Here is a 57,671-nt window from a genome sequence, read left to right as displayed (position 1 = left end):
CCGGAAACGGCAGCACGAGTGTGGAGTTCTTCTCCGCGGCGACCGCCACCACCGTCTGCAGCAGCCGCAGTTGGAGTGCGGCGGGCTGCTCGGACATCTGCTCGGCTGCCTCGGCGAGTTTCTTCGACGCCTGGAGTTCCGCGTCGGCGTTGATGATCCGGGCCCGGCGTTCGCGGTCGGCCTCCGCCTGACGGGCCATCGAACGCTTCATGGCGTCCGGCAGGGAGACGTCCTTGATCTCGACCCGGTCGATCTGTACGCCCCAGCCGATGGCCGGGCTGTCGATCATCAGCTCCAGGCCCTCGTTGAGTTTCTCCCGGTTGGACAGCAGGTCGTCCAGCTCGCTCTTGCCGATGATCGAGCGCAGTGAGGTCTGCGCCATCTGGGAGACGGCGAATCGGTAGTCCTCGACGTTGATGAGCGCGGCCGGCGCGTCCACCACCCGGAAGTACACGACCGCGTCGACCCGCACGGTCACGTTGTCGCGGGTGATGCCTTCCTGGGCCGGAATGGGCATCGTCACGATCTGCATGTTGACCTTGCGCAGTCGGTCCACCGCGGGGATGACGACGGTGAACCCGGGCCCGCGGACGTCGCCGTGCAGACGGCCGAGCCGCAGGACCACCCCGCGCTCGTACTGTTTGACGACCCGTGCCGCGGCCCCGAGGTACACGAGGCCTCCCGCGGCGACCGCCGCGGCCGCGCCCAGCAGCTCCTCGAGCATGTCGACCTCCTCGACCAGAGGTCCCGATTGAGCCGTTCTGCCTACTCCTGCAACGATATGCCCGCCGTCCGGTCCGGGGCCACGCCCCGGACGGCGCCCCGGACGGCGGACGGACGTGTTCGCTGTCAGCCGGCCCGGGCCGGTTCCGTGGCCGCCTCCGTGGACTGCCGGGCCTTCACCGGCTCGGTGACCTTCACCGGTTCCGTGCCGTGATCGCTGTGGCGTTCCGCCCAGCTCTCCAGGGCGGTCCGGCACGCGTGGTCGAGGTGGTGCAGACCAGAGAGGTCCAGCTCGACCGGGCGGTCCTGCGGAAGGGCCTCCAGGCTGTCGAGGATCTTCGGCAGACGCAGGAAGGTCGCGTTGCCCGACAGGTACGCCTGCACCGGGCCCGCCCCCTTGTCGACGACCTCGAGCCGGATGTGCGAGGCCTCCCAGGCCGTCTTGACGACCGCCAGCGCGAGACCGATGAGGACGCCCTCGAACATGCTGACCACGACGATCGACACGGCCGTGACGACCAGGATGAGCGCCTCGCCGGGGTGCTCGCGCCACAGCGCCACGAGCGACCGCGCCGGCACGAGCTTGGCGCCCGCGTGGACGAGGACGCCGGCCAGCGCCGGGATCGGGATGTACGCCAGCAGGTCGGGCAACAGGGCCGCGAACAGCAGCAGCCACACGCCGTGCAGCACACGGGACGCCTTGGTCCGCGCGCCGGCCTGCACGTTGGCCGCGCTGCGCACGATCACCGCGGTCATCGGCAGCGCGCCGAGCACACCGCAGACGGCGTTGCCGGCGCCCTGCGCCATGAGCTCCTTGTCGTACGCGGTGCGCGGGCCGTCGTGCAGCCGGTCCACCGCCGCCGCGCTGAACAGCGACTCGGCGGACGCGATCAGGGTGAACGCGACGATCGTGCCGAGCAGACCGACGCTCGCCAGGTCGCCGAAGGCGCCGAGCGGCGGAGGCTGGACGGACTCGAGCAGGCCCCGTACCTCGACGGTGGCCACGGGCAGGTCGAACAGCAGGGCGGCGAGCGTGGCCAGGCCGACCGCGGCGAGCGGTCCCGGCACCGTGCGGACCATCGCCGGCAACCGCTTCCACAACACCAGCACCGCGACGGTGCCCGCGCCGAGTGCGAGCGAGGCGGAGCCGGCGGCGCTGCCGAACGCGTCCGCGACGGCCTCGGGCAGCCCGGCGATCTTCTGCGGTCCGGACTCCGGCGCCTTGGCGCCGACCGCCGAGTACAGCTGACCGGCGATCAGCACCAGGCCGATTCCGGCCAGCATGCCCTCGACGACCGAGACCGAGATGGCACGGAAGTAGCGGCCCAGCTGCAGTGCGCCCATGGCGAGCTGCAGGGCTCCCGTGGTCAGCACGATCACCCCGAGGGCGGGCAGGCCGAACTCCCGCACCGCCTCGAAGACCAGCACGGTGAGACCGGCGGCGGGGCCGGACACCTGCAGGCTGCTGCCCCGCATCAGCCCGGTGACCAGGCCGCCGACGATCCCGGTGACGAGCCCGAGCTCGGCCGGTACGCCGGAGGCCACGGCCACGCCGACGCACAGCGGCAGCGCGACCAGGAAGACGACGAGAGAGGCGGCGAAGTCCTGCTTCAGGTGCGGGAACCGGGATATTCGCCCGGTGGGCTTCTGGTTCGTCATGGCGGCGCTCACAGGGCTTCGAAGCCGTCGGTGTCGACGCGGTGTTCGCGTACCGCGCCGGTGTGCACCTCGTAGTACCAGCCGCGCACCCGCAGCCGGCCGTCGGCCAGCCGCTTCTCCACGCACGGGTACGAGCGCAGCCGCAGCACCTGGGCGAGCACGTGGTGCTGGACCGCGCGCATGACCGTCGGGTCGTCGGGATCGGCGGCGCCGGGCTCGCCGGCGGCGTGCGCCAGCCAGTCGCGCACGGCGGGCACGCCGTCGAGATCGTCGCCGCGCACCAGTGCGCCGACGGCGCCGCAGTGCGAGTGGCCGCAGACCACGATGTCCTGGACGCCGAGCACTTCCACGGCGTACTCGATGGTGGCGGCCTCGCCGGTGGGGCGGTCGGAGCCGTAGGGGGGCACGATGTTGCCCGCGGTGCGCAGCTCGAAGAGCTCGCCGGGCCGGGCGCCCGTGATCAGCGCGGGAACGACCCGCGAATCGGAGCAGGTGATGAAGAGGACCTGCGGGGACTGGCCTTCGGCAAGCCGGGCGAACTCCTCAGGGCGCTGTCCGAAGGAACGGGCGTTGTCGATGAGGGGCTGCATGACGTGGTGACTCCTCCTGGCGCGCCGTGGGGGCGCGTCGGACGTGCAGGACACAGGACAGGTGGGGGACTGTTGCTCTGTTCCGTCCGCTCAGCAGCGGAAGACCTGGAGTGCCGCCGGGGAGTGGGACGTCGAGGATCTCGATGTGCGGTGCCGGGGATCGCCGGGCCGGGCCTGTCGGTGCGCGGCCGCGGGGTCCTGCGCCGACGACGCGCGCTCGGGCTCGTGGGGAGCCGAAGCGGCGCAGGCGGTGACCCGGTGACGGTCGCGGGTGCGACGTGGGTCGGCGGGACCGCCGGGACGGTCGCAGTCGCGCGCGGTGACCTTCTCGTGGCGCAGCGTCTTGGCGGAGAGGGTGATTCCGGGCTGGGCTTTGGCCTCGGCATGACGCACTGTGTGCGCGGTTGCGAAGGAAGGCGTCGGCGCGAAGAACGGGAGGGCCAGCAGGACGGCGGCGAGGAGCGAGATCACGGCACGGGCCGACGTACCTCGGAACATGCGCCTCCCTCCGACCATCGCACACATCTAGTCCGGACCAACGGTTGGTCAACGGCTGGTCAAGAAACAAGGTAACCCTGCAAAGTTGTTTGCAGGGTTAACTCGACGTTTCCAGATGAAGTGCGCCTGAAAAGAGCGGGAAGTGTGGCGCGAACCGGCTCTTGACCCGGACGGCCGAGATCGTCTAATCGGGCTTGACGAGCGACTTGGCGTCGCGGGCCAGCGCGGTCAGCCGGGATATCGCGCGGAAGTACTTCTTGCGGTACCCGCCGTTCAGCATCTCCTCGCTGAAGAGCCGGTCGAAGGGGGCTCCCGAGGCCAGCACCGGGACCTCGCGGTCGTAGAGCCGGTCGGCCAGAACCACCAGCCGCAGCGCCGTGGACTGGTCGGGCACCGGCTGCACGTCCGTGAGGCAGACCGCCTTCAGGCCGTCCGTCAGCGCGCCGTAGCGGCTCGGGTGGACCTTCGCGAGATGCTCCAACAGGTGCGGGAAGTCGTCGAGCGAGGCGCCCTCCGTGGCGTACGCCGCCTTCGCCACCTGCTCGTCGGAGTACGGCGCCGGAGCCTCGGGCAGGCCGCGGTGACGGTAGTCCTCGCCGTCGATGCGCAGGGCGCGGAACTGCGCCGACAGGCCCTGGATCTCCCGCAGGAAGTCGGCCGCCGCGAACCGGCCCTCGCCCAGCTTGCCGGGCAGCGTGTTGGAGGTCGCGGCGAGCGCCACACCGGCCTCGACCAGCTTGCCGAGCAGCGTGGAGACGAGAACGGTGTCGCCCGGGTCGTCCAGCTCGAACTCGTCGATGCACAGCAGCCGGTGCCCGGAGAGCGTGCGCACCGTCTGCTGGAAGCCCAGGGCGCCGACGAGGTTGGTCAGCTCGACGAACGTGCCGAACGCCTTGAGGGCGGGCTCCGCCGGGGTCGCGTGCCACAGGGACGCCAGGAGGTGGGTCTTGCCGACGCCGTAGCCGCCGTCGAGGTACACGCCGCGCGGCCCGGCGGGCGTCCGGGGAGCCTTCGGCCGGCCGAGGCCGAGGAACCCCCGGCGGGCGGCGCCCGTGGCGTGCGCACCGCCGAGTCCGGCCGCGAAACCCTCGAGGACGCCGACCGCCTGCGTCTGGCTGGGCTGGTTCGGGTCCGGCAGGTAGGTGCTGAAGCGGACCGAGTCGAACCGGGGCGGCGGCACCATCTCGGCGACCAGGCGGTCCGCGGGGACGTGCGGCTGCCGGGCGCAGAGGGAGGCCGGCGACGCGTCGGCTATCGGGCTGAGGCCGGGGGCGGCGGAGGAGGACGACACGGTTCCCCATGCTACGGGGCGTGCCAGACTGCCTGGCATGCGACGGCTGTTCCCTGTGACCGACCAGACAGCGACGACCGGCTCCGGCGGCGGCCCGCTCGGGGCCCCCGGCGAGGGAGGTGAGGCCGGCGCGGACCGGGAGTGGAGCCTCGACGAACTCGCCGAGGCCTACGCCTACCCGCAGACCCGGCCCGGCGAGCCGCGGCCCTGGCTGCGGGCCAACATGGTGTCCACCCTCGACGGCGCCGCCCAGCACGACGGGCGCTCCCAGCCCATCTCCACCGCCGCCGACATGCGGATCTTCGGCACCCTGCGAGGGCTCGCGGACGTGGTGGTCGTCGGCGCGGAAACCGTCCGGCTCGAGGGGTACCGCCCCGCACGCGCGCGTGCCGAGTTCGCGGCGCGCCGCGCGGCGGCCGGGCAGGCGCCCGCCCCCGCCGTCGCGGTGGTCACGGCCGGCCTCGATCTCGACTTCTCCCTCCCGCTGTTCACGTCGCCGCTGGTCCCGACCCTGATCCTGACCGGGGCGGGGGCCGCGCCCGACAGGGTGGCGACCGCGGAGAAGGCGGGTGTGCGGGTGGTGATCGCCGGGGACGGCATGGGCGTGGAGCCGGCCCGGGCCGTGCAGGCGCTCGGCGCGCTCGGGCACACCCGGCTGCTGACCGAGGGCGGGCCGAGGCTGTTGGGGCAGTTCGTGGCCGCCGGAGCGCTGGACGAGCTGTGCCTGACCGTCGCCCCGATGCTCACCGCCGGAGACGCCCAGCGGATCGCGGGCGGACCGTCGGTCGCGGTACCGCGGCGGTTCGCCCTGGCGTCCCTGCTGGAGGAGGAGGGTTTCCTGTTCTGCAGGTACCGGCGGCCGTGACGCCGCAAACGGGTTCGATCGCCGCCGACGGTCCGATCGGGGCCCGAATAGGTGGAGTCATCCGTTCCGTTTGGTGCCCGGCGGGCACACTGAATCTCGCAGTACCCGTGCGATCACGGGGAAGGATGGTTTCCGCAGGGCCATGAACGGCCCACGGAGGACAGAGGGCCACGGGGGTCCTCGCAGAGAATGGGGCGCCGGTGTTCACAAGCGTTTTGATGATCGAGAAGGCCCTGACGTCCGCCGACGTGGAGTTCGTCACCACCTTGCACGGGGACGAGCAGGTCGCCTTCCACGTACTGCTCCAGCCGCGCGGCGACCAGGCCGACCGGCTGCTGAGGGCCATCGACGACGTCGCCCTCGGCGAGCTGGACGAGGCCGCCCGTGAGCGCGAGACGCCGGAAGGGGACGAGGCGAAGGGCTTCGGCGTGCGGGCGCTGGAGGTGTCGCTCCAGGCGCTGCAGGCCTCCGGCAGCCCGGCGGTGGGGCGTCTGGTGGAGGACCATCCGCTGGACGCGCTGAAGTCGCTGGTGGCGGAGGTGGGGGCGGACGAGGTGATCGTGCTGACGGATCCGCACTACGTGGAGGAGTTCTTCCACCGGGACTGGGCCTCCCGGGCCCGGCACAAGGTGGGCGTCCCGGTGCTGAAGCTGTTCTCGCACAGCAAGGCGTAGAGACGGGCGACCGCGTGGCACAGGACACGACCGCGGGACGCAGGGAACGGGCCGCAGGACGCGTTGTGCGGGGTGCGGGTCGTGTCGGTAGCGGCTGCAGGGGCTGCAGGGGCCGTAGAGGCTGCAGGACCATGGTCGCGGCAGCGGTGGGTGCGGCGAGTCGACGGCGCGGACGGCGGAGGGCTCGGACGGCGGAGGGCTCGGACGGCGCGACGGTGCTGACGGCGCCGTGACGGTCCCCGGCGCGGGCCGTACGGGGGCGGGCTCGGGGTTCTCCGCGCCCCTGGGGCCGTGCGGTCGGTCGGACCCCATAGGCTGGGGCGCGTTCACCGTCGTAGCGCACCCTGGAGACACGCACATGGCACCCGGCCTTCCTACCGCCATGGACCGACCGCACTTCATCGGCATCGGCGGGGCCGGGATGTCGGGCATCGCGAAGATCCTCGCGCAGCGCGGGGCGATGGTCGCCGGCAGCGACGCCAAGGAGTCGGAGACCGCGGCGGCGCTGCGGGCGCTCGGCGCGACCGTGCACATCGGGCACGCGGCCGAGCACCTGGCCGACGACGCGAGCTGCGTGGTCGTCTCCTCGGCGATCCGCGCGGACAACCCCGAACTCGCCCGCGCGGCCGAACTGGGCATCCCGGTGGTCCACCGCTCGGACGCGCTCGCCCGACTGATGGACGGACTGCGTCCGATCGCCGTCGCCGGCACGCACGGCAAGACGACGACCACGTCCATGCTGGCGGTCTCGCTGAGCGAGCTCGGGCTGCGGCCCTCGTACGCGATCGGCGGCGACCTGGACGCCCCCGGCTCCAACGCGCTGCACGGCGAGGGCGACATCTTCGTCGCCGAGGCGGACGAATCGGACCGCAGCTTCCACAAGTACGCGCCCGAGGTCGCCATCGTCCTCAACGTCGAGCTCGACCACCACGCGAACTACGCCTCGATCGACGAGATCTACGAGTCCTTCGAGACCTTCGCCCGGAAGATCGTGCCCGGCGGCACCCTGGTGATCGCCGCCGACCACGAGGGCGCGCGGGAGCTGACCCGGCGCGTCGAGGGCGTGCGGACGGTGACCTACGGCGAGGCCGAGGACGCCGACGTGCGGGTGCTGTCCGTCGTCCCGCAGGGGCTGAAGAGCGAGGTGACCGTCCTGCTCGACGGGGAGCAGCTCACCTTCACCGTCTCCGTTCCCGGCCGCCACTACGCCCACAACGCCGTCGCCGCGCTGGCGGCGGGCGTCGCGCTGGGCGTTCCGGCCGCCGAGCTCGCCTCCGCCCTGGCCGCCTACACGGGCGTCAAGCGCCGGCTGCAGCTCAAGGGCGAGGCGGCGGGCGTGCAGGTCGTCGACTCGTACGCCCACCACCCGACGGAGATGACGGCCGACCTGGAAGCGATGCGCGCGGCGGTCGGCGACGCCCGCATCCTCGTCCTCTTCCAGCCGCACCTGTTCTCCCGTACGCAGGAACTGGGCACGGAGATGGGGCAGGCGCTGGCTCTGGCGGACGCCTCCGTCGTCCTGGACATCTACCCGGCCCGCGAGGACCCGATCCCGGGCGTCACCAGCGAGCTGATCATCGACGCCGCGCGGGCCGCGGGCGCCGACGTGACGGCCGTCCACGACAAGGACGGGGCGCCCGCCGTGATCGCGGGAATGGCGAAGGCCGGTGATCTCGTTCTCACCATGGGCGCAGGCGACGTGACGGACCTGGGCCCGCGCATTCTGGACCGTCTTTCCCAGTGAGGGGCTGAGGCTCATGTCGTACGACGTCGAAAAGCCGGACGAGCAGTGGCGGGCGGAGCTGACGCCGGCCGAGTACGCCGTCCTGCGCCAGGCCGCGACCGAGCCCGCGTTCACCGGCGAGTACACCGACACCAAGACCCAGGGCGTCTACTCCTGCCGGGCCTGCGGCGCCGAACTGTTCACCTCCGACACCAAGTTCGACTCCCACTGCGGCTGGCCGTCGTTCTTCGACCCGAAGGACAGCGACGCCGTGGAACTGATCGAGGACCGCTCGCACGGGATGCTGCGCACCGAGGTGCGGTGCGCCCGCTGCGGGTCCCACCTCGGACACGTGTTCGCCGGCGAGGGGTACCAGACCCCTACCGACCAGCGGTACTGCATCAACAGCGTCTCCCTGCGGCTGGCGGCGGAAGACTGACGCCGCTGTCGGTGCCGTTGCGGCTGCCGGTACCCCTGCCCGCTAGCGCTGTGGCTGAGGTGGCGGGCGCGACAGGCGTGACGCGTGTGGTGTCGGCGCGGCGCCCGGTGTGGCGCCGGGTGCTGGGTGCGGTGGGGTGTGGCGGGTGCGGTGTGACGGGGTGGCGGGCCCCGCTCGGGCGGGGTGCCGACGGTGCTTGCCTGCCGCGCGCTGTGGTGCCGGTGGGGCTCACAGCCGTCCGCGCTGCACCATCGCCGACAGCACCAGCATGCCCGGCAACAGCGGCGCCCAGACCGTCAGCACCCGGTAGCCGATGACGGTCGCCGTGGCGAGGGGCAGCGGGGTGCCGTATCCGGCCAGGGTGAGGACCAGCGCCGCGTCGATCGGACCGATGCCGCCCGGCGCGGGCACGACACCGGCCGCGGTGCTCGCCGCGAGGAACGCGAAGATCAGCTGCGACGAGGACAGCGGCAGACCCAGCGCGGTTCCCACGCAGGCCACCACGCACGCCTGGAGCATTGGAGCCGCGGCCGCTCCGCCCCACAGGGGCAGAAAGCGGGCGGGCCGGGTGTGCAGACGCCGGGCGTCGGTGAGGGCCGTCCGGACGAAGTCCAGGGCGGGACGCCGCAGCGGCCGTGCGACGGCGAACAGCGCCACGACCGCCACCGGGGCCAGCACAAGGCAAGCGGCGGCCAGAAACAGCGCCCGACCTTGCGGAAACAGTTCCGCCGCGGGCGGCACGGCGGTGGGGGCCGCGAGCACGAAGACCAGCACCAGGGGGATCTTCGCCACGGCCCTGACCAGGGAGTACAGGGCGATCGAGGCGGTGGCGCGGTTCAGCGGAACACCCTCGCGCCGCAGAAACCGCAGGGTAACCGCATGCGCGCCGATGCTCGCGGGCAGCACGTGGTTGGCGGCGCCCGCGGCGATCTGCGAGGCCAGCAGCGCGCCCGGCGGCAACCGGTCCGTGATCGCTCCCTGGCGGACGCAGGCCGCGGCGACCGCCCCCAGATAGGTGAACAGGAGCCCCGTCAGCAGCCACCAGGGATCGGCGGTGGCCAGCCGGGCCACGCCGTCGCTGACCGCGTGCCAGTCGACCGCCGCCCACACCGCGAGGAACAGCAGCGGCAGTACGGCGAGGACGCGGCGGGTGGCGGTCGAGGCCGAAGGGCGGCGGCGCTCGTCCGAGGCCGGCATGGCCGACGGCGGCGGGGACACGGGGTCCTCGAGGGGCAGCAGGGACACGGCGCACGTCGTCCTTCCTCGTCGTGACCGCGCCCGGCGGTGTGACGGATCGGGGGCGAGCTCGGGGAGGGGCACGGGAGTCGTTCCCCTCCGGTGTGGCGGTGCGGTGTCCGGAAGCCGACGGAATGCGGGCCGAAGGGCGACCGCGATGCGGTGGGGCTGGTGTGCAAGCGGGGCCGGGGTGCGGTGGGGGCAGGCGGTGGAAGCGGCGGTGCGGCCGAAGACGGGGCGGTGGGGCTGGTGTGCGGTGGGGCTGCGCGCGGCCGAACCCTGGGTGCGGTCGGGCTGTGGTGCGCGGTGGGGGCGCGGCGCCGTGGGGCAGGGTTGCGATGAAGTCGGTGTGCGGTGCGGCTGTGGGATTTCTGCCCGTGTCCCTCCCCGTTCATCCCGGCCGCCTGCCGAGGTTCACCCGGCCCGAGCACGGGCTCACCTCCGGTGTCTCGCGGGGGCCCTCGGGTCTGAGGCACCTCCGGATTTCCTTGCTTACTCCGGGCCGACCCCGGCCAGGGGCAGCGTCACTGTGAAGACCGTGGCGGTCGGCGTGTCGTCCAGCTCGAGTGATCCGCCGTGGGCGCGTACCAGGGAGCGGGCGACCGAGAGGCCGAGGCCGCTGCCGCCCCGGTCGCGGCTGCGGGCCTTGTCGACGCGGTAGAAACGGTCGAAGACGCTTTCGCGCTCGCCGGGCGGGATGCCGGGCCCCCGGTCGGTGACATGGACCCGCACGGTCTCCGCCGAGACGGACACCTCGACCGAGACCGGAGTGCCGGCCGGGGTGTGCACGGCCGCGTTGGTGAGGAGGTTGTCCAGGACCTGGCGGATGCGATGCGGATCGATCCTCAGCCGTACGGCCGCCGGGCCCGGAAGCACCGTCACCGGATGCCCGGGGTGACTCGCCCGGAACGCGTCGGCCGCCTGCTCGGCCAGTTCCACGAGGTCGGCGTTCTCCATCCGCAGGGGCGTCTCGACCTCGGCGGCGTCGAGGCGGGCCAGCAGCAGGAGGTCGTCGAGGAGGACGCCCATCCGCGCTGCCTCGGCGCGCAGCCGGGCCAGGTGCTTGTCGCGCTCCTCGGGGGCGTTGGCGGCCGCGTACTGGAAAAGGTCTGCGTAACCGCGTACTGACATCAGCGGCGTGCGCAGTTCGTGCGAGGCGTCGGCGACGAAGCGGCGCAGCCGCTGCTCGGCCTCCGCCCGCACGGCGAGGGAGTCGTCGATGTGCTCCAGCATCGTGTTGAAGGCCGACCGCAGCTCCTCGACCTCGGGCCCGCCGCCGGGGGTGTCCGCCCGCAGGTGCAGCCGCGACGCCGACTCGCTCAGGTCGTGCGAGGCGATCCCGTGCGCGGTGTGCGCCATGTCGCTGAGCGGTTTCAGACCGTTCTTCAGCATCCGGCGCCCGAACACCACCAGTGCCAGCAGCGCCAGACCGAACGCGACCACCTGCACGGTGATCAGCTGGCCCATGGTGCCGTCGATGTCCTCGGTCGGCGCGGCACTGACCAGCACCACACCGGGCGACACCTCACAGGCGCGCAGCAGATACGTGCCACTGCCGATCCGCACCGTGCGGGTGACGTCGACGTCCGAGTCGGACATCCGCCGGGCGAGGGCGGTCAGCGCCGTGGTGTCGGCGGGCACGTCGGCCGGCTTGCGCAGTACGGCCGACTCCGCCGACACGTCGTAGACGGCCGTGTACCAGCCGTAGTACGGCTGGCGCTCCACGATGCCGTGTGCCTTGGCGTCCTTGGACTGCACCCCCTGGACCAGCTTGATCTGGTCGCGGAGCTGGTGGTCGAGATAATCCCGCATGTACATGGTGAGCATGGCGCCGACCACTGCGAACACCACCAGCGACAGCGCGCCCAGGCCGAGCGCCAGCCGGGTGCCCAGCCGGAGCCTGCCGTAGGACCGGAGGAACCGGGCGATCACTCCGCCGCCTGCCGGAGCACGTATCCGAAACCGCGTACCGTCTGGATCAGCGGGTCGTCGCCTGTCGCGTCGAGCTTGCGGCGCAGCCGGCTGACGACCAACTCGACGACGTTGGAACGGCCGCCGAAACCGTATTCCCACACGTGGTCGAGGATCTGCGCCTTGGTGAGCACGGTGGGGGACTTGCGCATCAGGTAACGCAGCACCTCGTACTCGGTGGGCGTCAGGGTGAGAAGTTTTCCGTCGCGCCGCACCTCGCGGGTGTCCTCGTCCATGGTGAGGTCCGCCACCTGCAGCACGGAACGCTGGAAACCGGGACCCGCGCTGCGCCGCAGCACGGTGCGCAGCCGTGCCATGAGCTCCTCCACCGCAAACGGTTTCACGAGGTAGTCGTCCCCGCCACGGGTCAGCCCCGCGACCCGGTCGGCGACCCCGTCGCGGGCCGTCAGGAAAACGACGGGAACCATCGTGCCGGTGTTCCGCAACCGGTCGAGCACGCCGAAACCGTCGATGTCGGGCAGCATCAGGTCGAGCACCACGATGTCCGGACGGAAGTCGGCGGCGCGGCGCAGCGCCTCCTCACCCGAGTTCGCGGTCACCGCGTTCCAGCCCTCGTAGCGGGCGACCGTCGCCACGAGATCGGCGATCGGCGGGTCGTCGTCCACGACGAGGAGTCGTACTTTTTCCACCCGCCCATAGTGCGCCACTCGCCCCGTGGCGCCAGTGCCGCGTCCCGTGTGCGCGCACATCGATAAGATCTTGAAAGTTGTACGACAGGAGAATGACAGCAAAGCACGGAGAAGCTCTGTGTTCTGAGGACCCGATCTAGGAGTTTCCGTCCGTGACGACCGTCCAGTCGCCCCCCTCGCCCCGCACGGCGATGCGTCCCAAAGTAGTGGCCCGCACCGGCTTGTACGCCGTGCTGGCCGCCAACGCGGCCGTCGTGACCCTGTTCGCCGTCCAGGCGGGATTCGCCTCCAACGCACTGGTCGTGATCGGCCGTTTCGCCGGTCTGTACGGTGCGCTGCTGATGGCGTTCCAGCTGTTGCTGGTGGCCCGGCTGCCCTGGCTCGACCGCCGCATCGGCATGGACCGGCTGACCAACTGGCACCGCTGGACCGGCTTCGGCCTGCTGTGGACGCTGGTCGGGCACATGGTGTTCATCGCCTTCGGCTACGCCGAGTCGTCCTCGATGAACCCGGTGAACCAGCTCGTCGACCTCGCCGAAACCGTCGAAGGCGTTTTCCGTGCCGTGGTCGCCATGGCGCTGATCCTCGTCGTCGGCGGTGTCTCCGCCCGCTGGGCGCGGCGTCGGCTGGCATATGAGACCTGGCACTTCGTCCACCTGTACACCTACGTCGCCGTGGTGCTGGCCTTCACGCACCAGGTCGCGGTCGGCACCACCTTCACGGCGTCGTCCGCCGCCACTGCTTACTGGTACGGCGTGTGGGGCGTCGCCCTCGGCTCGGTGTTCCTGGGCCGCCTCGTTCTGCCGCTGTGGCGCAACTGGCGTCACCAGCTGCGCGTCGAGTCGGTCGTCCCCGAGGCCGACAACGTCGTTTCCGTGTACATCACCGGACGCGACCTGGACCGCATGCCCGCTCGCGCCGGCCAGTTCTTCCTCTGGCGGTTCATGACCAAGGACCGCTGGTGGCAGGCGAACCCCTTCTCCCTGTCGGCCGCGCCCGACGGCTCCCGTCTGCGGCTGACCGCGAAGGCCGCCGGTGACGGCTCCGCGGGCCTGCGCCACGTCAAGCCCGGCACCCGCGTCTTCGCCGAGGGTCCCTACGGCGCGTTCACGGCGATGCACCGCACCCGCCCGGAAGCGCTGCTCATCGCCGGCGGCGTCGGCGTCACCCCGATCCGCGCGCTCCTCGAGGAGATCCACGGGCATGCCGTCGTGATCTACCGCGTGGCCGGCGAACGCGACGCCGTCCTCTATGACGAACTGCACCAACTCGCCCTCGCCAAGGGGGCGGAGCTGCACCTGGTCACCGGGCCGCCGGTGCCCGACCGGCTGGCGCCGCGCGAGCTGTCCGCACTCGTGCCGGACATCGCGCAGCGGGACGTCTTCCTGTGCGGGCCGCCGCCGATGATGAACGCGGTCCTCGGCACCCTCCGCGAACTCGGCGTGCCGAGGCCGCAGATCCATTTCGAGCGCTTCAGCCTGGCGGGATGAGAGAGACATCGTGAAGCGAGCCATACCCGTCCTGATCCTGTCCGTCGCGGGACTCGTCCCGGTCTGGCGCTACGAGCCGTCCACCGGGACGTCGAGCGCCACATCCACCGTCGTCCAGTCACCCACGCCCGCGTCCTCGTCGGCGTCCTCCTCGTCGGGGAAGCAGACGTTCACCGGAACGACGGTCACCACGGAGAAGGGCGACGTCCAGGTCCGGATCACCTACGACGGCAGTGACATCACGGCCGTCGAGATGCTGAAGCAGCCGAATCATCCGCAGACGACGGCTGCGGTGCCGAAGTTGATTGCGGAAACGCTTACGGCGCAGAGCGCGGACATCGACACCGTTTCCGGAGCGACCCTCACCAGTGACGGCTACAAGGAGTCGCTGCAGGCCGCGATCGACGCCAAGGGCGCCTGACGTGCACCGCGTCGAACACGTCATGGGGTTTCCCGTCTCACTGCGGGTCGACGACGTCACCGACCCGTCCGTTCCCGAAGGCGCCGCGGACGCCGTCTTCGCATGGCTGCGGGAGGTCGACGAGCGGTTCAGCCCCTACCGGGAGGACAGCGAGGTGTCCCGGCTGGACCGGGGAGAGCTGTCCGCCGATGGGGTGAGCGACGACCTCGCAGAGGTGCTCGGCCTGTGCGAGGAGTACCGGATCGCCACCGGCGGCGCCTTCGACGTCCGGCTGCCCGGCCGCGGCCTCGACCCCTGCGCCGTCGTCAAGGGCTGGTCGGTGCAGCGGGCGGCGGACCTGCTGGCCGCGGCCGGACTGACCCGGTTCTGCCTCAACGCCGGCGGTGACGTCGTCGTCTCGGGCGGTCCCTGGCGGGTCGGTGTCCGGCATCCCTTCGTCGCCGACAAGGTGTGTACCGTCCTCGGCCTCACCGACGCGGCGGTCGCCACCTCCGCACGCTACGAGCGCGGCGACCACATCATCGACGGGCGCACCGGCCTCCCGGCGGTCGGCCTCGACAGCGTCACCGTCGTCGCCCCGGACCTGACCCTGGCCGACACCGTCGCCACCGCAGCGTTCGCGCTCGGCCGCGAGGGCGTGGAGTGGGCGGCCGCCCAGGCGGACTGCGAGGTCTACGCCGTGGTCGCCGGGGGCGGCGTGCTGCGCACCCCGGGCTTCCCCACGGCCGGTGCGGGGACGGCGGCGGCCTGACGTTTCTCACGGCCATGCGACGCGTCGGCCTGACGCCCCTCATGTCCCTGCCGTCCGGGACGTCCCTTCGACATGTCGGCCGGCGCCGGGAGAAGCACCGAGAAACGCGGGGAAACGTGGAGAAACGCAGAGGCCAGCCAACGCGGGTAACGCAGGTAACGCGAGAAGCGCAGGCAAACTCGGGCAACGCGGGGTAACGCCGGAAACGAGGGACGCACCCAATGCGGAGTATCGCGTAGTAACACGGAGTATCGCGGGCGAAGCAGGCAACGCCCGGCAACGCCCGGCAACGCCCGGCAACGCCAGGAAGCGCCCCCTGCCGAAAGAGCAGGGGGCGCTTGCCGTGGGTCGGGGGTTCAGCCGACGTCGGAGGCGTCCAGGCGGTAGAGGCCGCTGTAGTCGGAGACCGCCGTGCCGTTCGCCTTGACCCAGGTGGAGATCTCGGAGTTCGCGGAGCCCCGGCCGCTGTCGCTGATCACGATGTAGTGCAGCCTGCCCGTCTTCACGAGGGTCTTGAGCTTGGCGAGCGTCATCGCGTCGTCGCTGCCGGACCAGCCGCCCATCGAGATCACCGGCTCGCCGGACTCCAGGATGATCGAGGAGGCCGTCTGGTCGGTGGCCACCGCCACCAGCCAGGTGGCGCCGTCCTGGTTCTTCTTCAGGTAGGCGATCATCGCGGACGAGACCTGCGTGTCGCCGCCCATGCCGCCGCCCGGGCCCGTGCCGGAGGCGTCCGACTCGGTGGTGCCTGCCTCGGCCGCGCCCGACGAGGCATCGCTCGATTCCGTGCCGCCGGACTCCGCGGTGCTCGAGCCCGCGGTGTTCGACTCCGTGGTGCCGGACTCCATGGAGTTGTCGCCGTTCGCGGGGCTGTTGTTGCCGCCGCTGCTGCTCGACGACGTCCCGCCCGAAACCTGACCGTCGCCCCGAGCGCTCGGCGCCTCACCGGAGCCGGCGCCCGGCGCCCCACCCGCGCCGCCGGACCGCTGGCCGCCGCCCATGCCGCCCCCGGTGTCGGGACCGGCCGTCGGGTTCGTGCCGTTGGTGCCGGAGGTCGCCGCGGACGCCGAGTAGGCGGCCGGACCGGCGAGCAGCGCCACGACCGCCGCGAGTGCCGCGACGCCCATCAGCCGCTGCCGTTTCGTGAACCGGGCGACCAGCAGCCCGATCACCGACGCGGCGCCCGCCACGGCGACCACGGCCTCGGTAACCGCGTACAGCGTTCCCGAGCCGGAGACCCGCTGGAGCAGGACGAGGGCCCAGCCGGTGCTCACCACGATCGCGGTGGGAAGCACCCACGACCACCTCGCCGCCGCCCGCTCGCGGAAGGCGCCGTACAGCATGACCGCGCCCGCGCCGGCCAGGGCCGCGATGCCGGGGGCCATGGCGGTCACGTAGTACGGGTGGAAGGTGCCCTCGGCGAGGGCGAACGTCAGGTAGTGCAGGACGAACCAGCCACCCCACAGCATCAGCGCGGCGCGCTTGGCGTCCGTACGGGGCGCCCGGCCGCGCAGGACGAGACCGGCCGCCAGCGCGATCGCCGCGAAGGGGATCAGCCAGGAGATCTGGCCGCCCATGATGTCGTTGAACATCCGGTACAGGCCCGCCTCGCCGCCGAAGCTCGCGCCGTTGCCCTGCGAGCCGACCGACGAACTCGCCCCGAAGACACGGCCGAAACCGTTGTAGCCGATGACCAGGTCCCAGACGGTGTTGTCGGTCGAGCCGCCGATGTAGGGGCGCGAGGAGGCCGGGATCAGATCGACGACCACCATCCACCAGGCGCTGGAGACGATCAGCGCGGCCGTGCCGGCCGCAAGGTTTCGGATGCGCTTGCCCAGGGAGGCGTCCGCGGCCCACAGGTACACCAGGAAGAAGGCCGGCAGGGCGACGTACGCCTGCATCATCTTGGTGTTGAACGCGAAGCCGATGGCGACGCCGGACCACACCAGCGGCAGCAGCCGGCCGGTGCGCACGGCCTTCAGCAGCGCGGCCGCGCCCAGCAGCATCAGGAAGACGAGGACGGGGTCGGGGTTGGTGTCCCGGGTGATGGCCACCGTGATGGGGGTGAGGGCCAGCACCAGTGCGGACAGCGTGGCCGCCACGGGGCCGAAGTCCCGTTTGACGAGCCGGTGCACGAGCGCGACGGAACCGGTTCCCATGGCGACCATCGGCAGCATCAACTGCCATGTGCCGTACCCGAAGGCGCGGGCGGACAGGCCCATCACCCACAGGGCGAACGGCGGTTTGTCGACCGTGATGAAGCTGCTGGCGTCCAGGGCGCCGAAGAAGAACGCCTTCCAGCTCTTGGTGCCGCTGTAGACGGCAGCGTTGTAGAAAGTGTTTCCGGTGATCGAGGTGAGGTTCCAGGCGTAGAGGGCTGTGGCCAGCACGAGAATCGCCCACAGGGCCGGGCGGGTCCAGTGCGGATCCTCGGGGGCGCCGGTGAACAGTCGCTTGGCGCGCGAGGCGAGTCCGCCGTCGGAGTACGGCTCCGCCCGGTGGCGGGACCCCTCCTCGTGGACGGGGGCGGGCGGCGGGGCGAGGGTCGTCATGACGCGTGCTCCAGGTGGGTGGTCGCCCCGGCGGGCAGGACGGGGGCAGGGGCGGTCGTGCGCGCGGTCGGCACCTGGGGGGTGCTGCTGCGGCGGGGCACGGCGACGCGGGTGCGGCCGGCGAGGGTGGAGCGGAGCATCCGTCCGATGCCCTTGAGGTCCTCGAGGGCGGTGCGGACGATGTCGACGCGGCTGTCGGGGTCGTCGGTCCGGTCGACCGGCACCTCGTGGACACGCAGTCCGGTGCGCTGGGCCAGGACCAGAACTTCGGTGTCGAAGAACCGGGCGGTGTCCTCGATGTGCGGGGCGAGTGCGCGGAAGACGTCGGTGCGGACCGCCTTGAATCCGCACTGCGCGTCCGAGAAGCGCGCCCCCAGACCGGCCCTGAGCAGAAGGTTGCAGGAGCGGGAGACGGACTCCCGCTTCGCGCTCCGGACCACGGCGGCCTGGCGGTGCGGCCGGCTGCCGATCGCGAGGTCGCTGTGGCCGGACAGCAGCGGGGCCACCAGCGGGAGGAAAGCCTCCAGACCGGTGGAGAGGTCGACGTCCCTGTAGGCGACGACGTCGGCCGCCGACCGGTTCCACACGTGTTTCAGGGCCCGGCCGGGCCCCTTCTGCTCCAGGCGCACGGCGTGCACATGAGGGAGACGGAGAGCCAGGTCGGTCGCCGCGTACCAGGTCCGGTCCGTGCTGGCGTTGTCCGCGACGGTGCTGCGGAACGGGAACGGGAAGGACTCTGCGAGGTGTGCGTGGAGACGGCCGAACTCGGCGAGGACGTGCGCCTCGTCGTACACCGGCACCACGATCTCGACCGACCGCTGCCGGACGCCTCCCGCGTTCGTTTCGTTCATGGCCCCGACGATGGAGGCGGTGTCTGGGGGATCTCTGAGGCGTTGCTGAGCGCGGGGTGAGAATCAGCGGACTCACAGGTCGCGCACAGCGGAAGCGTTCTCACGTGTTTCCCGGGACCGGGGCCCGGGGCCGGGGCCGCCGGGGGCCGAGCCTCGCCGTGCCCTCGAATACGTCCGAAACACAAGAGGTCTAGACTCTCCCCGCAATGACCTGAACTCGTGTGGTCGAGTACGGGCGGAAACGGCCAGACCCGAAGGGTATTCGGCGTTTTGATACGGATAGATTCAGTCACCAAGCGGTACCCGGACGGCACGGTGGCGGTCGACCGGCTCTCCCTCGACATACCGGACCGCGCGATCACCGTCCTCGTCGGCCCGTCGGGCTGCGGCAAGACGACCACCCTGCGAATGATCAACCGGATGGTCGAGCCGACCGAGGGCGCGATCCTCATCGACGGCGTCGACAGCCGTCAGCAGCCGGTCAACTCGCTGCGCCGGTCGATGGGTTACGTCATCCAGAACGCCGGGCTCTTCCAGCACCGCACGATCGTCGACAACATCGCCACCGTCCCCCGCCTGCTGGGCTGGAGCAAGGACAAGGCCCGCGCGCGGGCCAGGGAACTGATGGAACGGGTGGGGCTCGACGCCTCGTTCGCCAAGCGCTACCCCTATCAGCTCTCCGGCGGCCAGCAGCAGCGCGTCGGCGTGGCGCGGGCGCTCGCCGCGGACCCGCCGGTGCTGCTGATGGACGAGCCGTTCTCCGCCGTCGACCCGGTCGTCCGCAAGGGCCTTCAGGACGAACTGCTGCGCATCCAGGAAGAGTTGGGCAAGACCATCGTCTTCGTCACCCACGACATCGACGAGGCCGTCAAGCTCGGCACCATGGTCGCCGTGCTGCGCACCGGTGGACGGCTCGCCCAGTTCGCGCCGCCGGCCGAGCTGTTGTCCGACCCCGCCGACGCGTTCGTCGAGGACTTCCTCGGCGCCGACCGGGGCATCCGCCGCCTGTCGTTCTTCTCCTCCGCCGAACTGGAGTTGCTCACCGCCCCGATCGTCGCCGTCGACTCCACCGCCGAGCAGATCACCGCCAAGGCCACGGCCGACGTCCCCTACCTCCTCGTCACCGGACTGGACGGACGCCCGCTCGGCTGGAGCGAGCCGGACGCGCTGACCGCGGGACAGATCGACGCCGACCGACTTCTCTCGTACGGGCGGCCGTTCGTCGCCGGACAGGACTCGCTGCGCGCCGCGCTCGACTGCGCCGTCCTGTCGCCCACCGGCTGGGCCGTCGCCGTGGACGCGGAGGGCCGTGCCGCCGGAGTCGTCCCGCAGGCGGCGATCGCCGAGGCGATCCGCGGCGCCCACGCGGCGGGCCGGCAGGAGCAGCGGGAACGGCAGGAAGAACAACCCGCCGTGGAAACCGTTTCGAAGGCCGTCCGGTGAACCGCTTCTTCGACATCCCGAGCGACCTGCAGCACGACTGGCTCGGACTGATCGGGCTGCATCTGCGCGAGGCCCTGCTGCCGGTGCTGGGAGGGCTGCTGCTCGCGCTCCCGCTGGCCCAGCTGTGCGTGCGGCTGCGCTGGCTCTACCCGCCGGTGCTCTGGGTGACGACCGTGCTGTACGCCATCCCGTCGCTGGCCTTCTTCGTCGTCCTCATCGACTACACGGGGCAGACCGAGCTGACGGTGATGATCCCGCTCACCGTCTACACCCTCGTCGTGCTCGTCCCGGCGATCGTGGACGGCGTGCGCTCGGTGCCGCAGGAGACCCTCGCCGCGGCGACCGCCATGGGCTTCGGACCCGTACGCCGTTATCTGCAGGTGCAGTTGCCGATCGCGGTGCCCGCGATCATCGCCGGTCTGCGGGTCGCGACGGTGTCCAGCATCAGCCTCGTCAGCGTCGGCATGCTGATCGGCAACCAGGGCGCCCTCGGCAACCTGCTGCACGACGCACAGATCTACAACCGGCCGGAACTCGCCTGGAACTCGGTGATCACCACGGCCGTCCTCGCGGTACTCGTGGACGCGGCGCTGGTCCTCGTACGGCTCCTGCTGACCCCGTGGATGCCGAGCGCCGCCGGCCGCCGCCGGGCCGCGCAGGCGGCGCCCGTCCTGGAGGGGACAGTCCGGTGAACGTACTGAATTTCGTGAACGCTTTCTTCGGCGACGGCGCCCACTGGCACGGCTACGACGGCATCCCCACCCGGCTGCTGGAACACCTCCAGTACTCGCTCGAGGCGCTCGCTCTCGCCGCCCTCATCGGACTGCCGGTCGGGCTCGTCACCGGCCACTACGGCAAGGGCGGCAACACCCTCACGCTGATCGCCACCGCGGGCCGGGCGCTGCCCACCTTCGGTCTGCTGGTGCTCATCACCATCAGCACCGGCTTCGGCATGATGCCGGTGATGATCCCGCTGGTCGTCCTCGCCGTTCCGCCGATCCTGGTCACCACCTACGAGGCGGTGCGCTCGGTCGACCCGTCCCCGGTGGACGCGGCGCGCGGCATCGGCATGGCCGAACCCCGCATCCTGCTCCAGGTGGAGCTGCCCGTCGCGCTCCCGCTCATCCTCGGCGGACTGCGTTCGGCGGCCATCCAGATCGTGTCCACCGCCACCATCGCCGCTTATGTGGGCCTCGGCGGACTCGGCCGCTTCATCGTGGACGGCCTCTACCAGCACGACTACGAGAAGGTCGTCGGCGGCGCCACCCTGGTCGCCGGTATGGCCCTCGCGACCCTGGGCATCTTCTGGGCGGTCGGCCGCGCGACTGTCTCGCCGGGGGTGCGCCGCGCCCACTAGGACCCGGTCCCGCGGGTCCCACGCAGCCGGTGTCACGGTGTCAGTAACAAGGTTCCGTGGGATTTCAGGCGCGTTGCCGAACTCGGTGCAGTAACTCTGTGCAGTAACTCTGTGCAGAGTCAGCGTTCGGCATTTTGGGTCCGGTGTCGAACGCGGCTCGAGCGTGAGCCGCGATTCCTCAGGTCGGCGGACGTGAAGGCGGCCTTCGTCTGATCCTGCGCTCCGTCACGGAGTGCAGGAGGGCGAATCCCGGGGCCTGGGCCGGGGTTGCGGTCGGCGTTTCCGGCCAGGTGTCCCCGCAACAGCGCGGAACCGGTTTCCCTCAGCCCTCCGTGCGCGCCAGCGCCTGTTCCAGGACGACGAGCAGGGCGTCCCGGACCGAGCCGCGCTCACGGGCGTCGAAGACGAGCAGCGGCACGCCGTCCGACACGTCGAGAGCCCAGCGGACCTCGTCCAGTGTGTGCGCCACCTGACCGTCGAAAGCGTTTACGGCAACGGCGAACGGGATCCGCTTGTGCTCGAAGTAGTCGACGGCGGCGTAGCAGTCGTCGAGACGGCGGGTGTCGACGATGACGAGGCCGCCGATCGCGCCCTCCACGATGTCGTCCCACATGAACCCGAACCGCTCCTGCCCGGGCGTGCCGAACAGGTACAGCTTGAGCGTCGGGTCGATGGTGATGCAGCCGAAGTCCATCGCCACCGTGGTGGTGGTCTTGCGCGGGGTGTGACTGAGGTCGTCCACGCCCGCCGCGACCTCGGTGATGGCCGCCTCGGTGGTCAGCGGCTCGATCTCGGAGATCGAGCCGACGGCGGTGGTCTTGCCCACGCCGAAGCCGCCCGCGATCACCAGTTTCACCGGCAGCGGAGGTCGTACGGCTGCCTGTCCGGCCGAGGTGCGGACCAGCGGTTCAGTCGGTGTCACGGAGTACCCCCCGGGAGTCGGGGATGGCCCGCAGGCCATCGATAACCCTGCGCAGTACGGATGCGTCGTGGGTGACGCCGGAGTCGGGCACGTGCACCGACAGCTGCCCCGCCGCCCGCAGGTCCTCGGCCAGGACCCGCACCACGTTCAGATGCAGCCGCAGCCGTGCCGCGATCTCCGCGATGGACTGCGGCACGCGGCAGGCGGCGACGATGTCGTGCTGTTCGAAGGAGAGCCGGTGCAGCGCGTCGAGCCCGTCGGTCGTGGCGACCAGTTGGGTCTCCACGGGCATCGTCCGGCCGGACGACGCCTCGCCGGGGCCGCCCGCGACCCGTCCGGCGGTGACGAGGAAGGGCCGGACGGCGGGCGCGGGCCCGACGGGGGCGACGCCGTCCTCGCCGGCCCCGCGCGGGGTGCGGCCGTCCGCCATCGGTGTTCGCTTTCTCTGCGGTGGCGCGCGGTCAGCGCGTACGTGTGGCGCCGACGCTGTTCTTCAGCTCCAGGACGAGCTGTGGGTTGAGCGCGCTGCCGGCGCGGTTGGCGAACACCGTCATCTCGTAGGCGATGTTGCCCAGCTTGGCCTCCTTGTCGGTGACCACGCCGAGCACGGCGCCGCTGCCGATCGCGGAGACCAGCACGTGACCGCCCTCGAGATCGATGATGACCTTGTTCAGGCCGCCCAGGCCGTAGTTGCCGGAGGCGCCCGCGGCCAGGCTGGTGATGCCCGACACGATCGCGGCCAGCCGCTCGGAGTCGGCGTGCTCGCGCAGCTCCGACACGGCGATCAGCAGTCCGTCGGAGGACACCGCGATGGCGTCCACGACTCCTGCGGTCTCGGTGGCGAAACGGTTGAGCAGCCAGGTGAAGTCGGCTGCGGCGGCCCGCAGATCGGTGGGTGTGGCGTCTCCGGCGGGAGTCTCACCTGTCGACGTGCTCACTGCTCGGCTCCTTCCGGAAGGTGGTTCTGGTGGTGCGTGCGGTCCCGGCCCGACGGGTCGGACGTCGCTGTCCGGTCGGCCCGGTCGGCCGGTTCGGTCCGGTCGGGGGCACCGTCGGGACGGTGGTCGCGACCGTGGTCGCCACGGCCGTCGTGCCCGCGCTCGCCGCGGTGTGCGGCCGGGTCGGCGGGACGTGGGTGTTGGCCGGTGTCGCGGTGTGCGCGCGCCACGGCCGCTTCGAACTCCTCCAGCGCGCTGCGCACGGCGTCCGCGTCGGCGGGCCGGGCGGCCTGCCTCGCCGTCTGCTGCGCGGCGGCGTCCACGTCCGTTCGCAGCGTGGCGCCGCGCACCCGACGGCGCAGGGGCCGGGCGGCGTCGGCCTCGCCGGCCGAGCCTGGCGCGGGTGCGCCGACGCCGCGCGGCCCACCGGGCAGCGGGGACGGCGTCGAAGCCGACGCCGAAGCCGGCGCCGAAGCTGAGGCCGAAGCCGAACGCGAGACCGGCGTCGCCCCCGGTGCCGCAGTCGGTGCCGGTGCCGGCGGTGTCACGGCGTCGTGTTCGGCGGGCGTCGGCTCGGGCGCGTGGGCTGTCGGAGTGGTGGCTTCCGTCGTGCCCGAGGCCCGGCGTTGCGCCGCAGGGGTGTGCGCCCACGGCTCCGCCTCGGCGCGGATGCCCAGGTGGCGTTCGGCCGTGCGGGGCGCGGGGATACCCGGTGCGCCGACGTGGGTGGGCGGCTCGGCCTCGGGGGTGCGGGAGCGCAGCGAGGGGGACGCGTCGGACGCGGCTCCTCCCGGCTCGTCCCCCGTGTCCGCAGCGGCGGCGGAACCGGAGTGGGTCGTGAGGTCGTCGGCGACGCCGTCGGTGCTGCCGGAGCGGTCCGGCTCCGTCGCCGGGGCCGGGTCACGACGGGGGACCCGGCGGGGCAGCGCGGTCGGGTCGTCGTCGCGGGCGGCCCAGGACGGGACCGAGGCGGAGGGGGACGGGCCCGCCGCGGGAGCCGACGGAGCGGTCTGCCCGGCGGAGGCGGGACGCGTCGGTGAACCCGGGGCACCGGACCTGACGGCCGGGCCGGCCTCGCTCATCGCCACCAGCAGCGTCGACGGGATCATCACCTCCGCCGTCACACCGCCGCCCGGGGTGCGGGTGAGGGTGACGTCGACGTCCCAGCGGCGGGCGAGAGCGCCGACCACGAACAGGCCGAGCACCTTCGTCGGCACGAGGTCGAGGCGCTCGCGGCGCACCAGACGCGCGTTCTCCTCGGCGAGGCGCTCCGCGCTCATGCCCAGACCGTGATCGGAGACGGTGACGGACGCGCCGTCCTCGTCGGAGCCGACCACCACCTCGACGGGGGTGTCCTCGGGTGAGAACGAGACGGCGTTCTCCAGGAGTTCGGCGATCATCAGCGTCAGGTCGCCGATGATGTCCGGCTCCACGAAAGCCTCGGTCGCGGCGCGCAGCCGGACCCGCTGGAAGCCCTCGATCTGACCCAGCGCGGCGCGTACGACGTTGGTGAGCGCGGTCGGGCCGGCGTCCAGGACGGTCTCGCGGATGCCGGCGAGCAGCATCAGGCTGTCGGCGTTGCGGCGCAGCCGGACGGCGATGTGGTCGATGGAGTAGAGGCGCTCCAGCAGCGCGGGGTCGGTCTCCCCGCGCTCCACCGCGTCGATCAGGGCGAGTTGACGAGTCGTCAGGTTGCTGACACGGCGCCCGACGTTGCCGAACATCTCGGCGACGTTGCGCCGGCTCATCACCTGGCGCTCGAGCAGCGCGGCCGCGGTGGTCTGGACGTTGTTGAAGGCCTCGGCGAGTTCACCGATCTCGTCGTCGGCGGTGACCGGCAGTTCGCGCAGCCGGGGGGAGCCGGACTCCTCGGCGTCGTCGTCGGCGACGCGGGCGAGTTCGCGGCCCGCGACGTCGGCGACCTCCTGTGCGGCCCCGGTCAGTGCCAGCACGGGACGGACCACGGAGCGGCGGACCAGGACGGAGAGGGTGATCCACAGGGCGAAGCAGAGCAGTGCCAGGCTCAGCAGCAGGATGGCGCGCCACTGGGCGCTGGAGGCCGCGTCGTCGGCGCGGTCGGCGATCTGGTCGATGAGCGACGCCGTGATCGCGAGCCGGGACCCGGCCTGCGCGCTGTAGTCGGGGTAGCGGGCGATGGCCGCCCGCAGCGCCTCCCGGATGTCGGCCTTCGACTCGGCCTGCAACGCGCTCGGGTCCACCGCCAGGTCGGCGTAGTGCCGGCTGATCGAGGCCTGTGAGGTGTTGTGCTCGATGCCGCCGAACTCGTCGGACTGCGCGGGGCTCGCGAACCGCTCGAACCGCGCGGCCTGGTAGGTGAACAGCTCGTAGGAGCCGACCGCGCCGGTGAACTCGATGAGCGCGTTGCTGTCACCGGTTCCCGCGGAGAACACGCCGGTCTCGTAGGCGCCGTGGGCGGCGTCGGCGCGCAGCAGCGAGTCGAGGAGGTTGCCGGTGAAGGTCGAGGCGAGCGCGGAGTTGTGCTCCAGGCCGAGGCCCTCGATGAGGCCGTCGGCGGCGCCCGAGTACGCGGGGTCGATGTTGTCGGCGGGCAGATAGCCCTGCTCGATGGTCTGCCGCAGCCCGGCGAGGCCCTGGACCTGCCTCAGGGCCTGGGCCTCGGTGTCCGGCAGTCGGTCGCCGAAGGCGTCGACCACCTTCTGCACCTGCGCGTCGACGGCGGCCTGGGTCTGCCGGTAGCTCTCGGCGGAGGGGGCGTCGACGCCGGAGGCCGCCTCGAACCGCACGGAGAGCAGGATCGCCTGCTGGTGCTCGGCCTGCAGCCGGGCGACGAGCTGAGCGACCTGCGTACTGTCGCGGACCAGTCGGGCGGCGCTCTCCGCGCGTTCGGACTCCTGCACCAGGTCGACGATGAGGTACGTCAGGAGCAGGGCGATCACCGCCAGCGGGATGCCGACGAGCACGTTCAGCTTGCGCTGGAAGGGCCATCGGTCGGCGAAGGCCCGCAGACCCCGGGGCGCGGACGGCGATGCCGAGGACGCCGAGCCGGCGGGCGCGTCCACCTCTTTCGTGGACACCGGGCCTCCTTCAAGAGGGTGTTGCAGGCGTGCAACGGGGGTATATGCGCTGTTCTGACTGTTTTGTGCGCGCATGTGTCCGTATGGTTATGACACGTGAGCGGCCCCCGTATACCGCTGTGGCTGACGCCGACTGCTGTGGCGAACGTCAACTACGGCGACACTATCGCTAATTCGAACGGCCGAGAGCGTCGCCCCGCGTCAAGAATCCATCACGAAGAGAGAACCTCCGAGGTGCGCGGGGCGTCTCCCGGTCCACCTGCCGTCGATCACGGATCGACGCCGATCGGTAACACGGTTGCTCTTGACCGATCGAGAAGCGGATGGATTGGATCAGGACACAAGTGTTTGAGTTCTCATCAACCCCCCAGCTCGGAACGGGAACCGTGACTTCCAACGCTCACAGCAGCAGGTCCTTGAGGAACCACCCCGGCGCGGCGGCCGTCGCCCTGGCCGCGATGACGGTCCTGCTGGCGGGATGTGGTTCGCAGAGCGGTGACACCGACGACCCGCTCGCCGGCGACAAGGCGGCCGGCGACACGGTGGTCGTCGGCTCCAACAACTTCCCCGAGAGCATCCTGCTCGCCGACATCTACGGCGAGGCCCTGAAGGCCAAGGGCGTCAAGGTGTCCTACAAGCCCAACATCGGCAGCCGCGAGACCACGTACGGGCTGCTCAAGAACGGCTCCATCACCGTCCTGCCGGAGTACAACGGCTCCCTGCTGGCCTACCTGGACAAGGACGCCGCGCAGACCTCGCTCGCGACCGTGAACGCCGCGGTGAAGACGAAGCTCGACTCCAAGCTGACGCTGCTGGAGTCGTCGCCCGCCGAGGACAAGGACTCCGTCACGATCAACGCGGAGACCGCGAAGAAGTACAGCCTCACCTCGGCGTCCACGCTCGCCGACCTCAAGGACGCCGCCCCCGACCTGGTTCTCGGCGGTTCGCCCGAGTTCCAGACCAGGCAGCAGGGCATGGTCGGTCTCGAGTCGGTGTACGGGCTGAAGTTCAAGAACTTCAAGGCGCTCGACGCGGGCGGTCCGCTGACCCGGGCGGCGCTGAAGAAGAACACCGTGCAGGCCGCGGACATCTTCACCACGGACCCGACCATCACCAAGGAGAAGTTCGTCGTCCTCCAGGACCCGAAGAACCTCTTCGGTTTCGCGAACGTGACGCCCCTCGTCTACAAGAGCGGCCTCTCCAAGGAGGGCGTCGACGCGCTCAACGCCGTCTCCGCCAAGCTCGACACGAAGACGCTGCTCGACCTGGACTCCCAGGTGCAGCTGGAGAGCAAGGACCCGCTGGACGTGGCCAAGGCCTGGCTGAAGTCCGCGGGCCTGGACTGAGCCCGGCCCGACCCGTTCGAACCTACGCACTGAACCGTTGGACACGCCGGCAGACGGAACGGCCCGGGTCTCCCCGCACCACGAGGGCCCCAGGGTCGTCCTGAACGGAAACGCCCTCACCGTCGGCGAGCTGATCGCGCTCGCCGACGGTGCGGCCGTGCCCTCGGTGGCCCCCGAGGCCCGTGAGCGGGCCGTCCGCTCCTGGCGGACGGCCCAGCGGCTCGCCGCCGCCGGGCGGCTGTACGGCCGCGGCACCGGCGTGGGCGCGCAGCGCTCCGTGGCGGTCGACGAGGACGACGAGGTCGCGCACGGACTGCGCCTGCTGCGCAGCCACGCCGGTGGGGCGGGCGACCTGCTGCCCGTCCGTCAGGTCCGGGCGATGCTCGCGATCCGCGCCAACCAGCTCCTCGCCGGCGGCTCCGGCATCCAGCCGGCCTTCGTCGACGCCCTCACCGAGGCACTGCGGCTTCGCGTCCACCCGGCCGTCAACGAGTACGGGGGCGTCGGCACCGGCGACCTGACGGCACTGGCCCAGACGGCGCTCACCCTCCTCGGCGAACGGCCCTGGGCAGGGGAGGGGTTGGAAGACACTACCGATCCGCTTGAGCTGACTGCGGTCCCTGCGGTCCCTGCGGTCCCTGCGGTCCCTGCGGTCCCTGCGGTCCCTGCGGTCCCTGCGGTCCCTGCGGTCCCTGCGGTCCCTGCGGTCCCTGCGGTGCCCGAGATGGCCGCGGCGCCTGCGAGGCCCGAGGTGTCCGAGGCGCCCGCCGCGCTCGCGGAGCCTGCCGTGCCCGTGGCGGCGATCGCCGCGGGTGAGGTGGACGGGGGTGCGGTTGCGGGCGGCGGCAGCGACGAGGGGGTGACCGACGGACCGGTCGGCCAGGCGCCTGTGGTCGCGGACGTCTCCACCGGTATCGGCGCGCCCACGGGTACTGCCCTCCAGGGCGGGCCCGGCGCGCCCACGGGTACTGCCCTCCAGGGCGGGCCCGGCGCGCCCGCCGGTACTGCTGTCCCCGGCGGGCCCGGCGCGCTCACCGGTACCGGCGCGCTCACGGATAGCGGCGCACCCGCCGGTAGTGGTGCACCCGCCGATACCGCCGTCCCCGCCGCCCGGATCACCGGTGGTGCTCAACTCTCTTTCGTCCGCGCCCCGTTGCCCGCCCCGCCGTCCGAGCCGGTGACCCGGCCCGAGCGGGCTTGCGTCGTCTCCGCGCCGGGCCGCTCCCGCGCGCCGCTCCCCGGCCGGGTCCCGGCTCCCGTCGTCCTGCAGGCCGGAGACGCCCTCGCGCTGCTCAGCAGCAATGCCCTCGCGTTGGCGCAGGCGGCGCTGGCGCAGGGGGAGGCCGGGATGCTGTTGCGGGCCACGCACGCCGTCGCCGCGCTCTCGCTCGTCGCGGTGTCCGGGTCGCCGGAGGCGTACGCGGCGCCGGTGCACGCCCTGCGGCCCTATCCCGGGGCGGCCCACGCGGCGGGTGAGGTGAGGCGGCTGCTCGGACTGCCCGGCCGGCCGCCGCCCCGCCCGGGCGGCCGGGTCCAGGACCCCTTCGGCTTCCGCGCCTTCCCCCAGGTGCACGGCTGTGCCCTGGACGCCTCCGAACGGCTGCGCGAGATCGTCGAGGTGGAGATCAACTGCCCGTCGGAGAACCCCCTCATGGATCCCGACGGCGCGGCGGCCTACCACCACGGCGGGTTCTTCGCCGCCCCGTTGGGCCTCGCCCTGGACGCGGCCGGACTCGCGCTGCTGCAGACCGCACAGCTCTCCGCCGCTCGCCTGACCGCGCTCGGCGACCCCGGGCTGACCGGACTGCCCGCCTTCCTCGGTGGCGGCCCCGCGAGCAGCTCGGGCGCGATGATCCTCGAGTACACCGCCAACTCGGCGCTCGCGGAGCTGCGTTCCTGCGCGACGCCCGCATCGGCGGGACACGCGGTCCTGTCGCGGGGCCTGGAGGAGGCCGCAAGCTTCGCCGGTCAGGCCGCCCGCCAGGCCTTGCGCGCGGCGAACGCCTACAGCGTCGTCCTCGCCTGCGAACTCGTCGCCGCGGTAAGGGCGTTGAGGATGCTGCCCGGGTCGCCGCCGGTCGCCGCCTTCGCCGTGGCGGCGGCCGCCCTGCCCGCGGGCACGGACGACCGCCCCCTGACCGACGACGTGACGGCGGCCACCGAACTGCTGCCGCTCCTCGCACGGTTGTGAGTGAGGCCGCCGAAGCGGCCCGGCTCAGTACCCCACGTAGAACGTGGCGTCCTGCTTGTCCGTCGCCGTCGAGACGGGATCGATGCGCAGGACGTAGTTGGCGTGCCGGATGTACCGGGTCGGGTTGTTGTACGAGCGGAACGACGACCAGCCGGCGTCCGCCAGTCCCGCCGTCCGGTAGAACGTCGCGTCCCCGGCGAACGTCGACGTGCCGTCGTTGACGTCGAGCTGGAGCGCGTAGTTGTAGTGCCGCAGGTACCGGGTCGGGTAGTTCACGGACCGGAAGGAGACGCCGGAGCTGTCCGCGAGGCCCGGCACCAGGGTCCACTGCGAGTCCTTGTACGGCTCGACGGGGTACTCGTCGATCCGGCCGACGTAGTCGGAGTGGCGCACGTAACGGGCGGGGAAGTTGTAGGACTTCAGCCGGTTCCAGGCCGGGGCGCCCCACTTGGCCACCAGGTTGTCGTACTGGGTCGACGTGATCGTCGTGATGCCGCAGTGCTTGGAGTTGACGGGCTGGGTGTAGGTCTTCTGGTCCAGTGCGGTCCAGGTGCCGGCCGACAGGTCGGTGGACTGCCAGGCGTAGAAGACCCCGTTGGGGGTGTAGGTGTCGCCCCACAGGTACCAGGTGCCGGAGGTGAGGGACTTGACCAGCGTCGGGGCCTCGGTGCCGCCGTGGGAGACGGCGGTGCTGAAGGGTGTGAAACTGCCGGGGTTCAGGGAGGTGGACCGGGCGCCGAGGAGGGTGCCGTTCTTCTTGAAGTAGAGGTAGTTGACCCCGTTCACGCCCACGGCCATGTCACCGTCGATCACGTCGTAGCCGGGGTCGAAGAAGACCTCGGGGGCCGAGACGCTGACGAAGTCGGTCGTGTAGTTGACCATGATGACGTTGTGCCCGCTGCTGTTGACGGCGGAGTAGATGAGCGCGTACTGGCCGCGGCCCGCGTCCCAGAAGGCCTCCGGCGCCCAGCTGTGGGTGTTCATGTCGTGCAGCTTCAGCCGGTGGTATCCGGTGAAGGTGCGCAGGTCGGTGGAGTTCCAGACGTGGACGTACTGGCTGACGTAGTTCCAGTCGGTCCCCTTCAGGTCGGTGGCGAGCACGACGAAGGTGCCGTCCTGCTTGCGCAGGATGAACGGGTCGCGCAGTCCGAGCGCGCCCTCGGTGGGGGTGACCACGGGGTTGTTCTGGTTCAGCGGCATCCAGCGCAGCCCGTCCGTGCTGACGGCCAGGTGCAGGCCGTAGTCGGTGCCGTCGCCGAGATTCGTCGATTCGGTGAAATAGGCCATCACGTACGCGGAGTCGGCCGCGCGGGCGGAGGGGACGCCGAGAGTGAGGGCCAGGGGGACGGACGCGGCGGCGCCGAGGAAGAGGCGGCGGGACGGGTTGGGGGTCATGTGCGCTCCAGGGGGATGCAGCGGGGTGCCCGGATACAGCCGACATGATTCGATATTTCGAACCGAGTTCGGCGAGTCGGTCAGAAGGTAGGGGCGGGAGGGACGCAGGTCAATCACTGGGACACGCTTGGCGGTTTCCCGCCGCTTTCCTGTGTGCCGCTCATGGGAAATGCCGGCGACGTCCGCACCGCGCCGGACTAGGGTCCTCACCTGTGAACAGGAGACGGCAGAAGAAACTGACGGCGCGTCTGATCCGGGCGGCCCGCTTCGAGGACGGCAAGAGCGTCGACCGGTTGCTCGAAGCCGGCGCCGACCCTGCGGCGGCCGACGCCGAGGGGACGACTCCGTTGTACGCGGCCTGCGTTCAGGGCCGAGCCGACACGGCCCGCAGACTGCTGGAGGCCGGAGCGCCGCCCGACGCCGAGAGCGCAGGACTCGGCGCCGAGGGAACTCCCCTGTGCGCGGCGGCCTGTTGGGGTTACGTCGACACCGTCCGCGTCCTCCTCGCCCACGGCGCCGATCCCGGCCTCCGCGAGGACCACGGCACGGGCCTGACGCCCCTCCAGTGGGCGACCGCGGGGCCCCACCCGGAGACGATCGCCGTACTGCGCGAGGCCGGAGCCCGCTGAACGCGCTGACGCGGACGAGAGGCGCTAACCCCGCCGAGCCGAGGCGGTGACGTCGTCGATCAGATGGTCGATCAGCGCGATCAGCACCTCCCGGCAGGAGTCCCGCTCGCGCGCGTCGCAGAGCAGCACCGGAACGTGCGCCGGCAGCGCGAGTGACTCCCTGATGTCCTGCGTGGGATAGGGGTGCAGCCCGTGGAAGCCGTTCACCGCGATGACGAACGGGATGCCCCGGCGTTCGAAGAAGTCGACGGCGGCGAAACTGCACTCGGGCCGGCGCACGTCGATGAGGACCACCGCCCCGAGCGCACCGATCGCCAGGTCGTTCCACATGAACCAGAAACGTTGCTGGCCCGGCGTGCCGAAGAGGTACAGCACCAGGTCCTCGCCCATGGTGATCCGCCCGAAGTCGAGGGCCACGGTGGTGGACCGTTTGGCCTCGATGCCCTTCAGATCGTCGACGTCCAGCCCGGCGACCGTCAGCGGCTCCTCCGTGCGCAGCGGCGCGATCTCGCTGACCGCCCCGACCATGGTGGTCTTGCCGACGCCGAAACCACCGGCGACGAGGATCTTCACGGTGTCGGGCGCCGCCGCCGACCCGGTGGCGGGAGCGGCGCCGTCAGATCCGGCCAAGGCCGTCCCTCACTTTCTGCAGCAGGTCCAGGTCCAGGTCCGCGGAGCCGGTGACCGAGCGGGGCGGCCGGGCCGTGATCAGGCCGGCCTCCAGCAGGTCGCAGAGCATGATGACGACCACGCTCACCGGCAGGTCGAGATGGGCCGCCAGTTCCGCCACGGCGACGGGCCGGGCGCACAGCCGCAGGATCCGGGCGTACTCCGGCTGCGGCCGCGCCACCCGGGCGGGCGGCGGCTGCACCGCGGTGACCGTCGTGATGAGCGTGAAGTCGGCGCGGCTGGGCCGGGTCCGTCCACCGGTCAGGGCGAACGGTCGGACGAGCCGGCCCGCTTCGTCGCCTCCGCTCACCTCACCCGCCGTGGGTGCGCACGGCGGGACCGACATGGGCCCGCGGCGCCGCGCTGAGGTGCTCGCCGATCTTCTTCACCAGCATGTTCATCTGGTACGCCACCACGCCGACGTCCGCGTTCTTGCCGGCCAGCACGACGAGATGGGCGCCCGGACCGGCCGAGGTCAGGATCAGGTAGGTGTGGGCCATCTCGATGAGGGCCTGGCGCACCGGGCCGCCCCGGAAGTCCATGCTGACGCCCTTGCTGAGGCTCATCAGCCCGGACGCCGTCGCCGCCAGCCGTTCGGCGTCCTCGCGCAGGAAGCCGGTGGACTTGCTGACGACCAGTCCGTCCTCGGAGAGGACCACGGCCTGGTTGACGTCGGCGACGCGGTCCACGAGACCGGTGAGCAACTGGTCGAGCTGGGTGTTCGTGCCGGGGAGGGAGGGTGTCATCGCGGTGTCCTTCATGAGCGGTCGGCGGGCGGTGTCGGGGTCTTGGCGGCGCCCGCGGCGGTGACCGGCGGGCCGGGGGCCTCCTCGGCGGTCGTCTCCGGGGGGTCGGACGGCGGCTCGTCGGCGTCGGCGTCGGCGTGTGCCCGCAGCGTGCCGCGCTGGAATCCGGCGAGGGACGACGCGGCCCGCTCGGCGGTGAAGTCGTCCAGGACACGGTCGTCCTCGACGGCTCCGGCGGACGAGGGATCCTCGCGCAGTTCACCGGCGAGGCTGGTCTGCGGGACCCGGCGCGGCAGCGGGGTGAGGCCGCCGGGGCCGGAGCCGGCCCCCACGGGCACGCCCACCGCCGGGGAGGACGACTCGTGCGCCGGGGCGGAGGTGCTGCGGACCGGGAGCGGGGACGACTCGTGTGGCGGGACGGAGGTCTTGCGGACCGGGAGGGAGGACGAGGTCCGGCGTTCGGGCCGGCCGTCGTCCTTGCCCGGGTCCTCGTCCCTGCCCGGGCCGTCGTCCTTGCCGAGTTCTTCGGCCCGGCCCGGGTCCTCGTCCCTGCCCGGCTCCTGGGTCCGGCCCGGGGCGTTGCGGTCCCGGTCGCCGCCGTGGCCGCCGCGCTCCGGTGCCGGGTGCCGGGCGCGGTCGGGGCCGCAAGACGCGCCCTCGCCGCCCTCCTGCGGCGCACCGGAGTCGCCGTGCGCCGTGCGGGCGGCCTCGGTCGCCGCGCCGGGGGACTCCTGCGCCGCCTCGCCGCCGGCCTCCCGCGCGCTGTCACGCCCCTTCCGCGCCCCGTCCGGCGCGCCGTGCCCGGGAGGCGGGACGTCGGACGCCCCCTGGCCGACGCCGCTGCCGACGCCGGCCTCGGCAGCGGGTCCGGCGGGCGTCGCCGTGCGGGAGATACCGGCATCCGGGTCCTCGCCGTCCGGGGACTCACGGACCACGACCTCGTGCGGCAGCAGCACGATCGCGGTGGTGCCGCCGTACGGCGAGGAGCGCAGGGTCACGCCGATGCCGTGCCGCGTCGCCAGCCGGGCGATCACGAACATGCCCAGCCGCAGGTCGTCGGCGAGCGCCACCACGTCGAACTGGGGAGGGACCGCCAGCTGGGCGTTGAACGACGCATAGTCCTCCTCGGACATGCCGAGGCCGCGGTCCTCGACCTCGATCGCGAGCCCCTTGGCGACCAGGGTGGCCCGCACCCCGACCGGCCCGGGCGCCGGCGAGTACGAGGTCGCGTTGTCGATGAGTTCGGCGAGCAGATGGATCACGTCCGCCACGGCCGGCGGCGCGATGCACACCTCCTCCTCCGTGTGCACCTCCACCCGCTGGTACTCGGCGACCTCCCCGACGGCGCTGCGCAGGATGTCGACCAGGGCCACCGGCTCCGACCAGCTGCGTCCGGGACGGCCACCGCTGATGATGACGAGGTTCTCCTCGTAGCGGCGCAACTGGCTTGCCGTGGAGTCCAGTTCGTACAGACCGGCGAGGACGTCCGGGTCCTGGTGCCGGCGTTCCAACGCGTCGAGTTTGCTGAGCTGGAGGTTGACCAGGTTCTGGCTCTGCCGGGCGATGCCGAGGATGACCTTCTCGAAGCCGCGCCGGGTGTCGGCGAGTTCCACCGCGGTGAGCACGGCCGTGCGCTGCGCCGTGTTGAACGCCTGCGCCACCTGACCGAGTTCGTCGCCGCCGTAGTCCAGCGGAGGAGTCTCCGCGTCCACGTCGACGGTCTCCCCGCGATCCAGCCGGGCCACCACGTCCGGGAGCCGCTCGTGCGCGAGTCCCAGCGTGGCGATGCGCAGTCCGCGCAGCCGCCGGGAGAGCGAGCGGGTTATCCGCCAGGACATGCCGACGCACACCAGCAGGGCGACGAGACCGCCGGCGCTCAGCGAGGCGGCCGTGATCAGCAGTCCGCGCGCTTCGTCCGCGCTGCGCTGCAGCAGGTGCGCGGTCTGCTGCCGGATCAGCTTCTCGTACTGGGCGGAGACGTCGATGAGGGCGGCGCGCCATTCCTTCTGCACGTCCGGCAGCGCGATGTCGCCGTTCTCGCTCTGCCGGGCCCGGGCCGAGAGCACCTTGTCCTCGACGGCCTCCAGGGTCTGCCACTGGTAACTCGTCAGGATCTCTTCGGTCTGCGTCTTCGCGGCGCCGGTCAGCGAGGGCACGATCTGGTCCTGCACGAGCCAGCGCCGGCTGTTCACCAACTGCGCGAACTCGGCCCACGCCTTGTCGTCCATCCGTCCCGCGGGCCCGGCCAGCGTCAGGTTGAGGTCCTCCTCGGAGACCAGCTCGGCCGCGTGCTCAAGAGCGACGAGCGGTCCGGCCTCCGAGGTGAGATCGCCGTCGTCGACCTGGGACAGCTCCTGGAAGGCGTGGATCTGGCCGTCGATGATCGAGGTGTACTGGTCCAGTGCCTGCGCGGCGGTGATGTCGACCGGGGCGTCCACCTGACCACGGTAGTACTCGAGACTGCCCACGGAGGCGACGACCGAGTAAAGCCGGTCCCGGACGCGGGCCGGCGCCCGCTGGATGTCGTCCGCGCGGGCGACCAGTTTGGCGACCGCCGCGTCCGTCTTCACGCGCTGCGCCTCCAGCGCGGCCCGGGAGCCGGCCGGCCCCGAGGCCAGCCACACGGCAGACAGACTGCGTTCCTGCTGCAGCGCGAGCGTCGCCTCGGTGCCCATGGCGCCGGTGGAGCGACTGAGTTCGGTCTGCTCGCGCAGCCGCAGTCCCTCCGAGAACATCTGCGTCGTCGTCACACCCCACATGGCGGCCAGGGTGACGCTGGGCACCAGCGCGAGGAGGAACAACGAGAGACGTATGGAGCCGAGACGGCGGCGCCGGGCACCTGTCCGTGGAGACATAGTCGTCCTAGGGCGATCAGCGGGGGAGGGGGGCGGTCGAAGACGGGTCAGCGGGTTCCGGCGGTGGCCAGGCGGGCGACGTCGGAGACGTTGGTCTTCGTGACGAAGGCCGGCCCCGTCAGCACGGGCGCGACGCCGCCGCCGCTGACGTTGCCGTTGGTCTTGTGGAGCCACAGGGCGTCCACGGCCAGATACCCCTGCAGGTAGGGCTGTTGGTCCACCGCGAACTGCACGCGGCCGTCGCGGACCGCGGTGACCAGGTCCTTGTCGAGGTCGAAGGTGGCGACCTCGGCCTTGCTGTCGGCCTTGCCGGCCGCCTGCACCGCGGCGAGCGCGAACTGCGCGCCGAGGGTGATGACTTCGTCGATGTCGGGGTCCTGCCGCAGCCGGGTCGTCAGTGCGGCGGTCATGGCGTCCATGTCCGTCCCGTCGACGTAGAGCATCCGGGTCTCGCCGTCGAAGGTCTTCTTCACGCCCGCGCAGCGCGCCTCCAGCGCGACGTTGCCCTGCTCGTGGATGACGCACAGGGCGTGTCTGACGCGCAGAGCGTCGAGCTTCTCGCCGACGGCGCGGCCCGCGACGCTCTCGTCCTGGCCGAAGTACTCCAGGAGTCCCAGCGAACGCCAGGCGTCGATGCCGGAGTTGAAGCCGACGACGGGGATGCCGGCCGCCTTGGCCTCGGCCACCGGACTCCTCATGGCCTGCGGCTTGGCCAGGGTCACCGCTATGCCGTCGACGTGGTCGCGGATCGCGTCCCGCACCAGTTCGGCCTGTCCGGCGGGGTCGGAGTCGCTGGCGTAGGTCAGGTCGATGCCGTCCTTGGCGGCCGCCGCCTGCGCGCCCTTGCGCACCAGTTCCCAGAAGGCGTCCTTCTCGCCGCCGTGGGTGACCAGGGCGACCTTGATCCGGCCGCCCGTGCCGTTCGCCCCCTCCGCGTCCGAGCCGGACGACGCGGCGCCGGTGCAGCCGGCGAGCAGGAGGCAGCAGGCCGCGGCGAGGGCGGCCAGACGCAGGGATCCGCGGGGACACGGAACGACGGGAGCGGGAACGGGAGTGTTCATGGGGGGCTGCACCTCGCTGTGCGGCAGAGCAGGAGGACGGGGCGAGCGCCGCCGGAACGCAGGGGTTGCACCGGCGGAGGACATGCGTTGGCTCGGAGCCAACCGTGTGTGACCACTGGTAGTCAAGTGAGCACCCACCAGGTGTGAACAGCCGCTGCCGCATTGTGATCCGGAACGCGGTGGGCCGGGGTGTCCGGGCGTAAGTGCGCAGGTGGGTTGACCGTTGGTCAGTCCAGGCGGAATCCGTTCCCGAGCGCCGCCCGTCCCGCCGCCCCGCACATCACGCGCCCTGGGCAGGCGTGATCTCCTTCCGCGCGGTTTCCCGCCCTTCGAGCCGCCTCGCGCCTTCCTGGCAGGGACCGCCGATGGTCGATCCGCGCGGGTCGCCGGCCGGGGTGACCGGGTCGGGTGCGGGAGAACCGCGCCGCCCCGGCGGGCCGCCGGATGCGCCGTGCCCCGTCATGCTGCGGCCCGATACCTGGTGCGCGGTGCGGAGTTCTCGGTGCTGACTGCTGACTGCTGACTGCTGACTGCTGACTGCTGACCGCCGAGTCCGGGTGCAGCGTCCGGGTGCGGGGGAGCGGCGGCCGGGACGGCGTCGGCATGGGCCCCAGAGACGCCGCACGACCGGCGGGTTCGGCGCACGACCGGCGGGGCCGGAGGCGGCCTGCTGTGCGCAGGTCGTCCCGGCCCCGCCGGTGAGGTGAGGTGCGGCCGTCGTCAGGCGGTCTTGCCCGCGTCGGGCAGCGGTCCGCTCTTCACAAACGTCTCCGTCGTCGACGGACCCTGCTTCTCCTCGCGCCGCTTGCGGCGGCTCACGCGAGGCTCCTGGTCGGGCAGCCATCCGAAGGCCACCGAACTGCCGAGGACGCCCAGCAGCAGGCCCACGACGAAGCCGCCGATGTTGGAGGTGAGCCAGGTGCCCAGAGAGAGCAGGATGGCGATGATCGAGTAGAACAGCCGCTGAGCCGGGTTGAACAGGATCAGCAGGCCGCAGAGCACCATCAGGGTGGGCAGGAGGTAACCCGCCAGACCCTGCATGCCGACGTGCAGGATGACCGGAAGCGGAGCCTTCATGGTCACCAGGATCTCGGCGCCGCCCAGGACGAGCATCAGGCCGCCCGCGAAGGGCCGCCGGCCTCTCCATGCGCGGAAGCGGTCCCGCCACTGGGTGAAGGTCATTACTTACAGCCCTCGCCGGAGAAGCTCATCTTCAGTCCGGGAAGCTTGAAGACGGCGGCGGTGGCCGCGTAGTTGTGCTGGTACAGGTTCTTGATGACGACCGTGTCGGCCTGCTGGCCGTAGACGCCCGCGGGACCCTGGATCGGGACCTTGTCGAAGGTGCTCGAGTCGCGGCCGATCTCGATGTTGGTCATCTCGGCGTCACCCGAGACCTCGTCGGAGTCGATGGCCAGGTTCTTCACGCTCACCGGCGTGGAGCCCCCGCCGGCCCGGAGGACGAGCTGGATGCCGCCGAGGTCGACGCTCTGGCACATGTTGGTGATCTTGCCGTTCTTCACGACCGAGGTGATGACCAGGACCTGGCCACCGGTGTCACCCTGGTTGGGGCTGTTCTCGATCATGTTGTCGAGTGCGCCGAACTGCGCGAAACCCTCACCGTCGAGTCGGTCGGCGGTCACCACGAACGGCATCCCGGAGATCGCGAACTGCACACCCAGGGCGCCCTGAGCGGTGAGGACCGCGAGCCCCGCGGCGACGAAGGTGGCGGGCACCGCCATGACGGCGGCCCGGCGCAGCCGGACCCGGCCGCGTCTCTCTACGGAACCGCTTTCGGGGTTCTCGGGGGTGTTGTCGGCGGACGAACTGACGTCCGGGGACGAGGCCATTTCTGCTCCCATGCGCTAAGTCGTGCAGGTTGGGCTTCAGCGGCACGTTGTCCTGGCGCGGACAGCGGCTGCTGCGCACGCCTCCTCGCAACTCCCGGAAGCCGCAAGGGCTTTCTCGTTACGCAGCAGTAGCCTTCGAGGAAGTTACCGATGGTTACATCGACGGGTCAAGGGAGATGTGGAAAAAGAGTGTTCATTATGTGCCATCCCTCGACCAGGTGCATCGCACGGTGGCTTTCGTATACCTCCGTCGGACCTCAACTTTGAGTCATGGTCTTGACGTTGACTGACCATCAGGTCTACAACTGCCCTGGCCCAGCCCGGATCCGTGGCGCCGGATCCGCAGCGCGACGATCTCGTTCGCGCTCCCGGACTCATTTCAGCCAGTACGGGCCTTCGGTCCCGCGCTCGATCCCTTCATGGCCGCCGGCACGGCCGCTTCCCCCAGCGGTCCGCGACCGGCGGCCCTCTCCCGCCCGGCCCGTGCGGAGCCACTCACCAGTGACCTCCGGACGGTCACCGGCCGCCTGCCGTTGCCGGTCCGTCGCGTACGGAGAAGGCGTCACGGGCCGGCAGCGGTGGACGCCTCCCGGCATCCCCCCACGTCGTCACCAGCGACACGCCGGTTCACACCCACCGAGCAACTCCCCCAGTACAGCCCCACTTCCGAAAGAGGCACTCGAATGCGCACCCGCTCCCGCTCCCTCCTCGCCCTCGCCGGAACCGTCGCCGCGCTCTCCCTCACGGCCGTCACCCCGGCCTCCGCCGCGGGCGCCGTGCTGACGACGCCGTCCGGCGACGTCGCCGTCGGCGACGTCCTCAACGCCTCCCTGGCCAGCGGCACGGCCGCCACCCTCTACTCCAGCGCGACCGGCACCAGCGGACTGTCCTGTGCCGCGTCCGGGTTCACCGCCACCGTCACCGACAACCCCACCGCGCCCGGCACCGCCACCGAGGCGCTCAGCGCGCACACGTTCGGCAGCTGCACCACCAACGTGTTCGGCGTGCTCGGCGTCACCAGCATCACGGTCAACGCGCTGCCCTACACCAGCAGCGTGTCCTCCGACGGCACCGTCACCGTGACCCCGGCGTCCGGCTCCGTCATCCAGACCACGGTCGTGCTGCGCACCCTGCTCGGCAGCATCAACTGCGTCTACCAGGCGCCCAGCCTGTCCGGCACGGCGAGCAACACCGACAACAGCATCTCCTTCGTCAACCAGCAGTTCACCAAGTCGTCCGGCTCGTCGCTCTGCTTCGCCAACGGCTTCTTCACCGCGAAGTACGCCCCGGTGACCGACGGAGGCCAGGCCGTCAACGTCAACTGACGCACTGACGCACTGACGTGAACCACTGAACGCCGTGCGACCCGAGTCTCAACGCCGACGCAGGCGCACGGCCAGGGCGGCGCCGCCGGTGAGTACCAGCACCGTGGCGGCGCCGCCCGCCAGCATGGGCGCGGACGGCCCGGAGCCGTCCGCGTCCGAGGCCACCGGGGTGCTCTCCGGCGCCGCGGCGGCCTGGGCAGGCGTGGCCCCGGAGGCCGCCGACACCGACGGGTCTGCGGAGACGGGGCTCGCCGTGGGCGTGGGCGTCGGACTCGAGGACGCCGTACGGGTCGCCGGAGTGGCAGGCGCCCCGGTCGCGGGCGTGCTGTCCGCCTTCCCTTCCGTAACCGCTTGCGGGAACACGACGTCCGAGCACGAGTAGTAGGTGTCGGGCGTGCTGCTGTTCTGCCAGATCGTGTACAGCACCTGACGCCCCGTCCGGTCGGCGGGCAGCTTCGCGGTGAAACGGTAGGCGCCGTTCGTCAGCGCCGGGTTCCTCACCTGTGCGAACGGACGCTCCGGCAGATCGGACCAGGTGAGCGGTTTCGACGGGTCGTACCCCGGCTTGGTCAGGTACAGCTTGAACGTGCCCTCGTGCGCGATCGTCGAGGCGTACGTCATCCGCAGCGTGCCCCCCGGCTTCAGCCGCGTGGACGGCCAGTCGGCGCGGGCCAGGTCCAGCCCCCGGTAGGCGGCCAGACCCCCGCTGCACAACTGCCCGTCGGGGACGGTCTGCCGGTCACGGCCGTTCACATCGGCCACGCGCAGGTTGTCCCAGGCGGCGAAGGACGTCCCGCCCGCCCTGACGGCCGCCCGGCAGGCCGCGGAACCGGCGTCGGCACCGCCCTCGGGCGAGCAGGCGTACACCCGGCTGACCGGGTCGGTCGGCGCGCCGTGCGCCTGGGCCGGTGCGGCGGCCCACAGGCCCAGCAGGAGCGGCCCTGCCACGGCGGTGGCCAGCGCTGCGGTGCGGTGTGCGGTCGTGCGGGGCATCGGGGACGTCTCCTCGGCCGGCGCGGGAACGGTCTGCCGTCAGTACGGGAACGCGGCCGCCGGCGTTCAACCCGCCCGCACAGGTCCCCATTGGCCTGTACCACCGAACCAAATCGGTCGATCACCGGCCGATCGTGCGCGCCGCGGGGGAGCGGTCCCCGGGGTCGAGGGTTTCCCCTGTATCCGCATGACTGTTCCTTTGCCTATCGTTCGTTCACAGCCGAACTACAGGTGACCCCGAGCGGATCGGCTTCCCCGCGCCCGGCCGGCCTTCTGCGCTGCTCTTCGATTCACCCCCCGCCGATTCACCCCTGCCGCTTCGACGCCGAAGCGAATCGACCGCCGCTCCGCCCTGTCCGGGGCCGGCCACCGAAAGGCACGCTCTTGCGCACCTCACCTGCCTTGAGACGGAAGCTCATATCCGTCGCCGCGGTCTCCGCGGCCCTGCTGACCGCCGCCTCCACCGCCTCGGCCGTCGCTGTCCAGGAAACCGCTTCCGCGGCCTCCGGCATCCCCGCGGCGCAGACCGAGGCCGCCCCCGGCGCCCCCGCGGAGCGTCTCATCGTCGGCTACAAGTCCGGCGTCGCCGAGGCCACGTCGAACCCGGCCGCCGAGGCCGACGCCGCCGCCAAGGGCAAGGAGGCCGGCGAGGACGTCGACTTCCAGCGCCGCCTCGGCACCGGCGCCGCCCTGGTCGACCTGGGCGAGGACCTCACGAAGGCGGACGTCGCCGACGTCGTCGCCCGGTACAAGGCCGACCCGCAGGTCGCCTACGTGGTCCCGGACCGCCTGAACAAGCCCCAGGCCGTCGACCCGAACGACACCGAGTACGCCAAGCAGTGGGACCTCTTCGAGACCACGGCCGGCATGAACGTGCCCGGCGCCTGGGGCACTTCGACGGGCGCCGGCGTGACCGTCGCCGTCATCGACACCGGTTACGTCGCGCACTCCGACCTCGCCGCGAACATCGTCGGCGGCTACGACTTCGTCTCCGACACCGCCGTCTCCGTCGACGGCGACGGCCGCGACGCCAACCCGGCCGACCCGGGCGACTGGTACAACGCCGACGAGTGCGGCGCGGGCGTCCCCGCCAGCACCTCCTCCTGGCACGGCACGCACGTGGCCGGCACGATCGCCGCCGTCGCGAACAACGGCAAGGGCGTCGCCGGCATCGCCTACGGGGCCAAGATCTCCCCGCTCCGCGTGCTCGGCAAGTGCGGCGGTTACGACTCCGACATCATCGACGCCATCACCTGGGCGTCCGGCGGAACCGTTTCCGGTGTTCCCGCCAACTCCAACGTCGCCAAGGTCATCAACATGAGCCTCGGCGGCGACGGAGCCTGCTCCTCGGCGACCCAGAGCGCCATCACCGGGGCCGTGAACCGCGGCACCACCGTCGTCGTGGCCGCGGGCAACGAGAGCGACAACGTCGCGAACCACAACCCGGGCAACTGCAACAACGTCATCTCGGTCGCCGCGACCAACCGCAGCGGCGCCAAGGCGTCCTACTCCAACTACGGCTCCCTCGTGGACATCTCGGCGCCCGGCGGCCAGACCAGCACCGGCACCGCGAACGGCATCCTCTCCACGCTGAACTCCGGCACGAAGACGCCGTCGAGCGAGTCGTACGCCTACTACCAGGGCACCAGCATGGCCACCCCGCACGTCGCGGGCCTGGTCGCGCTCATGAAGTCGGCGAACCCCTCGCTGACCCCGGCGCAGATCGAGACGGCCATCAAGAGCAACGCCCGTCCCCTGCCCGGCGCCTGCTCCGGCGGCTGCGGCGCGGGTCTGGCCGACGCGGCCAAGACGGTGCAGGCGGTGAGCGGCTCCGGCGGCGGCTCCACGGGGGGCACCGTCTTCTCCAACGCGACGGCGCTCTCGATCCCGGACAACGGCTCCGCCGTCGAGTCCTCGATCGCGGTCACCGGCCGTACGGGCAACGCTCCGTCCACCCTTCAGGTCGGCGTCGACATCACCCACACCTACCGCGGTGACCTGGTGATCGACCTCGTCGCGCCCGACGGCACGGCCTACCGGCTGAAGGCGGCCAGCTCCTCCGACTCGGCGGACGACGTCGTGACCACCTACACGGTGAACGCGTCCAGCGAGACCGCCAACGGCACGTGGAAGCTGCGCGTGCAGGACACGGCCGCACAGGACACGGGCAAGCTCAACAGCTGGAAGCTGACCTTCTAGAAGCGGCTTCCACCGCCGTCGCCGTGGGCGACGAACGGACGGAGGGGCGGGTCGGCCGGTGTGAGACACCGGCCGACCCGCCCTGCTTCTGTTTCCGCTCGCTTCTGTTTCCTCCTTGCTTTCTGTTTCCGCCCCTGCTTTGTGGTTCCGTCTTGCTTTCTGTCTTCCGCCCTGCAGTCTGTTGCCGCGGTACTTTCTGTTACCGCGGTACTTTCTGTTTCCGCACTTTCCCCGGTCCACAACCGTTTTCCGGCCTGTTGCCGGGAGCGGGTGCACGCCCGATGATGCGGGCACGTCTCTCCCCGACAGCGGCCCTTCCGCATGGAGGTGACACGTGTCGGCCCTCTCTTCCACCCGCCCGGCCGCCATGAAACAGCGTCAGAAACCGCGCACCCCGTCTTTTTTGATCGTCACCCCGACCGTGCCTCACATGCGTCCGCTGTGGCAGGCTGTTGCCTGTGAAGCCCTTGAGCATGGGCAAGTAGGGGGCGCGCAAGGGGAGTCGACCGCGCGCTCGCGCCCTGCCGGCTCACTCGCAGGGTGAGCTATGGTGTACACGGAGTAAGAAAAAACGGCATGACCCGTTCTTTACCGGCCCGGGGGAGTACCAGTCGATGGCGAGGCAGTTACGCGCCGAACAGACCCGCACGACGATCATCACGGCTGCCGCCGACCTGTTCGACCGGTACGGCTACGAGTCCACCAGCCTCAGTGACATCGTCGCGCACGCCCATGTCACCAAGGGAGCCCTCTACTTCCACTTCGCGGCGAAGGAGGACCTGGCCCACGCCATCATGGAGCTGCAGTCCAAGGCCGCCCGCCGGATCGCCGGCGAGATCGACGACCGCGGCGGAACCTCCCTCGAAGCCCTGATGCGCCTGACGTTCGCGCTGACACGGCTCTCCGTCGAGGGGCCGATCGCCCGTGCCGGCCTGCGCCTGGCCACCGGCGGAGTCGCGGTCAGGCCCCCGCTGCCGCACCCCTTCACGGAGTTGCTGGACCTGATCTCCCGACGCCTCGGCGGCGCGGTGAAGGAGTCCGACATCCACGCCGACGTCGACCTCGACGCCGTCGCCCACTCGCTGGTCTGCTTCTTCGTCGGCACCCGCGTCGTCGGCCGCTCCCGCGAACCCACCGGCCGGCTGCCCCGCCGGATGGCCGAGATGTGGCACGTCCTCATCCGGGGCCTGGTACCGGTACCCCGTCGCCCGCGCTATGTGAGCCTCGCAGCCCGACTCGAGCGGGAGACCATGGCGGCAGTGTGACGGCCTCGCCGCAGTGGAGGGGTGGCCCGCACCCCCGCTCCCCGTCGTGAGGGCGCGCGGTCGCGGGCTGCCGGCAGTGAAGGGCGGGTGATCGCGGGCTGCCGGACGCGGCGGAGGGTGTGGCCGCCGGGTGCGGTGTGCGGCTCCGCGATACGGTGAACCGTATGCCCCACGCCGCCGCTCCGCCCGTGATCCTCGGCAACGAGCCGGGCTCGTTCCCCCACAGTGTCCTGGCCGAACGGCATCCGGCGATCATCCGGCAGGTGCGGGAGGCCTTCCCCTACGGCCCCGGCCTCCACCGAGGCCTCGACACACTGCTGGCCGCCTGCACCGACGGCGTGATCGACCCGCTGCCCGCCGACGCGCACGACCGCGACAGGTGGCGTGTCTGGGGCCTCGACGAGCACACGGGCAGTTCCTGGTTCGACGTGCCGTGGCTGTGGTCGGAGAGCTACTTCTACCGTCGACTCCTCGAAGCGGTCGGCTACTTCGGGCCCGGGCCGTGGCAGGGCATCGACCCGTTCCGCCCGTTCAAGCTGGCCGAGCTCGAGGCACCCGAGACCGACGAGGAACTGGCCGCGCTCGACGCCCTCGAGGGCCGCCCGGTCGAGGAACAGGCCCGCGCTCTGCTGCACGGGTCCCTCTGGGGCAACCGCGCCGACCTCGGCTTCCGGCTCTCCGACGCCGAGGCCGAGCAGCGTGCCGCCGTGCCGGGACTCGTCGCCGACGACAGCGAGCGCTTCTGGGAGCTCCTGCCGCAGGCCGGGGCGGACAGCGGTATGGACTTCGGTTTCGGTACCGGTTTCGGCAGCGGCACCGTGTGCCTCGTCGCGGACAACGCCGGACGGGAACTGGTGCCCGACCTGCTCCTGGCCGCCCACCTGCTCGAACACCGGCGGTGCGGGCGGGTCGTCCTGCACGTCAAGCCGTACCCGTACTACGTCTCGGACGCCACGACCGCCGACGTCGTCGACGCGGTGCGGAAGTTGTCGGGGGCACGGGGAGCGGCCGCCGAACACGGCCGCCGGCTGTGGCGGGCCATGGCGGACGGCACGCTCACGGTCCGCGCCCACCCGTTCTCCGCCGCCCCGCTGCCCTACGCGCGGATGCCGGACGACCTGCGGGCCGAGTTCGCCGCGGCCACGCTGACGATCGTGAAGGGCGACCTCAACTACCGCCGGCTGGTGGGCGACAGCCGCTGGGAGCCCACCACCCCCTTCGCCGACGTCACCGCGTACTTCCCCGGCCCGGTCGCGGCGCTGCGCACGCTGAAGTCCGACGTCATCACCGGTCTCGACGCCGGCACGGAGGCCGCCCTGGTCGCGTCCGAGGGGCAGCGCTGGCGCACCGGCGGCACGCACGCGCTGATCCAGGTCCGGCGGTGAGGCGACGGACGGCCTCTAGCATCCTTCCCGCGCCCCGACTCCGCGCCCGAACTCCGGCCGTGGCGCGCAGGGCCGGGCGCGGGAGGCGGCAGACGATGCGCGGGCGAGGGTACGGCGCAGGCGGGCTCCCCTCGCGTTGCCCGCTTCCCGGCGATTCACGCGATGGTGTGATCATCCGTCGCCCGGCGGATGCCCGCTCGGACCCCCGGGTAGGGCCCGGCCATGACGCAACCGTTCGAACTCCCCCACTTCTACATGCCGCACCCCGCGCGGCTGAACCCGCACGTCGATGACGCACGGGCGCACTCCACACAGTGGGCGCGGGACATGGGCATGCTGGAGGGGTCCGGGATCTGGGAACAGGCCGACCTGGAGGCGCACGACTACGGCCTGCTCTGCGCCTACACCCACCCCGACTGCGACGGGCCCGCGCTGTCGCTGATCACCGACTGGTACGTGTGGGTGTTCTTCTTCGACGACCACTTCCTCGACATGTTCAAGCGCACCCCGGACCGCGCCGCCGGCAAGGCCCATCTGGACCGGCTCCCGCTGTTCATGCCGCTCGACCTGTCGACGCCCGTTCCCGAGCCGCGCAACCCGGTGGAGGCCGGGCTGAAGGACCTGTGGGCGCGCACGGTGCCGGCCATGTCGCAGGACTGGCGCCGGCGCTTCTCCGTGGCCACGGAGCACCTGCTCAACGAGTCGATGTGGGAGCTGTCCAACATCAACGAGGGGCGGATCGCCAACCCCGTCGAGTACATCGAGATGCGCCGCAAGGTGGGCGGAGCGCCCTGGTCGGCGGGGCTCGTGGAGTACGCCGCCGCCGAGGTCCCCGCCACCGTCGCCGGGACCAGGCCGCTACGGGTGCTGATGGAGACGTTCTCGGACGCCGTGCACCTGCGCAACGACCTGTTCTCCTACCAGCGCGAGGTCGAGGACGAGGGCGAGAACAGCAACGGCGTGCTCGTGCTGGAGACGTTCTTCGGCTGCACCACCCAGGAGGCCGCCGACACCGTCAACGACATCCTCACCTCCCGGCTCCACCAGTTCGAGCACACCGCGTTCACCGAAGTCCCCGCGCTCGCCCTGGAGAAGCGGCTCGGTCCTGACGAGGTGGCCGCCGTCGCCGCCTACACCAAGGGTCTGCAGGACTGGCAGTCCGGCGGGCACGAATGGCACATGCGCTCCAGCCGCTACATGAACGAGGGAGCCTCGTCCCCCGCCCCCTGGCAGAAGCTGACCGGCCCCGGCACCTCGGCCGCCGACATCGGCGCGCTGCTGGCCTCCGCCGCCGCCGAACGCCTGCGCGCCTACACGCACGTGCCCTTCCAGAAGGTCGGCCCCTCGCAACTGCCCGACTTCCACATGCCGTTCGCGGTCGACCTCAGCCCGCACCTGGACGCCTGCCGCCCGCGCCTGGTGGCGTGGGCGCACCGGACGGGCATTCTGGAGGAGGGCGTCTGGGACGAGGACAAGCTCGCCTCCTGCGACCTCGCCCTGTGCTCGGCAGGCCTCGACCCGGACGCCACCGCGGAGGCGCTCGACCTCAGCTCCCAGTGGCTCGCCTGGGGCACCTACGGCGACGACTACTACCCGCTCGTCTTCGGCAACCGTCGTGACCTCGCGGCCGCCCGCCTCACCACGGCCCGCCTGTCGGCCTGCATGCCCGTCGACGGCGAGCCCGTCCCGGTCGTGCCCGTCGACGCGATGGAACGCGGCCTGATCGACCTCTGGGCGCGCACCACCCGCGACATGACCCCGGGCCGGCGGCGCACCCTGCGCGACGCGGTCGACGCCATGACCGAGGGCTGGCTGTGGGAGCTGTCCAACCAGCTGCAGAACCGTGTTCCGGACCCGGTCGACTACCTGGAGATGCGCCGCGCCACCTTCGGCTCCGAGCTCACCCTGAGCATGTGCCGCATGGGCCAGGGTCCCGCCGTCCCGCCGGAGGTCTACCGCAGCGGGGTCGTACGCGCGCTGGAGAACGCGGCGATGGACTACGCATGCCTCACCAACGACGTCTTCTCGTACCAGAAGGAGATCGAGTACGAGGGCGAGGTGCACAACGCGATCCTCGTCGTGCAGAACTTCTTCGGCTGTGACTACCCGGCCGCGCTCGGCGTCGTCCATGACCTCATGACCCGGCGCATGCAGCAGTTCGAGCACATCGTCGCGCACGAACTGCCCGTCCTGTGCGATGACTTCGGCCTCTCCTCACAAGCCCGTTCGGCGATGGGGGACTATGTGATCGACCTGCAGAACTGGCTGGCGGGCATCCTGAACTGGCATCGCGAGGTCGACCGGTACAAGGCCGGATACCTGGCCCGCCGCACCCACGGCTTCCTGCCCGACCTCGCGCCGCCCTCGCCGCTCCCGCAGTTCTCGGTCTCCTGACTCACCGCCGGGCCGCGTGCCCGACCGCGGCCCGGGCCAGCGCCCGCACGACCGGGTGCGGGCGCGAGCCGTCGCCGGACAGCTCCGGCTGGAAGAGGGAGGCCAGGAAGAAGGGATGGTCCGCAACCTCGGCGACCCGGGGCCGGCCCTGCTCGTCGTGGCCGGTGAAACGCAGGCCGTGGGCGCGCAGGACGTCCAGATGACGGGACGGCCCGTACGCGCAGAAGTAGCGCTCCACCGTGCGCTCCGAGCCGATCACCGTGTGGGCGAGCGAGCCCGGCTCGAGCGCCACCGTCCCCTCGTGGCCCACCAGGGAGCAGGCCAGCGGCTCGATGAGCGGGTCGTCGGCGTCGGGATCGTTCTCGGCGTGCGCCGCGCGCGACAGCCCGCAGACCGTGCGGGCGTATTCCAGGAGCGCGTGCTGGAAGCCGCCGCAGGTGCCGAGGAACGGGATGCCCTCCTCGCGCGCCGTGCGGATCGCCGACAGGACGCCCGCCTCGCTCCGGTAGGGGCTGCCCGGGACCACCCACACCGCGTCGAAGCCCCGCACCGCGTGCTCGGCCTGCGCCTCCTCCGAGGGGATCCAGTAGGCGTCGAGGACCAGCCGGTCCCGGGCGGCCAGGGCGTCCAGCAGAAGCGGTATCCGCGTGTGGGACACGACGTTGGAGGAGCGGTCGCCCACCAGGGCGACCCGAGCGGTCTGAGCTGCGATGCCGGTCATGCGCCTCATCCTGGGCGCGCCCGCCGGTTCACGTCCAACGATGATTACTGCACAGTCGATAAGCAGAACTGATGCGTCCATGGATCCTGGACGCATGGACCCGCACCTCCTGCGCACCTTCGTCACCGTCGCCCGGCTCGCCTCCTTCTCCGACGCCGCACGGGAACTCGGCTACACCCAGTCCGCCGTCTCCCAGCACATCGCGGCCCTCGAACAGGACCTCGGATCGCCGCTGCTCACCCGCCGCCCGGTCGCCCCCACGCCGGCCGGCGACCGTCTCCTCGAGCACGCGGCACCGCTGCTGCTGCGTCTCGCCGCCGCCCGCGCGGACGTCGTCCGGCTCGCCGTCGCGCCCTCCCACGGGCTGACGCTGGCCGTCTCGCCCACCGCGCTGGGCCCCGCCGCCCTCGCCGCGCTCCCGGCCGCCGGAGTGACGCTGCGCGTGCTAGGCCGTGACCACGTCGTCGCCGCCGTCGCCGAGGGCACCGCCGACCTGGGGCTCGTCGACGGCCTGGCCGCGCCCAGCGACCCGCTGCGGCTGCCCGACGTGGCGCCGCTGACCGCGCGAGGCGTCGGTGAGGAGCCCGTCAGCGTCCTGCTGCCCGCCGCTCATCCGCTCGCCCGCCGCAGCGGTCTGCGTCTCGGCGACCTCGTCGACGCGCGCTGGCTGGACGCACCCGACGCCGGTCTGCCGCTGCCCCAGCTGCGTGCCGCGGCCGGCGGCGGTCACGGCTTCCGTGCCGCCCTGCGGTACGACGGCTGCGACGTCAGGCTGCTGACCGCCCTCGCCGCGGCCGGCCACGGCCTGACCCTGCTGCCCCGCTCGGTCGCCGCGGGAGTCCCGGGGGCGGTCGCCGTCCCGGTCGTCGAGCCGCGGGTCGTGCACCGGGTCGAGATCGTGCACGCCGCTGCGCCGCCCGGCGGCGCGGCCCGCGCTGTGATGGAGGCGCTGGCCACGCGCGCGTGAGCGCAGAAGCCCTGGACGTCGTCCGAGGGCCGCGTTCGCGCCGTCCCCGCGCGCGAGGCGCAAAGGCCACGGACGGCGTCGTGGGGGCGGGTTCGCGCGCCATCTGCGCGCATGCCGCGTGACGCCTGACGCGCACGCGTGCCGTGCGCCGTGCGCGGGGCGTTTGTACCTCCTTTGCACCCGGGTCAGTCTCACTCGTTCGTGGCTCGTGGCACCCGGGTGCGCCGGGTAGAGCACCAGCCGGAGGCGATCCATGGAACAGACAGCGTTGCGTCCCAAGCCCCTGCCGGGCCAGGACCCCGACGGCGCCGCCCTGCCGAGCGGCCCGGGCCACCGTCCGCACACCGCACGCCGCCGCCGACGAGGCCTGGCGACCCTGGTGGCAGGCCTGTTCGCCGGCACGGTCCTCGTCCTGTCCGGCGTCGGCCTGGGCACCGTGGGGGCGACCGTGATCGGCATGAGCAGGCTGGCCGAGCTGCAGCGGCAGGCGGAGCCAGGAGGACGGGCAGGGCCGGAGGAGCAGACCGGGCCGGAGGAGCAGACCGGGCCGGTGGGGTCGGTGGGGGCGAAGGTGCCGGTGGGGCCGTCGGGTCGGCCGCAGGCGCCGGGCCGTGCGCGGGACGGGGGAACGGCGACGCGGTCCGGGCCGGGCGGAGCGCCGACGCAGGGCCGGTCCGGCGCGTCCGCAGGCGCCGGGGCGTACGCCGGGGCCGGGGCGTCGTCGCGCGCCGCCGAGGCGAGCCTGGGGCTCGAGGCTGTGGACGCCGGAAGGACGGGCGCCGAGATCGTCGCCGTCCACGTCCCCGGTCCCGCATTCACGGCCGGTCTGGTCCGCGGCGACGTCCTGCTGACGTTCGGCGGCGCCGAGATCGGCTCGGCGACCGACCTCGCCCGCGCGGTCGACCGGGCGCGCCCCGGAGCTCAGGTCGAGGTGACGGTCCGCCATCGCGGCGACGGCGGGCACCGGAAGGTGACGGTCGTCCCCGGGATCGTCACCTGAGGCGGCCCTGGACGGCCGTCAGGGCCCGCGGGCCGTCGACGCGCCCCGCGCGGGTACGGTCCGGCGGACCAGTGGCGCCCGCCGTCCGCGCTGCGCCACCATGAGCGCCATGCCGACCTCCTCCCTCCCGGCCTTCCTGGGCGCCTGTACCCTCGTCGCGGCCTCGCCCGGACCCAGCACCGTCCTGATCGTGAAGCAGTCGCTGCGCAGCCGCCGCTCCGGCTTCCTGACGGTGCTCGGCAACGAGACCGGGGTGTTCGTCTGGGGCGTGGTCGCCGCCTTCGGACTGACGTCTACGAGGTCGGCTACTACAGCCCCTACGTGTGGTTCGTGGGCCGGATGAAGCGCGTGCTCTCCCGGGCCGGGGCGCGCCGCCGCCCGGAGCAGGTCTCCGGCGGGGTGCTGCTGCTTCTCGGCCTGCGCCTGGCCCTGGACGGCTGACCTGGGCGGGCCGTCCGCCCGAAACCCTTGTCGACCGGCTCGCGCGACCCCCGCCGGACGGGCAGGATGCTGCCCGTGGTCATCTCGCCGGCGTCGCCTCGTCCGTCACCCGTCAGCAGCCGCGTCGGCATCGGCATGGGCATCATCAGTCACCTCAGTCACCTCAGTCACCTCAGTCATTTCAGTCACCTCAGTCACCACGTCCCTCCTGGGAGGCCCGGATGACCGGCACCGCCCCCGCGCCCTTCACCGCCGACGACTACCGGGCCCGTATGGAACGCGCCGCGCGGGAGGCAGCCGACGCCGGACTCGCCGGACTCCTCGTGGCGCCCGGACCCGACCTCGTCTGGCTCACCGGCTACGCGCCGCCCGCGGCCACCGAGCGGCTCACCCTGCTCGTCCTCGCCGCCGGCCGGGACCCGGTTCTCCTCGTGCCGGCCCTCGAGGCCCCCGACGCCGCGAAAGCGGTCGGCGCCCCCGTGCTCACGCTGCGGGACTGGACCGACGGCAAGGACCCCTACGCCGCCACCGTCGCCCTCCTCGACGACCGAGGGCGGTTCGGGATCAGCGACAACGCCTGGGCGATGCACCTGCTGGTCCTGCAGAATGCACTGCCCGACACCTCCTACGCCTCCCTCACCGAGGCCCTGCCCATGCTGCGCGCCGTCAAGGACGCCGCCGAACTGGAGCTGATGGCGGCGGCGGGCGCGGCCGCGGACCGGGTGTTCGAGGAGATCCGGCGGGTTCCCTTCGGCGGGCGCAGGGAGACGGAGGTCGGCGCAGAGCTCGCCGCACTCCTGCGCAGGTTCGGCCACTCCCAGGTCGACTTCACCATCGTCGCCTCCGGGCCGAACGGCGCCAACCCGCACCACGAGGTCGGCGACCGCGTCATCGAGCACGGCGACATGGTGGTCCTCGACTTCGGCGGCCTCAAGGACGGCTACGGCTCCGACACCTCCCGCACCGTGCACGTCGGCGAGCCCACCGACGAGGAACGCCGGGTGCACGACCTGGTGCGCGAGGCGCAGGAGGCCGGTTTCCGGGCGGTGCGGCCCGGTGTCGCCTGCCAGGAGATCGACAGAGCCGCCCGCGCGGTCATCACCGCCGCCGGCTACGGCGCGAACTTCATCCACCGCACCGGCCACGGCATCGGCGTCACCACCCACGAGCCGCCGTACATGATCGAGGGCGAGGAGCAGCCCCTCGTGCCCGGAATGTGCTTCTCCGTGGAGCCCGGCGTGTACCTGCCCGGCCGCTTCGGTGTGCGCATCGAGGACATCGTCACCGTCACCGAGGACGGCGGCCGACGCCTCAACGACACCACCCGCGAGCTGGTCATAGTGGACTGACCCGCCCCCAGGAGTCCCCGGCACCCACCCGAACGGCAACGGCGCGATCATGACCCAGGCACCGACACCCACCGCGGACACCGTCCGCCGACTGGTCCGTGCGCTCCTCGAGGAGAACGGGGCGAGCGGCCCCGGACCGGAGGTACGGCCCGTCACCGAGGGCGACGCGCCCACCACCTGGTGGGTCGGCGCCCGCCATGTGCTGCGGCTCGCCCCCGACCGCGAGGCGACCGTGCGCCGCCGCCGCGAACTGCGGCTGCGCGACCTCGTCCGGCAGCACGTCCCGATCGCCGTGCCGGCCGGTGTCGCGCACGGCGAGTGGTCCCCGGGGCTGGCCTACACCCTCGACGCCAGGCTGCCCGGCGGCACGGCAGAGGAGCACGACGTGTCGGCCGTCGGCGAGGCCGACCTCGCCGGACTGCTCAGCGGGCTGCGCGAGGTGCCGGCCCGGCAGGCGGACGCGCTCGGCGTGCCGCGGGCCGCCCCGCGTTCCCTGGAGGCGCTGCGCCGGATGGCCGTCGCCGCCGCCGAACGCCTCGGCCGCGCCGACGAGTTCGACCCCGCCCGGCTGCACCAGCTCACTCCGGCGGGCGCGGCCCAGCTCGCCGCCCAGGCCGCCCCCGCGGTCCTCGTCCACCACGCGCTGCGCGGCGAGCATCTCGTGGTGAGCGCCGACGGACGGGTGCGCGGCGTCCTCGACTGGACCGACGCGGTCCTCGGGGACCCCGCCGAGGACATCGCCGGCCTGGCCCTCGCCGTCGGCGCCGGGGCCGCCGTGCGGGCCGCCACCCTCGCCGGCTACGGCGCCCGCCCCTGCCTGCGCGGCCTGTGGCTCGCCCGCTGCGACACGGTCGTCCACCTCGCCCAGCGCCTCGAAGGTCGCAGGTCCGGCCCGCGGGACGCCGACGCCCTCGCCCTCCCGCGGACCCGGCTGCGGCGTGCCTGGGAGGCGATCCTGCTGGAGCGGGTCACGGAGTTCCGCGAGGACGGGGACGGCGCCGACGACCCGGAGGAGGACGGGTAGGACGAAGCACGGCGGACGGGGACGCGCCCGAAACGGGCGTATGCGGTTGCCCGCGCCGCAGCGCCGGTCTTGCACACGGAAACAGGCGTAAGCGTCTCCTCGCTCCGGGCGCCAGGCGTACGCGCTGAAACAGGCGTAAGCGTTTCCCCCGCCGCAGCGCCGCTCGGACACGCGGAAACAGGCGAAAGCGTTTGCCGGCGCCGCGCACCGCTCAGAGACACCGCAACACGCGTAAGCGATTCCCGGGCCGCAGCGCCGCTCGCACTCAGGAAACAGGCGTAAGCGATTCCTCGCGCCGCCCACCCCTCGGACCAACCGAAACACGCGCAAGCGGTTGCCCGGGCCGTAGCGCCGCTCGTTACTCCTGCTCCAGGACGACGCATGCCTCCCCGGGCAGATGCAGCAGGCCGTCCGGGCCCGGGGCGTCCACCGGCACCCAGGCGGCCAGCACGCGCGCGGGGCGCGGGCCCAGCGGGATGGCGGCCGCCTCCTTGCCGAGGTTCACGGCGACCCGGACGTCGCCGCGCCGGAAGGCCAGCCAGCGGCCCCCGACGTCATGGGCGACCTTGATGTCGGCCAGATCGGGATCGGTGAGGTCGGGGTGGGCGTGCCGCAGGGCGATCAGCTCGCGGTACCAGGCCAGTACGCGCGCGTGCGGCTCGCGCCGCGGCTCGGACCAGTCCAGGCAGGAGCGCTCGCGGGTCGCCGGGTCCTGTGGGTCGGGCACGTCCTCCTCGGCCCAGCCGTGGGCCGCGAACTCCCGCCGCCGGCCCCGTCGCACGGCCTCGGCGAGCTCCGGGTCGGTGTGGTCGGTGAAGTACTGCCAGGGCGTGCCCGCCGCCCACTCCTCGCCCATGAACAGCATCGGCGTGAACGGCGCGGTCAGTGTCAGCGCCGCCGCGCACGCCAGCAGCCCGGGCGGGAGGGACGCCGAGAGACGGTCGCCCTGGGCGCGGTTGCCGACCTGGTCGTGGGTCTGGCCGTACCCGAGCAGCCGGTGCGCGGGCACGCGGGCCCGGTCCAGCGGGCGGCCGTGGCGCCGGCCCCGGAAGCCGGAGTGGACGCCGTCGTGGAAGTAGCCGCCGGTCAGGGTCTTGGCGAGGGCGGCGAACGGGTCGCGCGCGAAGTCGGCGTAGTAGCCCTGTGACTCGCCGGTGAGCGCGGTGTGCAGGGCGTGGTGGAAGTCGTCGTTCCACTGCGCGTGCAGGCCCAGGCCGCCCTGCCGGCGGGGGGTGATGAGCCGTGGGTCGTTCAGGTCGGACTCGGCGATCAGGAACAGCGGGCGGCCCGTCTCGGCGGCGAGGGCGTCCACCGCCGCCGACAGTTCCTCCAGGAAGGGGTACGCGCGCGTGTCCGCCAGCGCGTGCACGGCGTCCAGGCGCAGCCCGTCGAGCCGGTAGTCGCGCAGCCAGGCCAGTGCGCTGTCCAGCAGGTAGGCGCGCACCTCGTCGGAGCCGGGGGCGTCCAGGTTCACGGCGGCGCCCCATGGCGTGTGGTGCGTCTCGGTGAAGTACGGGCCGAAGGAGGGCAGGTGATTGCCGGACGGGCCCAGATGGTTGTGCACCACGTCCAGGACCACGCCCAGACCGAGAGCATGGGCCCGGTCGACGAACCGCTTCAGGCCCTCGGGGCCGCCGTACGGCTCGTGCACCGCCCACGGGGACACCCCGTCGTACCCCCAGCCGTGCCGGCCCGGGAACGGGCACAGGGGCATCAACTCCACGTGTGTGATCCCGAGTTCGGCGAGATGGCCGAGCCGCTCGGCGGCCGCGTCCAGCGTCCCCTCGGGGGTGTAGGTGCCCACGTGCAGCTCGTAGAGGACGGCGCCGGGCAGCGGGCGTCCGGACCACTGTGCGCGCCACTGGTACAGGCTCTGGTCGACGACCGCGCTCAGCCCGTCCGGCCCGTCCGGCTGGCGGCGCGAGCGGGGATCGGGCCGGAGCGGGCCGTCGTCCACCGCGAAGCCGTACCGGGTGCCGTCCTCGGCCTCCGCCTCGCCCGTCCACCACCCCGCCCGCTCCGGATCGCGCTCCAACGCGCGCGTGGCGCCGCCGCATCGCAGCGTCACGCGTCCGGCCTGCGGTGCCCACACCTCGAACTGCACGGACGGCTCCCCTTCGTCTGCTCACCGTGATGTAGCCCGTCACGTCCATCGTGCTCCACCGGAGATCGATCCGGCCCGGGAACACTCCCATCGGCGCGCCACCCGTGCGGGGGGCGTTCATCCGTCTTCTGGACACCCGGAGCCCGCTGACCGACAATCACCACCGTGACGTCGTCCTTCGAGTTCAACACGTACCCCGCGCGGCTGTCCGACGCGGAGCGCGACCGGGCGCTGAAGGTGCTGCGCGACGGCGTCGCCCTGGGGCGCCTGTCGCACGACACGTTCATCCGGCGCATGGAGCTGGCGCTCGCCGCCCGACGCCCGGACGAGCTCGCCGTCCTCACCGCCGACCTGTCCGAGGAGAACCGCTTCTCGCGGGTCGTCTTCGGCGCGGTCGAGGCGGTCTCCGGCTTCACCGTGCGACTGCGCCGCGCCTGGCAGGCCGAGCGGCTGCCCAAGCTGCTGCTGCCGCACCCGGGCACCGCGCACGCGCTGCGCATCGGCCGCGACCCGGTGAACGGTCTGCGGCTGACCCACGAGAGCGTCTCGCGGGTGCACGCCGAACTCATCCGCCAGGGCGGGGTGTGGGTGCTGCGCGACCTCGGGTCCACGAACGGCACGACCGTCAACGGGCGGCGCGTCATCGGCGCGGCCGTGGTGCGCGAGGGCGACCAGGTCGCCTTCGGCCGCACGGGGTTCCGTCTCTCGGCGAACTGAAACCGCTCAAGTCCCTTGCCGCGACGTGGTGTTGACGTACCCCGGAACGATGACTCACTGTGCGTACACCAGATACGCCCGGTGAATCGACGGCGCCCCTGCGGAGGTGTGCCCTGCCGCCCCTCCACCGCTACCCGACCGTGGACGAACTCGCGGCCCGCGCGGCCGCGCTCGCCGTCCGCAGCTCCGGGGACGTCCGGCTGCGCCGCGTCGGGGTCTCCCGCGCGGGCACACCGCTGTGGCTGCTCTCCGTCGGCCGGGGCGCCCGTCAGGCCCTCGTCGTCGCGGGGCCGCACGCCAACGAGCCCGTCGGCGGCGCCACCGTGCTGCGGCTGGCCGAACGGGTCCTCGCCGACCCGCGGCTCACCGCGGGGGCGGACGCCACCTGGAACCTGCTGCTCTGTCTCGACCCGGACGGCCTGCGCCGCAACGAGGGCTGGCTGAACGGCCCTTACACCCTCGGCCGCCACTTCCGGCACTTCTTCCGGCCCGGCTTCCTGGAACAGCCCGAGTGGCTGCCCGACGGCGCGGACGGCGCCGCCCTGCCGGAGACCCGTGCGCTGCTCCGCCTCCAGGACGAGCTGAAGCCCTTCTTCCAGTGTTCGCTGCACGGCGTCGACGTCGGCGGCGCCTTCGTGGAGCTCACCCGCGACCTGCCCGGACTGTGCCGTCGCGTCGCCCACGCCGCCGCCCGCCTCGGCATCCCCCTCGAGCTCGGTCCCTACGACACCCTGTACTGGCCGCGCCTCGGGCCGGCCGTCTACCGGATCCCGCCGCCCTGCCCGCGCGACCTCGCCGCGGCCATCACCGAGGCCGCCGTCGAGTCCACCTGGTACCACCCGCAGCGGCACGGCACGGTCACCGCGGTCGTCGAGGCGCCCATGTGGGGCGTCGCCGCCGTGGCGGACGGCTCCGCGCCCGCCGACCGGGACGGGGCGCTGCGGACCG

49 protein-coding genes and 1 pseudogene (2 of these 50 cut by a window edge) are annotated in these 57,671 nt (G+C 72.2%); 25 read left to right on the top strand and 25 right to left on the bottom strand.

Features of this window, described 5'->3' with window-relative positions:
- The 5 genes from OHS82_RS11500 to zapE all read right to left on the bottom strand — a co-directional run.
- A protein-coding gene (locus OHS82_RS11500) for a slipin family protein (protein WP_328433818.1) crosses the window boundary here: on the bottom strand, positions 1 to 724 show its 5' portion. Its footprint begins 197 nt before the window's first position; 724 of the gene's 921 nt are visible here — the first part of the coding sequence; the start codon lies at positions 722 to 724; its stop codon lies beyond the left edge, outside the window.
- Positions 725 to 849: 125 nt separating this feature from the next.
- Positions 850 to 2,382, bottom strand: a complete 1,533-nt coding sequence (locus OHS82_RS11495; RefSeq protein ID WP_057576227.1) for a SulP family inorganic anion transporter — start codon at positions 2,380 to 2,382, stop codon at positions 850 to 852.
- An 8-nt stretch (positions 2,383 to 2,390) separates the two neighbouring features.
- The gene (locus OHS82_RS11490; protein WP_057575766.1) at positions 2,391 to 2,972 is read right to left on the bottom strand and encodes a carbonic anhydrase; all 582 of its coding nucleotides are present in this window, start codon (positions 2,970 to 2,972) and stop codon (positions 2,391 to 2,393) included.
- A gap of 90 nt (positions 2,973 to 3,062) precedes the next feature.
- Positions 3,063 to 3,470 carry a hypothetical protein gene (locus tag OHS82_RS11485; protein ID WP_328433817.1) on the bottom strand — a complete coding sequence of 136 codons (408 nt, stop codon included), beginning with the start codon at positions 3,468 to 3,470 and terminating at the stop codon, positions 3,063 to 3,065.
- Between the two features lie 184 nt (positions 3,471 to 3,654).
- Positions 3,655 to 4,761, bottom strand: coding sequence for a cell division protein ZapE (zapE, locus tag OHS82_RS11480; protein ID WP_057575770.1), 1,107 nt, complete (start codon positions 4,759 to 4,761; stop codon positions 3,655 to 3,657).
- Positions 4,762 to 4,798: 37 nt separating this feature from the next.
- Between zapE and OHS82_RS11475 the strand changes: the two genes are divergently transcribed.
- The 4 genes from OHS82_RS11475 (at position 4,799) to msrB (ending at position 8,462) form a co-directional block, all read left to right on the top strand.
- On the top strand, positions 4,799 to 5,626 hold the full coding sequence (locus OHS82_RS11475) for a pyrimidine reductase family protein (protein ID WP_328433816.1): 828 nt from the start codon (positions 4,799 to 4,801) through the stop codon (positions 5,624 to 5,626).
- Positions 5,627 to 5,826: 200 nt separating this feature from the next.
- A complete protein-coding gene (locus OHS82_RS11470) occupies positions 5,827 to 6,300 on the top strand; it encodes an indole-3-glycerol phosphate synthase (protein WP_173985757.1) in 474 nt (157 codons plus the stop codon).
- 358 nt (positions 6,301 to 6,658) lie between these two features.
- Positions 6,659 to 8,044, top strand: a complete 1,386-nt coding sequence (gene murC / locus OHS82_RS11465; RefSeq protein ID WP_057575778.1) for a UDP-N-acetylmuramate--L-alanine ligase — start codon at positions 6,659 to 6,661, stop codon at positions 8,042 to 8,044.
- Positions 8,045 to 8,057: 13 nt separating this feature from the next.
- Entirely contained in the window at positions 8,058 to 8,462 is a 405-nt protein-coding gene (msrB, locus tag OHS82_RS11460) for a peptide-methionine (R)-S-oxide reductase MsrB (RefSeq protein ID WP_057575780.1), read from the top strand.
- Between the two features lie 228 nt (positions 8,463 to 8,690).
- Here msrB and OHS82_RS11455 read toward each other — a convergent pair whose 3' ends face one another.
- From OHS82_RS11455 to OHS82_RS11445, 3 genes are all read right to left on the bottom strand, one after another.
- On the bottom strand, positions 8,691 to 9,707 hold the full coding sequence (locus tag OHS82_RS11455; RefSeq protein ID WP_328433815.1) for a lysylphosphatidylglycerol synthase transmembrane domain-containing protein: 1,017 nt from the start codon (positions 9,705 to 9,707) through the stop codon (positions 8,691 to 8,693).
- A gap of 483 nt (positions 9,708 to 10,190) precedes the next feature.
- Positions 10,191 to 11,630 carry a sensor histidine kinase gene (locus OHS82_RS11450; protein WP_328433814.1) on the bottom strand — a complete coding sequence of 480 codons (1,440 nt, stop codon included), beginning with the start codon at positions 11,628 to 11,630 and terminating at the stop codon, positions 10,191 to 10,193.
- A complete protein-coding gene (locus OHS82_RS11445; protein ID WP_079041030.1) occupies positions 11,627 to 12,319 on the bottom strand; it encodes a response regulator transcription factor in 693 nt (230 codons plus the stop codon). The genes OHS82_RS11450 and OHS82_RS11445 overlap by 4 nt, the downstream gene beginning before the upstream one ends.
- 152 nt (positions 12,320 to 12,471) lie before the next feature.
- On the opposite strand from OHS82_RS11445, the gene OHS82_RS11440 reads away from it, so the two are divergent.
- From OHS82_RS11440 to OHS82_RS11430, 3 genes are read left to right on the top strand one after another with little or no spacing between them, the layout of a single operon-like run.
- Positions 12,472 to 13,809, top strand: a complete 1,338-nt coding sequence (locus OHS82_RS11440) for a ferredoxin reductase family protein (RefSeq protein ID WP_057575789.1) — start codon at positions 12,472 to 12,474, stop codon at positions 13,807 to 13,809.
- A 10-nt stretch (positions 13,810 to 13,819) separates the two neighbouring features.
- Positions 13,820 to 14,230, top strand: a complete 411-nt coding sequence (locus OHS82_RS11435) for an FMN-binding protein (protein WP_266726047.1) — start codon at positions 13,820 to 13,822, stop codon at positions 14,228 to 14,230.
- 1 nt (position 14,231) lies between these two features.
- A complete protein-coding gene (locus OHS82_RS11430; protein ID WP_328433813.1) occupies positions 14,232 to 14,981 on the top strand; it encodes an FAD:protein FMN transferase in 750 nt (249 codons plus the stop codon).
- Between the two features lie 356 nt (positions 14,982 to 15,337).
- Here OHS82_RS11430 and OHS82_RS11425 read toward each other — a convergent pair whose 3' ends face one another.
- The gene (locus tag OHS82_RS11425) at positions 15,338 to 17,533 is read right to left on the bottom strand and encodes an ArnT family glycosyltransferase (protein ID WP_328433812.1); all 2,196 of its coding nucleotides are present in this window, start codon (positions 17,531 to 17,533) and stop codon (positions 15,338 to 15,340) included.
- A complete protein-coding gene (locus tag OHS82_RS11420) occupies positions 17,530 to 18,384 on the bottom strand; it encodes a glycosyltransferase (RefSeq protein ID WP_328433811.1) in 855 nt (284 codons plus the stop codon). Before OHS82_RS11420 ends, OHS82_RS11425 begins: the two co-directional genes overlap by 4 nt.
- Positions 18,385 to 18,654: 270 nt before the next feature.
- On the opposite strand from OHS82_RS11420, the gene OHS82_RS11415 reads away from it, so the two are divergent.
- Genes OHS82_RS11415 through OHS82_RS11405 form a run of 3 tightly spaced genes read left to right on the top strand, consistent with a single transcriptional unit; the run spans position 18,655 to position 21,184 of the window.
- Positions 18,655 to 19,827 carry an ABC transporter ATP-binding protein gene (locus OHS82_RS11415; RefSeq protein ID WP_079041031.1) on the top strand — a complete coding sequence of 391 codons (1,173 nt, stop codon included), beginning with the start codon at positions 18,655 to 18,657 and terminating at the stop codon, positions 19,825 to 19,827.
- On the top strand, positions 19,824 to 20,519 hold the full coding sequence (locus tag OHS82_RS11410; protein ID WP_057575800.1) for an ABC transporter permease: 696 nt from the start codon (positions 19,824 to 19,826) through the stop codon (positions 20,517 to 20,519). Before OHS82_RS11415 ends, OHS82_RS11410 begins: the two co-directional genes overlap by 4 nt.
- Complete coding sequence (locus OHS82_RS11405; RefSeq protein WP_057575802.1) at positions 20,516 to 21,184, top strand: ABC transporter permease; 669 nt, start codon at positions 20,516 to 20,518, stop codon at positions 21,182 to 21,184. Before OHS82_RS11410 ends, OHS82_RS11405 begins: the two co-directional genes overlap by 4 nt.
- A gap of 322 nt (positions 21,185 to 21,506) precedes the next feature.
- On the opposite strand, the gene OHS82_RS11400 is transcribed toward OHS82_RS11405, so the two are convergent.
- The 4 genes from OHS82_RS11400 to OHS82_RS11385 are packed head-to-tail and all read right to left on the bottom strand — an operon-like array spanning position 21,507 to position 26,100.
- On the bottom strand, positions 21,507 to 22,106 hold the full coding sequence (locus OHS82_RS11400) for a GTP-binding protein (protein ID WP_057575804.1): 600 nt from the start codon (positions 22,104 to 22,106) through the stop codon (positions 21,507 to 21,509).
- Positions 22,093 to 22,536 (bottom strand): DUF742 domain-containing protein, encoded by a 444-nt coding sequence (locus OHS82_RS11395; protein ID WP_328433810.1) that lies wholly within the window; start codon positions 22,534 to 22,536, stop codon positions 22,093 to 22,095. Before OHS82_RS11395 ends, OHS82_RS11400 begins: the two co-directional genes overlap by 14 nt.
- 31 nt (positions 22,537 to 22,567) lie before the next feature.
- Entirely contained in the window at positions 22,568 to 23,044 is a 477-nt protein-coding gene (locus tag OHS82_RS11390) for a roadblock/LC7 domain-containing protein (RefSeq protein ID WP_057575808.1), read from the bottom strand.
- A complete protein-coding gene (locus OHS82_RS11385) occupies positions 23,041 to 26,100 on the bottom strand; it encodes a sensor histidine kinase (protein ID WP_328433809.1) in 3,060 nt (1,019 codons plus the stop codon). Before OHS82_RS11385 ends, OHS82_RS11390 begins: the two co-directional genes overlap by 4 nt.
- A gap of 386 nt (positions 26,101 to 26,486) precedes the next feature.
- Here OHS82_RS11385 and OHS82_RS11380 point away from each other — a divergent pair, with 386 nt between their 5' ends.
- A complete protein-coding gene (locus tag OHS82_RS11380) occupies positions 26,487 to 27,446 on the top strand; it encodes an ABC transporter substrate-binding protein (RefSeq protein ID WP_057575813.1) in 960 nt (319 codons plus the stop codon).
- Positions 27,447 to 27,483: 37 nt separating this feature from the next.
- On the top strand, positions 27,484 to 29,637 hold the full coding sequence (locus OHS82_RS11375; RefSeq protein ID WP_328433808.1) for an aromatic amino acid lyase: 2,154 nt from the start codon (positions 27,484 to 27,486) through the stop codon (positions 29,635 to 29,637).
- Between the two features lie 24 nt (positions 29,638 to 29,661).
- Here the strand turns inward: OHS82_RS11375 and OHS82_RS11370 are convergent, their stop codons facing one another.
- Positions 29,662 to 31,032 (bottom strand): glycoside hydrolase family 43 protein, encoded by a 1,371-nt coding sequence (locus OHS82_RS11370; RefSeq protein ID WP_328433807.1) that lies wholly within the window; start codon positions 31,030 to 31,032, stop codon positions 29,662 to 29,664.
- Positions 31,033 to 31,244: 212 nt separating this feature from the next.
- Here OHS82_RS11370 and OHS82_RS11365 point away from each other — a divergent pair, with 212 nt between their 5' ends.
- Complete coding sequence (locus OHS82_RS11365; RefSeq protein ID WP_057575820.1) at positions 31,245 to 31,661, top strand: ankyrin repeat domain-containing protein; 417 nt, start codon at positions 31,245 to 31,247, stop codon at positions 31,659 to 31,661.
- Positions 31,662 to 31,685: 24 nt separating this feature from the next.
- On the opposite strand, the gene OHS82_RS11360 is transcribed toward OHS82_RS11365, so the two are convergent.
- From OHS82_RS11360 to OHS82_RS11330, 7 genes are all read right to left on the bottom strand, one after another.
- Positions 31,686 to 32,291: a GTP-binding protein gene (locus OHS82_RS11360; protein WP_057575822.1), complete on the bottom strand. Its 606-nt coding sequence runs from the start codon at positions 32,289 to 32,291 to the stop codon at positions 31,686 to 31,688.
- A complete protein-coding gene (locus OHS82_RS11355; RefSeq protein WP_266726060.1) occupies positions 32,278 to 32,640 on the bottom strand; it encodes a DUF742 domain-containing protein in 363 nt (120 codons plus the stop codon). The genes OHS82_RS11360 and OHS82_RS11355 overlap by 14 nt, the downstream gene beginning before the upstream one ends.
- Position 32,641: 1 nt before the next feature.
- The gene (locus OHS82_RS11350; protein ID WP_206779589.1) at positions 32,642 to 33,076 is read right to left on the bottom strand and encodes a roadblock/LC7 domain-containing protein; all 435 of its coding nucleotides are present in this window, start codon (positions 33,074 to 33,076) and stop codon (positions 32,642 to 32,644) included.
- Positions 33,077 to 33,087: 11 nt separating this feature from the next.
- Complete coding sequence (locus OHS82_RS11345) at positions 33,088 to 35,931, bottom strand: nitrate- and nitrite sensing domain-containing protein (protein WP_328433806.1); 2,844 nt, start codon at positions 35,929 to 35,931, stop codon at positions 33,088 to 33,090.
- Between the two features lie 47 nt (positions 35,932 to 35,978).
- Positions 35,979 to 36,992, bottom strand: a complete 1,014-nt coding sequence (locus tag OHS82_RS11340; RefSeq protein ID WP_057575828.1) for a substrate-binding domain-containing protein — start codon at positions 36,990 to 36,992, stop codon at positions 35,979 to 35,981.
- A 720-nt stretch (positions 36,993 to 37,712) separates the two neighbouring features.
- Positions 37,713 to 38,174, bottom strand: a complete 462-nt coding sequence (locus OHS82_RS11335; RefSeq protein ID WP_057575830.1) for a DUF6114 domain-containing protein — start codon at positions 38,172 to 38,174, stop codon at positions 37,713 to 37,715.
- A complete protein-coding gene (locus OHS82_RS11330) occupies positions 38,174 to 38,839 on the bottom strand; it encodes a DUF6230 family protein (protein WP_057575832.1) in 666 nt (221 codons plus the stop codon). Before OHS82_RS11330 ends, OHS82_RS11335 begins: the two co-directional genes overlap by 1 nt.
- 683 nt (positions 38,840 to 39,522) lie before the next feature.
- On the opposite strand from OHS82_RS11330, the gene OHS82_RS11325 reads away from it, so the two are divergent.
- Positions 39,523 to 40,164 (top strand): hypothetical protein, encoded by a 642-nt coding sequence (locus OHS82_RS11325; protein ID WP_057575834.1) that lies wholly within the window; start codon positions 39,523 to 39,525, stop codon positions 40,162 to 40,164.
- 48 nt (positions 40,165 to 40,212) lie between these two features.
- On the opposite strand, the gene OHS82_RS11320 is transcribed toward OHS82_RS11325, so the two are convergent.
- Positions 40,213 to 41,157, bottom strand: a complete 945-nt coding sequence (locus OHS82_RS11320) for a lytic polysaccharide monooxygenase (protein ID WP_057575836.1) — start codon at positions 41,155 to 41,157, stop codon at positions 40,213 to 40,215.
- A 384-nt stretch (positions 41,158 to 41,541) separates the two neighbouring features.
- Between OHS82_RS11320 and OHS82_RS11315 the strand changes: the two genes are divergently transcribed.
- The 4 genes from OHS82_RS11315 (at position 41,542) to cyc2 (ending at position 48,400) form a co-directional block, all read left to right on the top strand.
- Complete coding sequence (locus OHS82_RS11315; protein ID WP_057575838.1) at positions 41,542 to 43,356, top strand: S8 family peptidase; 1,815 nt, start codon at positions 41,542 to 41,544, stop codon at positions 43,354 to 43,356.
- 614 nt (positions 43,357 to 43,970) lie between these two features.
- Positions 43,971 to 44,621, top strand: a complete 651-nt coding sequence (locus tag OHS82_RS11310) for a ScbR family autoregulator-binding transcription factor (protein WP_057575841.1) — start codon at positions 43,971 to 43,973, stop codon at positions 44,619 to 44,621.
- 164 nt (positions 44,622 to 44,785) lie between these two features.
- On the top strand, positions 44,786 to 46,006 hold the full coding sequence (locus tag OHS82_RS11305; RefSeq protein ID WP_057575844.1) for a damage-control phosphatase ARMT1 family protein: 1,221 nt from the start codon (positions 44,786 to 44,788) through the stop codon (positions 46,004 to 46,006).
- Positions 46,007 to 46,228: 222 nt separating this feature from the next.
- Positions 46,229 to 48,400, top strand: a complete 2,172-nt coding sequence (gene cyc2, locus OHS82_RS11300) for a germacradienol/geosmin synthase Cyc2 (protein ID WP_057575846.1) — start codon at positions 46,229 to 46,231, stop codon at positions 48,398 to 48,400.
- A gap of 1 nt (position 48,401) precedes the next feature.
- On the opposite strand, the gene OHS82_RS11295 is transcribed toward cyc2, so the two are convergent.
- The gene (locus tag OHS82_RS11295) at positions 48,402 to 49,121 is read right to left on the bottom strand and encodes a CTP synthase C-terminal region-related (seleno)protein (protein ID WP_328433805.1); all 720 of its coding nucleotides are present in this window, start codon (positions 49,119 to 49,121) and stop codon (positions 48,402 to 48,404) included.
- A 94-nt stretch (positions 49,122 to 49,215) separates the two neighbouring features.
- On the opposite strand from OHS82_RS11295, the gene OHS82_RS11290 reads away from it, so the two are divergent.
- The 5 genes and pseudogenes from OHS82_RS11290 (at position 49,216) to OHS82_RS11270 (ending at position 53,902) form a co-directional block, all read left to right on the top strand.
- Positions 49,216 to 50,088 carry a LysR family transcriptional regulator gene (locus OHS82_RS11290; protein ID WP_057575850.1) on the top strand — a complete coding sequence of 291 codons (873 nt, stop codon included), beginning with the start codon at positions 49,216 to 49,218 and terminating at the stop codon, positions 50,086 to 50,088.
- Between the two features lie 253 nt (positions 50,089 to 50,341).
- Positions 50,342 to 51,088 (top strand): PDZ domain-containing protein, encoded by a 747-nt coding sequence (locus tag OHS82_RS11285; RefSeq protein ID WP_057575851.1) that lies wholly within the window; start codon positions 50,342 to 50,344, stop codon positions 51,086 to 51,088.
- Between the two features lie 109 nt (positions 51,089 to 51,197).
- A pseudogene (locus OHS82_RS11280) lies at positions 51,198 to 51,529 on the top strand (LysE family translocator).
- A 221-nt stretch (positions 51,530 to 51,750) separates the two neighbouring features.
- Positions 51,751 to 52,878, top strand: a complete 1,128-nt coding sequence (locus OHS82_RS11275; protein ID WP_328433804.1) for an aminopeptidase P family protein — start codon at positions 51,751 to 51,753, stop codon at positions 52,876 to 52,878.
- Between the two features lie 49 nt (positions 52,879 to 52,927).
- Positions 52,928 to 53,902, top strand: a complete 975-nt coding sequence (locus OHS82_RS11270; RefSeq protein WP_328433803.1) for an aminoglycoside phosphotransferase family protein — start codon at positions 52,928 to 52,930, stop codon at positions 53,900 to 53,902.
- A 358-nt stretch (positions 53,903 to 54,260) separates the two neighbouring features.
- Here the strand turns inward: OHS82_RS11270 and treZ are convergent, their stop codons facing one another.
- Positions 54,261 to 56,006, bottom strand: coding sequence for a malto-oligosyltrehalose trehalohydrolase (treZ, locus tag OHS82_RS11265; RefSeq protein ID WP_328433802.1), 1,746 nt, complete (start codon positions 56,004 to 56,006; stop codon positions 54,261 to 54,263).
- A 165-nt stretch (positions 56,007 to 56,171) separates the two neighbouring features.
- On the opposite strand from treZ, the gene OHS82_RS11260 reads away from it, so the two are divergent.
- Positions 56,172 to 56,723: a DUF1707 and FHA domain-containing protein gene (locus tag OHS82_RS11260; RefSeq protein ID WP_057575862.1), complete on the top strand. Its 552-nt coding sequence runs from the start codon at positions 56,172 to 56,174 to the stop codon at positions 56,721 to 56,723.
- 98 nt (positions 56,724 to 56,821) lie between these two features.
- A protein-coding gene (locus OHS82_RS11255; RefSeq protein ID WP_057576228.1) for a M14 family zinc carboxypeptidase crosses the window boundary here: on the top strand, positions 56,822 to 57,671 show its 5' portion. The gene runs 497 nt beyond the window's last position; 850 of the gene's 1,347 nt are visible here — the first part of the coding sequence; its start codon is at positions 56,822 to 56,824; the stop codon falls past the right edge of the window.

This window comes from Streptomyces sp. NBC_00425 (assembly GCF_036030735.1).
In the GTDB taxonomy this organism is placed as follows: Bacteria; Actinomycetota; Actinomycetes; order Streptomycetales; family Streptomycetaceae; genus Streptomyces.
Note: the sequence above shows the minus strand (reverse complement) of the source record. Positions and strands in the feature narration are given on the sequence as shown.

What these genes read in the sequence shown, in the direction of transcription:
- OHS82_RS11290 (WP_057575850.1), top strand. Translation starts at nt 49,216, where the DNA reads ATGGACCCGCACCTCCTGCGCACCTTCGTCACCGTCGCCCGGCTCGCC.
- OHS82_RS11275 (WP_328433804.1), top strand. Translation starts at nt 51,751, where the DNA reads ATGACCGGCACCGCCCCCGCGCCCTTCACCGCCGACGACTACCGGGCC.
- OHS82_RS11475 (WP_328433816.1), top strand. Translation starts at nt 4,799, where the DNA reads ATGCGACGGCTGTTCCCTGTGACCGACCAGACAGCGACGACCGGCTCC.
- OHS82_RS11270 (WP_328433803.1), top strand. Translation starts at nt 52,928, where the DNA reads ATGACCCAGGCACCGACACCCACCGCGGACACCGTCCGCCGACTGGTC.
- OHS82_RS11495 (WP_057576227.1), bottom strand. Translation starts at nt 2,382, where the DNA reads ATGACGAACCAGAAGCCCACCGGGCGAATATCCCGGTTCCCGCACCTG.
- OHS82_RS11320 (WP_057575836.1), bottom strand. Translation starts at nt 41,157, where the DNA reads ATGCCCCGCACGACCGCACACCGCACCGCAGCGCTGGCCACCGCCGTG.
- OHS82_RS11350 (WP_206779589.1), bottom strand. Translation starts at nt 33,076, where the DNA reads ATGACACCCTCCCTCCCCGGCACGAACACCCAGCTCGACCAGTTGCTC.
- cyc2 (WP_057575846.1), top strand. Translation starts at nt 46,229, where the DNA reads ATGACGCAACCGTTCGAACTCCCCCACTTCTACATGCCGCACCCCGCG.
- OHS82_RS11295 (WP_328433805.1), bottom strand. Translation starts at nt 49,121, where the DNA reads ATGACCGGCATCGCAGCTCAGACCGCTCGGGTCGCCCTGGTGGGCGAC.
- OHS82_RS11325 (WP_057575834.1), top strand. Translation starts at nt 39,523, where the DNA reads ATGCGCACCCGCTCCCGCTCCCTCCTCGCCCTCGCCGGAACCGTCGCC.
- OHS82_RS11490 (WP_057575766.1), bottom strand. Translation starts at nt 2,972, where the DNA reads ATGCAGCCCCTCATCGACAACGCCCGTTCCTTCGGACAGCGCCCTGAG.
- OHS82_RS11345 (WP_328433806.1), bottom strand. Translation starts at nt 35,931, where the DNA reads ATGTCTCCACGGACAGGTGCCCGGCGCCGCCGTCTCGGCTCCATACGT.
- OHS82_RS11370 (WP_328433807.1), bottom strand. Translation starts at nt 31,032, where the DNA reads ATGACCCCCAACCCGTCCCGCCGCCTCTTCCTCGGCGCCGCCGCGTCC.
- OHS82_RS11395 (WP_328433810.1), bottom strand. Translation starts at nt 22,536, where the DNA reads ATGGCGGACGGCCGCACCCCGCGCGGGGCCGGCGAGGACGGCGTCGCC.
- OHS82_RS11305 (WP_057575844.1), top strand. Translation starts at nt 44,786, where the DNA reads ATGCCCCACGCCGCCGCTCCGCCCGTGATCCTCGGCAACGAGCCGGGC.
- OHS82_RS11330 (WP_057575832.1), bottom strand. Translation starts at nt 38,839, where the DNA reads ATGGCCTCGTCCCCGGACGTCAGTTCGTCCGCCGACAACACCCCCGAG.
- OHS82_RS11310 (WP_057575841.1), top strand. Translation starts at nt 43,971, where the DNA reads ATGGCGAGGCAGTTACGCGCCGAACAGACCCGCACGACGATCATCACG.
- OHS82_RS11425 (WP_328433812.1), bottom strand. Translation starts at nt 17,533, where the DNA reads ATGACGACCCTCGCCCCGCCGCCCGCCCCCGTCCACGAGGAGGGGTCC.
- msrB (WP_057575780.1), top strand. Translation starts at nt 8,058, where the DNA reads ATGTCGTACGACGTCGAAAAGCCGGACGAGCAGTGGCGGGCGGAGCTG.
- OHS82_RS11285 (WP_057575851.1), top strand. Translation starts at nt 50,342, where the DNA reads ATGGAACAGACAGCGTTGCGTCCCAAGCCCCTGCCGGGCCAGGACCCC.
- OHS82_RS11335 (WP_057575830.1), bottom strand. Translation starts at nt 38,174, where the DNA reads ATGACCTTCACCCAGTGGCGGGACCGCTTCCGCGCATGGAGAGGCCGG.
- OHS82_RS11485 (WP_328433817.1), bottom strand. Translation starts at nt 3,470, where the DNA reads ATGTTCCGAGGTACGTCGGCCCGTGCCGTGATCTCGCTCCTCGCCGCC.
- murC (WP_057575778.1), top strand. Translation starts at nt 6,659, where the DNA reads ATGGCACCCGGCCTTCCTACCGCCATGGACCGACCGCACTTCATCGGC.
- OHS82_RS11420 (WP_328433811.1), bottom strand. Translation starts at nt 18,384, where the DNA reads ATGAACGAAACGAACGCGGGAGGCGTCCGGCAGCGGTCGGTCGAGATC.
- OHS82_RS11340 (WP_057575828.1), bottom strand. Translation starts at nt 36,992, where the DNA reads ATGAACACTCCCGTTCCCGCTCCCGTCGTTCCGTGTCCCCGCGGATCC.